General features: G+C 57.8%; 44 protein-coding genes and 4 tRNA genes (2 of these 48 running past the window's edge). 15 read left to right on the top strand and 33 right to left on the bottom strand.

All coding sequences use genetic code 11. The features are described 5' to 3' along the window. From nuoG to Q666_RS55605, 12 genes are all read right to left on the bottom strand, one after another. Positions 1-763, bottom strand: the 5' portion of a protein-coding gene (gene nuoG, locus Q666_RS55660; RefSeq protein WP_022998432.1) for an NADH-quinone oxidoreductase subunit NuoG. The gene continues 1301 nt to the left of window position 1, outside the view; the window shows 763 of its 2064 coding nt (coding positions 1-763); it begins with the start codon at positions 761-763; its stop codon lies beyond the left edge, outside the window. A gap of 26 nt (positions 764-789) precedes the next feature. After that, positions 790-2091: an NADH-quinone oxidoreductase subunit NuoF gene (gene nuoF / locus Q666_RS55655; RefSeq protein WP_022998431.1), complete on the bottom strand. Its 1302-nt coding sequence runs from the start codon at positions 2089-2091 to the stop codon at positions 790-792. Positions 2092-2100: 9 nt separating this feature from the next. Next, a complete protein-coding gene (locus Q666_RS55650; RefSeq protein WP_022998430.1) occupies positions 2101-3375 on the bottom strand; it encodes an NADH-quinone oxidoreductase subunit E in 1275 nt (424 codons plus the stop codon). 81 nt (positions 3376-3456) lie between these two features. After that, positions 3457-4641, bottom strand: a complete 1185-nt coding sequence (locus Q666_RS55645) for an NADH-quinone oxidoreductase subunit D (protein WP_022998429.1) — start codon at positions 4639-4641, stop codon at positions 3457-3459. Beyond that, positions 4634-5077: a GFA family protein gene (locus tag Q666_RS55640; protein WP_035909426.1), complete on the bottom strand. Its 444-nt coding sequence runs from the start codon at positions 5075-5077 to the stop codon at positions 4634-4636. The genes Q666_RS55645 and Q666_RS55640 overlap by 8 nt, the downstream gene beginning before the upstream one ends. Before the next feature lie 199 nt (positions 5078-5276). Next, the gene (locus tag Q666_RS55635; protein WP_022998427.1) at positions 5277-5882 is read right to left on the bottom strand and encodes an NADH-quinone oxidoreductase subunit C; all 606 of its coding nucleotides are present in this window, start codon (positions 5880-5882) and stop codon (positions 5277-5279) included. A gap of 181 nt (positions 5883-6063) precedes the next feature. Next, positions 6064-6642: an NADH-quinone oxidoreductase subunit B gene (locus Q666_RS55630; protein WP_006934718.1), complete on the bottom strand. Its 579-nt coding sequence runs from the start codon at positions 6640-6642 to the stop codon at positions 6064-6066. Beyond that, positions 6633-6998 (bottom strand): NADH-quinone oxidoreductase subunit A, encoded by a 366-nt coding sequence (locus tag Q666_RS55625; protein ID WP_006934719.1) that lies wholly within the window; start codon positions 6996-6998, stop codon positions 6633-6635. Before Q666_RS55625 ends, Q666_RS55630 begins: the two co-directional genes overlap by 10 nt. 510 nt (positions 6999-7508) lie before the next feature. After that, positions 7509-7585 (bottom strand) — tRNA-Asp (locus Q666_RS55620). A 55-nt stretch (positions 7586-7640) separates the two neighbouring features. Continuing rightward, positions 7641-7717: transfer RNA gene (locus Q666_RS55615), tRNA-Asp, on the bottom strand. A 285-nt stretch (positions 7718-8002) separates the two neighbouring features. Continuing rightward, complete coding sequence (locus Q666_RS55610; protein WP_022998426.1) at positions 8003-9661, bottom strand: Na/Pi cotransporter family protein; 1659 nt, start codon at positions 9659-9661, stop codon at positions 8003-8005. A gap of 268 nt (positions 9662-9929) precedes the next feature. Further along, positions 9930-10005, bottom strand: a tRNA-Val gene (locus Q666_RS55605). A gap of 146 nt (positions 10006-10151) precedes the next feature. Here Q666_RS55605 and Q666_RS55600 point away from each other — a divergent pair. Continuing rightward, on the top strand, positions 10152-11516 hold the full coding sequence (locus tag Q666_RS55600) for an FAD-dependent oxidoreductase (protein ID WP_022998425.1): 1365 nt from the start codon (positions 10152-10154) through the stop codon (positions 11514-11516). Positions 11517-11518: 2 nt separating this feature from the next. Here Q666_RS55600 and Q666_RS55595 read toward each other — a convergent pair whose 3' ends face one another. The 11 genes from Q666_RS55595 to Q666_RS0133835 all read right to left on the bottom strand — a co-directional run bounded on the left by Q666_RS55595 (position 11519) and on the right by Q666_RS0133835 (position 24791). Then, complete coding sequence (locus Q666_RS55595; RefSeq protein WP_022998424.1) at positions 11519-12175, bottom strand: hypothetical protein; 657 nt, start codon at positions 12173-12175, stop codon at positions 11519-11521. A 162-nt stretch (positions 12176-12337) separates the two neighbouring features. Next, the gene (locus Q666_RS0133840; RefSeq protein WP_031268410.1) at positions 12338-12613 is read right to left on the bottom strand and encodes an HU family DNA-binding protein; all 276 of its coding nucleotides are present in this window, start codon (positions 12611-12613) and stop codon (positions 12338-12340) included. A gap of 187 nt (positions 12614-12800) precedes the next feature. Then, entirely contained in the window at positions 12801-15230 is a 2430-nt protein-coding gene (gene lon / locus Q666_RS55590) for an endopeptidase La (RefSeq protein WP_031268409.1), read from the bottom strand. Positions 15231-15562: 332 nt separating this feature from the next. Further along, positions 15563-16828: an ATP-dependent Clp protease ATP-binding subunit ClpX gene (clpX, locus tag Q666_RS55585; protein WP_022998421.1), complete on the bottom strand. Its 1266-nt coding sequence runs from the start codon at positions 16826-16828 to the stop codon at positions 15563-15565. A gap of 236 nt (positions 16829-17064) precedes the next feature. Continuing rightward, positions 17065-17700, bottom strand: coding sequence for an ATP-dependent Clp protease proteolytic subunit (locus tag Q666_RS55580; protein WP_022998420.1), 636 nt, complete (start codon positions 17698-17700; stop codon positions 17065-17067). Positions 17701-17952: 252 nt separating this feature from the next. Next, on the bottom strand, positions 17953-19302 hold the full coding sequence (gene tig, locus Q666_RS55575) for a trigger factor (RefSeq protein ID WP_022998419.1): 1350 nt from the start codon (positions 19300-19302) through the stop codon (positions 17953-17955). Positions 19303-19872: 570 nt separating this feature from the next. After that, positions 19873-19957, bottom strand: a tRNA-Leu gene (locus Q666_RS55570). Positions 19958-20048: 91 nt separating this feature from the next. Beyond that, a complete protein-coding gene (locus Q666_RS55565; RefSeq protein ID WP_022998418.1) occupies positions 20049-21584 on the bottom strand; it encodes a bifunctional ADP-dependent NAD(P)H-hydrate dehydratase/NAD(P)H-hydrate epimerase in 1536 nt (511 codons plus the stop codon). 75 nt (positions 21585-21659) lie between these two features. Then, positions 21660-23279, bottom strand: coding sequence for a CHASE domain-containing protein (locus Q666_RS55560; RefSeq protein WP_022998417.1), 1620 nt, complete (start codon positions 23277-23279; stop codon positions 21660-21662). A gap of 234 nt (positions 23280-23513) precedes the next feature. Continuing rightward, a complete protein-coding gene (locus Q666_RS55555; protein ID WP_152533419.1) occupies positions 23514-24560 on the bottom strand; it encodes a sensor histidine kinase in 1047 nt (348 codons plus the stop codon). 69 nt (positions 24561-24629) lie between these two features. Next, positions 24630-24791 (bottom strand): DUF1328 family protein, encoded by a 162-nt coding sequence (locus Q666_RS0133835; RefSeq protein ID WP_031268407.1) that lies wholly within the window; start codon positions 24789-24791, stop codon positions 24630-24632. 467 nt (positions 24792-25258) lie between these two features. On the opposite strand from Q666_RS0133835, the gene Q666_RS55550 reads away from it, so the two are divergent. Continuing rightward, on the top strand, positions 25259-25597 hold the full coding sequence (locus tag Q666_RS55550) for a P-II family nitrogen regulator (protein WP_006934743.1): 339 nt from the start codon (positions 25259-25261) through the stop codon (positions 25595-25597). Between the two features lie 127 nt (positions 25598-25724). Then, the gene (glnA, locus tag Q666_RS55545) at positions 25725-27134 is read left to right on the top strand and encodes a type I glutamate--ammonia ligase (RefSeq protein WP_031268406.1); all 1410 of its coding nucleotides are present in this window, start codon (positions 25725-25727) and stop codon (positions 27132-27134) included. A 167-nt stretch (positions 27135-27301) separates the two neighbouring features. On the opposite strand, the gene Q666_RS55540 is transcribed toward glnA, so the two are convergent. Together Q666_RS55540 and Q666_RS0133830 are read right to left on the bottom strand one after the other, a co-directional pair. After that, complete coding sequence (locus tag Q666_RS55540; protein WP_022998413.1) at positions 27302-28348, bottom strand: P1 family peptidase; 1047 nt, start codon at positions 28346-28348, stop codon at positions 27302-27304. Between the two features lie 110 nt (positions 28349-28458). Then, a complete protein-coding gene (locus tag Q666_RS0133830; protein WP_031268405.1) occupies positions 28459-28731 on the bottom strand; it encodes a hypothetical protein in 273 nt (90 codons plus the stop codon). A 183-nt stretch (positions 28732-28914) separates the two neighbouring features. Between Q666_RS0133830 and Q666_RS55535 the strand changes: the two genes are divergently transcribed. Together Q666_RS55535 and tyrS are read left to right on the top strand one after the other, a co-directional pair. After that, positions 28915-29133 (top strand): hypothetical protein, encoded by a 219-nt coding sequence (locus tag Q666_RS55535; RefSeq protein WP_022998411.1) that lies wholly within the window; start codon positions 28915-28917, stop codon positions 29131-29133. A 123-nt stretch (positions 29134-29256) separates the two neighbouring features. After that, positions 29257-30510: a tyrosine--tRNA ligase gene (gene tyrS, locus Q666_RS55530; protein WP_022998410.1), complete on the top strand. Its 1254-nt coding sequence runs from the start codon at positions 29257-29259 to the stop codon at positions 30508-30510. A gap of 126 nt (positions 30511-30636) precedes the next feature. On the opposite strand, the gene Q666_RS55525 is transcribed toward tyrS, so the two are convergent. Beyond that, on the bottom strand, positions 30637-33882 hold the full coding sequence (locus tag Q666_RS55525; protein WP_022998409.1) for an AsmA-like C-terminal domain-containing protein: 3246 nt from the start codon (positions 33880-33882) through the stop codon (positions 30637-30639). Between the two features lie 245 nt (positions 33883-34127). On the opposite strand from Q666_RS55525, the gene bcp reads away from it, so the two are divergent. From bcp to Q666_RS55510, 3 genes are all read left to right on the top strand, one after another. Beyond that, complete coding sequence (gene bcp / locus Q666_RS55520) at positions 34128-34595, top strand: thioredoxin-dependent thiol peroxidase (RefSeq protein WP_031268401.1); 468 nt, start codon at positions 34128-34130, stop codon at positions 34593-34595. Between the two features lie 35 nt (positions 34596-34630). After that, complete coding sequence (locus Q666_RS55515) at positions 34631-35440, top strand: ferritin-like domain-containing protein (protein WP_022998407.1); 810 nt, start codon at positions 34631-34633, stop codon at positions 35438-35440. A gap of 114 nt (positions 35441-35554) precedes the next feature. Beyond that, entirely contained in the window at positions 35555-36907 is a 1353-nt protein-coding gene (locus tag Q666_RS55510; RefSeq protein ID WP_022998406.1) for a M23 family metallopeptidase, read from the top strand. 72 nt (positions 36908-36979) lie between these two features. Here the strand turns inward: Q666_RS55510 and prfB are convergent. From prfB to Q666_RS55495, 3 genes are all read right to left on the bottom strand, one after another. Next, positions 36980-38111, bottom strand: a protein-coding gene (gene prfB / locus Q666_RS55505; RefSeq protein WP_139314079.1) for a peptide chain release factor 2 whose coding sequence is annotated in 2 segments (ribosomal slippage) — positions 36980-38044 and positions 38046-38111 — 1131 coding nt in all. Because the reading frame shifts where the segments join, the coding sequence is not laid out codon by codon here. 160 nt (positions 38112-38271) lie between these two features. Further along, positions 38272-40743, bottom strand: coding sequence for a penicillin-binding protein 1A (locus Q666_RS55500; protein WP_035909305.1), 2472 nt, complete (start codon positions 40741-40743; stop codon positions 38272-38274). Between the two features lie 188 nt (positions 40744-40931). Then, the gene (locus Q666_RS55495; protein WP_022998403.1) at positions 40932-42239 is read right to left on the bottom strand and encodes an N-acetylmuramoyl-L-alanine amidase; all 1308 of its coding nucleotides are present in this window, start codon (positions 42237-42239) and stop codon (positions 40932-40934) included. A gap of 658 nt (positions 42240-42897) precedes the next feature. On the opposite strand from Q666_RS55495, the gene Q666_RS55490 reads away from it, so the two are divergent. Beyond that, positions 42898-45720 carry a ribonuclease E/G gene (locus tag Q666_RS55490; RefSeq protein WP_022998402.1) on the top strand — a complete coding sequence of 941 codons (2823 nt, stop codon included), beginning with the start codon at positions 42898-42900 and terminating at the stop codon, positions 45718-45720. Between the two features lie 78 nt (positions 45721-45798). Here Q666_RS55490 and Q666_RS55485 read toward each other — a convergent pair whose 3' ends face one another. Then, positions 45799-46968, bottom strand: a complete 1170-nt coding sequence (locus tag Q666_RS55485) for a pyridoxal phosphate-dependent aminotransferase (RefSeq protein ID WP_022998401.1) — start codon at positions 46966-46968, stop codon at positions 45799-45801. 257 nt (positions 46969-47225) lie between these two features. Between Q666_RS55485 and Q666_RS55480 the strand changes: the two genes are divergently transcribed. The 5 genes from Q666_RS55480 (at position 47226) to aat (ending at position 52482) form a co-directional block, all read left to right on the top strand. Then, the gene (locus tag Q666_RS55480) at positions 47226-48644 is read left to right on the top strand and encodes a M48 family metalloprotease (protein WP_200863737.1); all 1419 of its coding nucleotides are present in this window, start codon (positions 47226-47228) and stop codon (positions 48642-48644) included. A 58-nt stretch (positions 48645-48702) separates the two neighbouring features. Next, positions 48703-49506, top strand: coding sequence for a DsbA family protein (locus tag Q666_RS55475; protein WP_022998399.1), 804 nt, complete (start codon positions 48703-48705; stop codon positions 49504-49506). Between the two features lie 321 nt (positions 49507-49827). After that, positions 49828-50298, top strand: coding sequence for an acetyl-CoA carboxylase biotin carboxyl carrier protein (gene accB / locus Q666_RS55470; RefSeq protein ID WP_031268390.1), 471 nt, complete (start codon positions 49828-49830; stop codon positions 50296-50298). Between the two features lie 15 nt (positions 50299-50313). After that, positions 50314-51660, top strand: a complete 1347-nt coding sequence (gene accC / locus Q666_RS55465; RefSeq protein ID WP_022998397.1) for an acetyl-CoA carboxylase biotin carboxylase subunit — start codon at positions 50314-50316, stop codon at positions 51658-51660. Positions 51661-51801: 141 nt separating this feature from the next. Continuing rightward, positions 51802-52482: a leucyl/phenylalanyl-tRNA--protein transferase gene (gene aat, locus Q666_RS55460; protein WP_022998396.1), complete on the top strand. Its 681-nt coding sequence runs from the start codon at positions 51802-51804 to the stop codon at positions 52480-52482. A gap of 174 nt (positions 52483-52656) precedes the next feature. Here aat and Q666_RS55455 read toward each other — a convergent pair whose 3' ends face one another. The 3 genes from Q666_RS55455 to Q666_RS55445 all read right to left on the bottom strand — a co-directional run bounded on the left by Q666_RS55455 (position 52657) and on the right by Q666_RS55445 (position 55261). Continuing rightward, positions 52657-53664: a hypothetical protein gene (locus Q666_RS55455; protein ID WP_022998395.1), complete on the bottom strand. Its 1008-nt coding sequence runs from the start codon at positions 53662-53664 to the stop codon at positions 52657-52659. A gap of 294 nt (positions 53665-53958) precedes the next feature. Then, on the bottom strand, positions 53959-54345 hold the full coding sequence (locus Q666_RS55450; RefSeq protein WP_022998394.1) for an NADH:ubiquinone oxidoreductase subunit NDUFA12: 387 nt from the start codon (positions 54343-54345) through the stop codon (positions 53959-53961). Between the two features lie 205 nt (positions 54346-54550). After that, positions 54551-55261 (bottom strand): response regulator, encoded by a 711-nt coding sequence (locus Q666_RS55445; RefSeq protein ID WP_208993526.1) that lies wholly within the window; start codon positions 55259-55261, stop codon positions 54551-54553. 641 nt (positions 55262-55902) lie between these two features. Here Q666_RS55445 and Q666_RS55440 point away from each other — a divergent pair. Further along, positions 55903-57671: the start of a vitamin B12-dependent ribonucleotide reductase gene (locus Q666_RS55440; protein ID WP_022998392.1), read on the top strand. 1915 nt of this gene lie beyond the right edge of the window; the window shows 1769 of its 3684 coding nt (coding positions 1-1769); it begins with the start codon at positions 55903-55905; its stop codon lies off the right edge, out of view.

The raw sequence follows: 57671 nt of genomic DNA, 5'->3' as shown, positions 1-57671 counted from the left end.
GCGGCATCACCCGCATGACTTCCTTGCCGCGCGTGTCGACACGGATCGCGGAACCGACCGCGTCCATCACGTCGATGCTTTCGGTCTTGGTCAGTTCCCACGGACGGGCGTGGAATTCGTAAGGTTTGTGGGTCAAGGCACCAACCGGGCAAAGATCTGCCACGTTGCCCTGCATTTCCGACGACAGGGCCGCTTCGAGATAGGTGGTGATTTCCGCATCTTCGCCACGGCCGACCAGCCCCATGTCGGTGACACCACACACTTCCGTGGTGAACCGCACACAACGCGTGCAGTGAATGCAGCGGGTCATGATCGTCTTGATCAGCGGACCGATTTCCTTGTTCTCAACGGCGCGCTTGTTCTCGTGGAACCTAGAACCGTCGACGCCATAGGCCATCGCCTGGTCCTGCAGATCACACTCGCCGCCCTGGTCGCAGATCGGGCAATCCAGCGGGTGGTTGATGAGCAGGAACTCCATCACGCCTTCGCGGGCCTTCTTGACCATCTCGGACTTGGTCTCGACCACCGGCGGCTCGCCGTTCGGGCCGGGACGAAGGTCTTTCACGCCCATGGCACACGAGGCCGTCGGCTTGGGCGGTCCACCCTTCACTTCGACCAGGCACATGCGGCAGTTGCCGGCGATAGACAGCCGGTCGTGGTAACAAAACCGCGGAACCTCGGCGCCCGCCTCTTCACAGGCCTGAAGCAGCGTGTAGTCCGCCGGGACATCCACTTCCTTGCCGTCGATGATGAGCTTCGTCATCCGTTGCTCTCCAAATCCCGTTCCGCTTACTCAGCCGCCACCATGGTCGAAGAAGACTTCGACTTGGCGACATAGTCATCGATGCGTTGCTCGATAACAGGCCGGAAATTCTTGATCAAACCCTGGATCGGCCAGGCGGCCGCGTCCCCGAGTGCACAAATCGTGTGGCCTTCGACCTGCTTGGTCACCTTGAACAGCATGTCGATTTCCTCATAGGAGGACTCGCCCTTGACCATTCGTTCCATCACACGCCACATCCAGCCCGTGCCTTCGCGACACGGTGTGCACTGGCCGCAGCTTTCGTGCTTGTAGAAGTAGGACAGGCGGGCAATGGCCTTGATGATATCCGTCGACTTGTCCATCACAATCACGGCTGCAGTCCCCAGGCCGGAGCCAAGACCGCGCAGCGTGTCGAAGTCCATCGGCGCGTCCTTGATCTGCTCTGCCGTGAGGCATGGAACAGACGAACCACCTGGAATAACCGCGAGAAGGTTGTCCCAGCCACCGCGGATACCGCCGCAATGCTTGTCGATCATCTCGGCAAACGGGATGCCCAGCTCTTCCTCGAAGGTCGACGGCTTGTTGACGTGGCCGGAAACACAGAAAAGCTTGGTGCCGGTGTTGTTCGGACGACCGAGCGCCGAGAACCACGCAGCACCGCGGCGCAGAATGGTCGGAGCAACCGCGATCGATTCAACGTTGTTCACCGTGGTCGGGCACCCGTAAAGGCCGACGTTTGCCGGGAACGGCGGCTTCAGCCGCGGCTGGCCCTTCTTGCCTTCCAGGCTTTCCAGCAGCGCGGTTTCCTCGCCACAGATGTAAGCGCCGGCGCCATGGTGGACATAAATGTCGAAGTCGTAGCCGTTCTTGTTGTTCTTGCCGATCAGACCAGCGTCATAAGCCTGGTCAATCGCAGCTTGCAAACGCTCGCGCTCGCGGATGAATTCACCACGAACATAGATGTAGGCAGCAATGGCACCCATCGCATAACCGGCAACAAGGCACCCCTCGACCAGCGTGTGCGGGTCATGGCGCAGGATCTCGCGGTCCTTGCAGGTGCCCGGCTCGGATTCGTCGGCGTTGACGACGAGATATGCCGGGCGGCCATCGGATTCCTTGGGCATGAACGACCATTTCAGGCCGGTCGGGAAACCGGCACCGCCACGGCCACGCAGACCTGAATCCTTCATTTCCTGAATGATCCAGTCGCGCCCCTTGTCGATGAGGCCCTTGGTATTGTCCCACTGTCCGCGCTTCTTGGCGCCTTCCAGGCCCCAGTCGTGGAGACCGTAGATATTGGTGAAGATCCGATCCTGATCCTTCAGCATCTCTTCCCCCTAGTCTTCGCTCTTGGAGGAGGCCACTTCACCGGCTTCCACGCGCTTGGAAAAATCTGTTTCACCACCGGATGCCAGAACCTTGGCCTGCTCAATCCAGCCATCACGTTCGATACGGCCCTTGAACTTCAGGCGGCTGTCGACCCAGGCAACTTCCTGCGGTCCCCATGAGGCCACCTGATCGAAGTGGAAAAACCCGAGTTCGTTGAGTGTCGCTTCCAGTTTCGGACCGACGCCCTTCAGCTTCTTCAGGTCGTCCGGCTTGCCGCCGCGCGCTTCCTTCAGAAGTTCAGGTTCTTTTTCCTGACCGTCGGTGCTTCCACTGGTGTCGGCTGTGCGGGCAACTTCAACTTCGGCACGGTCGTCGGAATCAGGCTTGCCCTTGTTCTGGCTGCGCGCTGCAGGCGTAGCTGCTTTTTCGGCCTTGGCTTTCTTGGCCGGTTCAGCCTTTGCCTCAGCCTTCTTGGGCGCAGCTGCCGCTGGTGCTTCACTTGCCTTGGCCGATTTGGCTGCATGCGCCGCCTTTACCTTGGCAACAGCATCTTCTGCAGGGGTCGGCACGCCATCATAGTCGTTGCCACCAGCATTGATCGGTGCGCCGGCAAAAGCATGAGACGCCTTTTCCGAACCGTCGACCAGGTGGGGAACCGGCAGCTCACCCTTCGTGTTGTCATCGATTTCAGTGAGCGACGTCTGACCGCCTTCGGCCATTGCAAAACGGCGACCGTTCTGCGGGCCCGGCGTTACCTCCTTGCCGGCGGCTATATCGTCGATCAGCTGGTTGAAGCTGTCTTCAGTCAGGTCTTCATAGGTATCCTTGAAGATCTGTACCATCGGCGCATTCACGCAGGCGCCAAGACACTCGACTTCTTCCCAGGAGAACATGCCATCCTCGGAAATCTCGTGCATGTGCTTGGCAATGCGGCTCTTGCAGATCTTGATCAGGTCTTCCGACCCGCGCAGCTGACACGGCGTCGTGCCACAAACCTGAATATGGGCCTTCTTGCCGACCGGCTGCAGCTGGAACATGGTGTAGAACGTCGCCACTTCCAGAACGCGGATCTTCGGCATGTCGAGCAGGTCCGCGATATAGCGGATTGCCGGCTCACTCACCCAACCTTCGTTCTGTTCCTGCGCACGCCACAAAAGCGGAATGACCGCGGAGGCCTGACGGCCTGCCGGATAACGGTCGATCAGCTTCTTTGCCCAGTCGAGGTTCTTCTCGGTGAACGCGAAGCTTTCTGGTTGTTCCGCGGCAAGTCGGCGAACTGCCATGGTGTTATCCCCGTTCTGTCAAAATGACCGGAGCCGGACGGGCGGCTGCCAGGGTCAAAAATTGGTTGCGTGCCGTCCGCATCAGCGGTCGACCTCACCGAACACGATGTCCAGAGACCCCAGCACTGCCGAAACGTCGGCAAGCATGTGCCCGCGGCACAGGAAGTCCATGGCCTGAAGGTGGCTGTAGCCAGGCGCCTTGATCTTGCAACGGTACGGCTTGTTGGTACCGTCCGCGACCAGATAGACGCCGAACTCACCCTTGGGTGCTTCAACGGCTGCGTAAACTTCACCAGCCGGGACGTGATAGCCTTCGGTGTAGAGCTTGAAGTGGTGGATGAGCGCTTCCATCGAACGCTTCATTTCACCGCGCTTCGGCGGCACGATCTTGCCGTCGATGGACGAGACCGGACCAGTTTCGACCGTCAGCTTTTCCAGGCACTGCTTCATGATCCGGACTGACTGGCGCATTTCTTCCATGCGGATCAGGTAGCGGTCGTAACAGTCGCCGTTCTTGCCGATCGGAATATCGAAATCAAGTTCGGAATAGCATTCGTAAGGCTGCGACTTGCGCAGATCCCAAGGTGCACCGGATCCACGAACCATCACGCCGGAGAAGCCCCAGGCCCAGGCATCGTCAAGGTCGACAACGCCGATATCCACGTTGCGCTGCTTGAAGATACGGTTGTCGGTCAGGAGACCTTCGATATCGTCAAGCGTCTGCAGGAACGGATCACAGAAGTCCCAGATGTCGTCGAGCAGGTCACGAGACAAATCCTGGTGAACACCGCCCGGACGAACGTAAGCTGCGTGCATGCGGGCACCGCAAGCACGCTCGTAGAACACCATCAGCTCTTCACGAGGCTCGAAGCCCCAGAGCGGCGGTGTCAGCGCGCCCACGTCCATGGCCTGCGTCGTCACGTTCAGAAGATGCGACAGCAGACGACCGATTTCCGAATAAAGGACACGGATCAACTGGCCGCGCTTGGGCACTTCCACACCAAGCATACGCTCGACTGCAAGCGCAAAAGCGTGTTCCTGGTTCATCGGCGCCACGTAGTCGAGGCGGTCGAAGTAAGGCACAGCCTGCAGATAAGTCTTCTGCTCGATCAGCTTTTCGGTTCCACGATGCAGCAGACCGATGTGCGGATCCACACGCGTTACCACTTCGCCGTCGAGCTCAAGCACGAGGCGCAGCACGCCGTGCGCCGCCGGGTGCTGCGGACCGAAGTTGATGTTGAAGTTACGAACCTGAGCCTCAGCCATTTTGAGGTTCCTGCATTTTTTGCGTGAAATAGGCGATGACTTCGGGACCGGTCATTCTGCGGGTTTCATTAGCGAAAGCGTAGTTTGCCGGCTGTTCGTCAACGAAAATTTCGGACGTGAATTTGAAAACGGACGGATCGTCAAAGGCTTGCGCGGAAACGCTCACGTGCGAGCCGTCGGCCATGCGCCACATCAGCGAGGAACCGCACTTGCTGCAGAAAACCCGCTCGCCGTAGTCGGATGACTTGTAGACGCCGAGGGCATCCTTGCCTTGAACGTCCAGACTGTCCATCGATCCGCAGCTGACAGCCATATAGGTACCACCGGTCCAGCGGCGGCACATGGCGCAGTGGCAGACTCCCATTTCGCCGTCTACCGGCGTTGCGGCAAACCGCACTTCGCCGCAAAGACATCCACCTGAAAGCCGTTCAACCATTTTCATACGTCTCCCGGCCAACGTTTAAAGGCCAAGACCCAAAGCAACACTAGATTCAACAGCGGCACTAACATCAGCAAGCTAAGAGCTGCTGGCCATCCCGCACGAGGAAAGATGCGCCAAAAGGGAACGACAAACACTATCACCCAGATCAGCATCATAAGTATTTGCCAGACGCTAATACCCATTGCCTCGCCCCTCAGTTGGTCGTTGCCTTCTCGTCACCGGGCAGCACGTAGTCCGTGCCTTCCCAGGGCGAGAGGAAGTCGAAGGAGCGCATTTCCTGGTTCAGACGTACCGGTTCGTAGACAACGCGTTTCTTCTCGTCGTCATAACGAACTTCGACAAAGCCCGTAACCGGGAAGTCCTTGCGCAGCGGATATCCGTCAAAACCATAGTCGGTCAGGATGCGGCGCAGGTCCGGATGGCCGGAGAACAGAATGCCGTACATGTCGTAGGCTTCACGCTCGAACCATTCAGCACCTGGAAACAGCGGGGTCAGCGAAGCAACCGGCGTATTTTCATCGGTTGCAACCTTCACGCGAACGCGCTGGTTCTGAACGGGAGACAGGAAGTGGTAGACAACGTCAAAGCGCTTCTCGCGCGAAGGGTAATCCACACCGCAGATATCCGTCAGATTGACGAACTTGCACGAGCTGTTGTCGCGCAGAAAGCGGATCGCATCGAGAATGTCGGTCGCGTTTACGGTCAGCGTCAGCTCACCGTATTCGACCTTCCAGGACACAAGGGACTCACCCAGACCGAGCTCGATATGCTCAGCGAGTTCCTTCAACGTCTCGTCCATCGTGTTCGACCTCACTCGTAGATCTGCAGCGTTCAACCGGTTCCGATTGAGTGCCGACTGCTGATCGATCCAGTTTGCCGGGTCTTAGTTGCGCCCCGCTGGACGCGACCCGGAGAGTCAGTTGAACGGGCGCCAGGCGCCCACTCCCTCAAAAATCCGCCGCCTCTTCGGCGGCAGATCCTTATCTTTCGATAGTGCCCGTGCGGCGGATCTTCTTTTGAAGCATCAACACGCCGTAGAGCAGCGCCTCAGCTGTCGGAGGACAGCCTGGAACGTAGATATCGACCGGCACCACGCGGTCGCAACCGCGCACCACAGAATAGGAATAGTGGTAGTAGCCGCCACCATTGGCACACGACCCCATGGAAATGACGTACCGCGGCTCAGGCATCTGGTCGTAGACCTTGCGCAGCGCAGGTGCCATCTTGTTCGTCAGCGTGCCGGCAACGATCATAACGTCCGACTGGCGCGGTGAAGCGCGCGGCGCGAAACCGAAACGCTCGGCGTCATAGCGCGGCATCGACATCTGCATCATTTCAACGGCACAGCAGGCCAGGCCGAAGGTCATCCACATCAGCGAGCCGGTACGGGCCCACTGGATGAGGTTGTCGGTGGAGGTTACGAGAAAGCCCTTGTCGGCCAGCTCGTTATTGACTTCCAGGAAGAATGCGTCATCCGCGCCGACAGGCTTGCCCGTATTCGGGTCGATAATACCCTGCGGCTGCGGTGCGACGAGCGGCTCGGTCGTGGTCAATCCCATTCCAGCGCTCCCTTTTTCCATTCGTAGATGAAGCCGACGGTCAGGACACCGAGGAAGACCATCATGGACCAGAATCCGTACCAGCCCAGGTCACCGAACACGGTTGCCCAGGGGAACAGGAACGCGACTTCCAGGTCGAAGATGATGAAGAGGATCGAGACCAGATAAAAGCGCACGTCAAATTTCATGCGTGCATCGTCGAAAGCGTTGAAGCCGCACTCATAGGCCGACAGTTTTTCCGGATCCGGATTCTTGTAGGCCAGGATGAAAGGCGAAATCAGCAGCGCAAGGCCGATCACCAGCGCAATGCCGATGAACACGACGATCGGGACATATTCCCGCAAGAGTTCTTCCATGTCTTTCGCGTCCTTGCATATGGAGGCGGATCGGGAGGCGATCCGGTGCCAGGGCTGCGCGCCCCGTTGCCTTCATTATACCGGCAGGTCACGCTGTGCCCGTCGGCGTTATGAAACCAACATGCGAGCGCACGCTTAGCTTACGACTTGGTGCAACGCAAGACCCACATGCGGTCAAACTCTTGCCATGTTTGCACCTGTTTCGCACCTACCCCCGACAAATCCTTAATTTCAGCCAGTTTGCAGGAAGGCAAAAACTTTGCACAACCCATCAGGAAATATGCCGCACCTGCGTTCGTTTTCCACCCCCCTCGCAGAATCGAAGCAAACGCCAGACAAACACCAAAAGAGCTGAAATTTGAATGGACTGCGTCGCCCCTGCCTTGAACGCATGATAGCCATCTTGGCGACAATGCCAAGGGGTTGCCTGTCTGCGCGGCAAAGCGCTCGCTTTGCGCGAGGCTTGATGTTTTCGATTGAAGAGTCTGGGAAAACAAGAGGTACCGTGAGTGGCGCGAGTGACGGGGCTCGAACCCGCGACCTCCGGCGTGACAGGCCGGCACTCTAACCAACTGAGCTACACCCGCACATTCACGGTATATGCGCCAATTCCCGAAAGTACCAAAGCACTTCTATGGGAAGTGGCGCGAGTGACGGGGCTCGAACCCGCGACCTCCGGCGTGACAGGCCGGCACTCTAACCAACTGAGCTACACCCGCTTCGTCAGGCGACGCGTTGTCGCCCTGAAGTGGCGCTGATGTACGGCGGCTGGTTTTGGAAGTCAAGCACCCTATTCCGTCCGAATTGCCGTTTTTTGACAAAGAAGCGCCCAATCGCAGGTTTTCCCCAGAGCCGCCTTGCCGATCAATGTGGATAACTTCCTGTTTCGTAACGGAATTATCCGCGTTGCACCTAGCTGTTTTCCGATGGGTTTAGTCTCAAACACATTCGCCAGCTCATAAATACGACCTGAGCCATGCAGATTCTCGTTCTTCAGCCGTGTTTTATTCAGCCGGCACCAGCCGCGTATCGCGCAACAGGCCCTCTCTGGCAAGAATAGGCACCGCAGCAGCTGCGAACAGCGAATTGATTTCCTTGAGGCTGCGCATGACTTCCAGATGGGCATTGCTCGATTCCATGCTCTGAAGCGTTTTCGATTTCAGCCGCTCCAGGTGCCGGTTATGACTTTCGCGTTCCAGGGTGCGCATCTTGTCCTTTTCTGCAATCAACTCACGCGCGGACGCGACATCCGCCGAAACGAGCACATTGAGGGCAAGCTCCATGTTCGCCAGAACACGGTCGTGCATCCAGGTGAGCTCCTTCAGCCCCTCCTGCGAAAAGCTGATCTTGTTCTTCTGCAACTCCAGGGCAAGTTCGAGAAGGTTCTTTGCCACAAGATCTCCAGCGCGCTCCAGATTGACCGCGAACCCCACCAGTTCCATGCTGCGCTCAGCCTGTTCGCCGGTCAGCTCCCCACGATTCACCTCTGCGATGTAGAGTTTCACCGAAGAATGGATCGCATTGACCTGCTTATCCAACTGCTGCAAGCGCCTGATTTCCGGCTCACTGCCCTTCTCCAGCATCATGAGAACCGGTCTTGCCATCACCTCGACCAGTTCCCCCATACGCAAGAGTTCGCGCGTTGCACTGGCCAGGGCAAGCCTGGGGTTGCCGACCAGTTGCTTGTCCAGCGCGCTTTGCGGTGTCAGCCGATCCGCCTCTTCTTGTTCCTCTCTGTCGGGCACCAGGCGTTCAACCAGCCAGGCAACCGGTCTTGTCAGTGGCAGGCAGACGAGAACAAGCAGGAGATTGAAAAGCACATGAACGGCAACGATCTGCTGGGCCGGGTCATTGCTGATAGAAGCCAGAGGCAGATCTTGGAATTTTAGCGCCAGCATGACCAGCACTGCGCCGGTAGACCTGAAGAGAAAATTGCCAAGCGGCAGAAGCTTGGCCTTGCGATCCATTCCGCGTGTCAGCCAGAGCGCGACAAAACCCGCACCAATGTTCGCTCCCAGAACGAGTGGAATCGCAGCCTCGTGCGGCAGACCGGTCTTTTGCACCAGGGCAGCGATCATCAGCACGGCTGCCACGCTGGAATGCACCAGAAACGCCAGAAGCGCCCCAACCGCCATCGCCGTCGGTGTGTCCTGCGCAAGGAAGCCGGCAAACTGCGGCATGAACCGCGCTTCCTTCAACGGCGTCGTCGCTTCGCCGATCATTTGCAGCGCAATCAGGATGAAAGCGATTCCCAGAAGAATGCGTCCGATCTGTTTCGCGGATCGAGCGTCGAGCTTCAGGAACAGCCACGCTCCTCCACCCAGGAGCAACGGCACCAGCCAGCTGAGATCGAACACAAGAAACTGCACGACAAGCGCCGACCCGAGATCGGCGCCCAGCAGAACCGCCAGTCCGGCAGCTGTGGAAATGAAGCCGGATGTCGCAAATCCCGCCGCCAGGATCGCAACCGCCGTCGCACTTTGCAGCAAAATGGCAACCGCAGTTCCAGACAAGGCGCCGGCAACCGGTCCGGAGGATGCCCTGCCGATGGCGCGTCTCAACGTTGGCCCGGCCGCCCTTTCAAAACCTGTTCGAACCATGCGAACCGCGTAAAGGAGCAGCATGACTGCCCCGAACATCTTGATGAAAACTAGGATTCCCATCTTGCCAAGTAGCTACCTTTAAACGAGTTTTTTATTTAGCCGCAGAAGTTTATCGGACAAAAAGGAAAAAGAAAACTCACCATTCGAAGGCCAAACGAAATCAACCCGCCACCGGTATGCCCAGCAACGGCGGCAAAGCGAAATGACTGTAAATGTGCGAATTTCCGAAACAGCGAACTGCCTGGCAATGTGAGAGCGGCAGCAAACAGCAGAAAACACCCTGATGCGCAGGCACCCTGGTTACAAGTGACGGATTTCATAAGGGGAATGGTGGGCGATGAGAGACTCGAACTCCCGACATCTTCGGTGTAAACGAAGCGCTCTACCAACTGAGCTAATCGCCCTCAACGAGGTGAGACGCCTTTTAGGGGCTCGTTTGCTGCTTGGCAAGAGCAAAATCTCAGATTTCCGTTTCAATGATAATGCCTGTGGATGACGGCTCCGAAAACCTGCAAACTGACCGCTTCAAAAGCTTGAGAAAGCCGCACCCATGGTGACATCCCGCCGGTTGTTTCTGACTGGAATTCTGGCTGCCCTCACCGGCCTGCCGCTGTTGACCAGAAAAAGCTCATCACAACCCGTGGCCGGACAAAGAGTGGTTGTTGTTGGTGCCGGCATCGCCGGTCTGGCGGCCGCAAGAACACTTGCAGACGCAGGCTTCTCCGTAACCGTGCTTGAGGCTGGTAACCGGATCGGCGGCCGTCTGCACACGGACAGATCGTTGGGGGTGCCTCTCGACCTTGGAGCAAGCTGGATCCATGGAACACGGTCCAACCCCATCACTGCGCTCGCGCAGCGCTTCGCACAGCCGATGTTCGAGTGGGACTACGACAACGAGGAGGTCTTCGACCTGACCGGCAACGGTGGCAGAGCAGTCGAACGTTTCGAGACTTTCGCGAACGCCCTGGAAGATTTTCTGGACGACACTGAAACCTCCCTCACCCGGATATCGGCAGCCAATGCCATTGAAAAGATACGCCGGCAACGGGCCCTGTCGAGCCTCACTGACGCTGAACTCGGCTTCATGGCGCATATTCTGCTGGAGCAGGAATTTGCAGCCCCAGTGAGCGACCTTTCGCTTGCAGCCGTTGAAGAAGGCGGTGCCTTTAAGGGACCCGACGCCGTGCTTCCGCAGGGCTATGACAAGATTGCATTGGGGGTGGCGGAGGGATTGACCATCCAGACCGAAACCGTCGTGACCCAAATCGACCATTCCCAAAGGGGCGTTTCGGTAAGAACTGAGAACGGTGTACTGGAGGCCGATTTTGCAATCTGCGCAGTGTCTCTGGGTGTCCTGAAGGCTGGCGACATCGTCTTTTCACCTGGTCTTCCTGACAACAAGCGCAACGCCGTCAGTTCCCTGCGCATGGGCGTGCTTGATAAAATCTATCTCTCGTTCCCGGAAGCGTTCTGGGATGAAACTGTCCACAACTTCGGTCGCATATCCGGCAAGCCTGACACTTTTGCCTACTGGCCGAATCTTTCGCCCGTGACCGGAAAACCGATTCTATGTGCGCTGAATGTCGGCGAATTTGCTCAGAACCTTGAGGAACTTGGTGAAGAGAACCGCAGACAGGTCGCCTTCGAAGCGCTTCAAACGATGTTCGGCCTCGACATACCGCCGCCTGACGCCAGCATAAGTTCCGCCTGGCAGCAAAACGAACGAACGCGAGGATCCTACTCGTTCCTGCCTGTCGGGGTGGAGTCGCGAGCAAGAAAAGCACTGGCTGCCGACCTCAATGGAAGGATCTTCTTTGCGGGAGAAGCCACCGCCCAGGACTATCCGGCAACAGTGCACGGCGCCTGGCTTTCCGGCCAGCGCGCCGCACGCGACGTGATCGCAAGTGCCCGCTAAGTCTATTGGAACTTGTAGGCGAACTGGAGCATGTCGGTGAGCCCGCGCTGCGGGTTGTCCGCGGCAAGTCCGTTCTGATTGAAGAACTGCACCAGACGGGCAATCCCCTGCTGGTCGTTCGGTCCTCTTGGCGGCGGCTGATCCATTAGCTTGGCGGCGATTATCCAGGACATCGTCCGGCGAAGGCGATTCTGATTGGCACTGAATTCTGGATTGCTGGCTGCTCGCTCGAACAAACCGCCCCACGCCTGATTAACGGCATCGTTGATGGCTTCGATGCGAATGAACCCGGCTTTATTGGGACTACGCGCCTTGTTGAGCAGGTGGTCGATATTGTACCCGGCAAGATCCGACGGCGCCGCCTTCATGCCGTAGACTTGCTCGACAAAGCGCAGCCAGGCTTTCTGATAGGACGAATACCCCGCCCTCACCCATACGCTGGCATTTTCGTCCGCGTTTCCGGGTTTCTGCACGATTGCTACGTTCTTCAGGCTGCTTCTACCGGCTTTTCCGGTCTGGACGTCCTCGTCGAAATCGTCGAGGAACACGAGGCGTCCAAGTGCCTCGGGGTGTTCCACCTGAACCTGCACCAGGGGGTCACGGACCCAGGCATCAAATAGCGCGCGTTGGCGCCGGCGGATCAAGGCTTGCAGTGACATTCCAAATCCTGTCGAGCAATTGGCATCACCTCACGACAAACGCAATATAATGTAGCAATGGCAATTCGCCAGAGCTCAATCAAAAATAGAAAACAGGCAAGGAAAAACCCCGCATCCGTTTCCGGATACGGGGTTGAGCGAAGAAATCGCTCGTGAGCGCTATTAGGCGTTCACGGCGTCCTTCAGGCCTTTACCGGCCTTGAACTTCGGCGTCTTAGAAGCCGGGATCTGGATCGTTTCGCCAGTCCGCGGGTTACGGCCTTCGGTTGCTGCACGTTCGGAAACGGTGAAGTTACCAAAGCCGATGATGCGGACTTCGTCGCCGCTCTTCAGCGTAGAGGTGACAGCTTCGAAAGTTGCGTCAACTGCTTCGCCTGCCTGCGCCTTGGTGAGGCCGGTCTTTTCTGCAACAGCTGCGATCAGATCGTTCTTATTCATAGCAGATACCTTTCTAAGAAACGGCAGAGTGCCGACGATTCCTGTCAGCGCCGTTGCGCGAAATTCGGTTGAATTGAACTGAAACGCAAGTGGTTTTTTCGCAGAAAACAGCCATTTTGACCGATTATTCAAAAGAAAAGCCCCGGTTTTCCCGGGGCTTTCCAATTTGTGCGCTGCAATGTCGCGATTAGTGGGCAAGAACACCGGAGGTGTCGTCGTCCTTTTCTCGCGCCTTGGTTGCAGCTTCGTGAGCTGACTCATCCCATTCGATGGCCTCCGGCAAGCGAACAAGAGCGTTTTTCAGCACTTCTTCCATGCCCGAAACCGGGATGATCTCAAGCGAGTTCTTGACCGAGTCCGGGATATCCGCCAGATCCTTGGCGTTGTCTTCCGGGATCATAACCAGCTTGATTCCGCCACGAAGGGCAGCAAGCAACTTCTCCTTCAGACCACCGATCGGCAGGATGCGACCACGCAGGGTGATTTCACCGGTCATGGCAACATCCCGGCGAACCGGAATGCCGGTCATGGTCGAGATCACGGCCGTAGCCATCGCGATACCTGCGGACGGACCATCCTTCGGGGTAGCCCCTTCCGGAACGTGAACGTGAATGTCCTTCTTTTCGAAGGTCGGCGGTTCAATGCCGTAATCAATCGCACGCGAGCGGACATAAGATGCCGCCGCAGAAATCGATTCCTTCATCACGTCCTTCAGGTTGCCGGTGACGGTCATCTTGCCCTTGCCGGGCATCATCACGCCTTCGATGGTGAGAAGCTCACCGCCGACTTCGGTCCAGGCAAGGCCGGTAACCACACCGACCTGGTCTTCCAGTTCAGCTTCGCCGTAGCGATACCGCGGCACACCAAGGTATTTCTCGACGACCTCGCTGGTCACCGTGATGCTTTCCTTGTCGCTCATCAGGATGTCCTTGACCGCTTTACGGGCCAGGGTTGCCATTTCACGTTCAAGGTTACGCACACCGGCTTCGCGGGTGTAGCGGCGCACGATGAAGTGAAGCGCTTCATCCTCGATGGTGAACTCACCTTCGCGCAGGCCATGATCCTTCTCGGCCTTAGGGATGAGGTGACGGCGGCAGATTTCCACCTTTTCCTCTTCCGTGTAACCGGCGATGCGGATCACTTCCATACGATCCATCAGCGGGCCCGGAATGTTCAGCGTGTTCGCCGTGGTCACGAACATCACATCCGAAAGGTCATATTCGACCTCCAGATAGTGGTCCATGAAGGACGAGTTCTGTTCCGGATCCAGCACTTCCAGCAGAGCCGATGACGGGTCGCCGCGGAAGTCCATGCCCATCTTGTCGATTTCATCGAGCAGGAACAGCGGATTGGACTTCTTGGCCTTCTTCATTGACTGGATGACCTTGCCGGGCATCGAGCCGATGTAGGTACGGCGGTGACCACGGATTTCCGCTTCGTCCCGCACACCGCCGAGCGACATGCGTACGAATTCACGGCCGGTCGCCTTCGCAATCGACTTGCCGAGCGAAGTCTTGCCGACGCCTGGAGGACCAACGAGACACAGGATCGGACCACGCAACTTGTTGGCCCGGCTCTGGACCGCCAGATACTCCACGATCCGTTCCTTGACCTTTTCAAGGCCATAATGGTCGGTGTCGAGAACCTTTTCGGAGAAGGCCAGGTCGTGCTTGACCTTGGACTTCTTGTTCCACGGAATGCCGATCAGCCAATCCAGATAGTTCCGCACGACGGTCGCTTCCGCGGACATCGGGCTCATCTGTTTCAGCTTCTTGATTTCGGCTGCAGCGCGCTCGCGTGCTTCCTTGGTCAGCTTCGTCTTCTTGATCTTGTCTTCGAGTTCGGCGACCTCGTCGCGGCCGTCCTCGCTGTCGCCAAGCTCCTTCTGAATGGCCTTCATCTGCTCATTCAGATAGTACTCGCGCTGGGTCTTCTCCATCTGCCGCTTGACGCGGGAACGGATGCGCTTTTCCACCTGCAGGACGGAGATTTCGCTCTCCATCATGCCCAGGACGCGCTCAAGCCGCTCGGCGACGGAAACGACGCCAAGGATTTCCTGCTTTTCCGGAATCTTGATCGCAAGATGGGAAGCTACCGTGTCGGCGAGCTTGGAATAATCGTCGATCTGGTTGATCGCGCCCAGAACTTCCGGCGAAACCTTCTTGTTCAGTTTCACGTAGTTCTCGAACTCGGACACGACCGAGCGCGCAAGTGCTTCCACTTCGATATTCTCGCCATCACGCTCCGGCAGAACCGTTGCGGAGGCCTCGAAATAGTCGGCACGGTCGGTGTATTCGCCGATCTGTGCACGGGCACCGCCTTCCACCAGAACCTTGACCGTATTGTCGGGCAGCTTGAGAAGCTGCAGCACGGTCGCGAGCGTGCCGACATTGTAGATCTGGTCAGGCTTGGGATCGTCGTCAGCTGCATTCATCTGTGTTGCCAGAAGAATGTGCTTGTCGGTGGTCATCACCTCTTCGAGCGCCTTGATTGACTTCTCGCGGCCGACAAACAGCGGCACGATCATATGCGGGAAGACAACGATGTCGCGCAGGGGCAAGACGGGGTAGACAGACGTGCTGTCCTGATCTGTGGCGCGAATTTCTGCGTCGCTCATTTTTTTTCCTTTCTCAGCGTGTCCCGGCCCCACTCGGTAAAAGGCAGCCAAAACACTGGAAAACGGCTCCGAACCGGAAGGTCCTGAAGGCCAGATCACGGCACCCCAGATGGGCGCGCCGACAATCCGCATAAGCCGTCCTTAGGTCTATTAGGTGGACACCAGACCTGCCGGTGTCAAGGCAATCGGTTGCTGCCCACAAGTCTTGTCTGTTGACGACTCATTGCACCAGTGGAAAACGGCCCCGAACAAGCGCATGACCGCCCAAAAACAAAATGCCGCTCAAGTTGAGCGGCATTTATTCACGGTTTCTTGAAACAGCCTTCAGTGCCTCAGGCGCTGGTAGCCGACGTTTCTTCCCGGTCTTCGTAAATATAGAGCGGGCGTGCCTCGCCCTTCACGACTTCCGGTGAGATCACGACTTCCTTGACACCCTTCAGGCCCGGCAGCTCGTACATCGTATCGAGCAGGATGGCTTCGAGGATCGAACGCAGGCCGCGTGCACCGGTCTTGCGTTCGATGGCCCGGCGAGCGATCGCCTTGAGGGCTTCTTCGTGGAAGGACAGTTCCACCTGTTCCATTTCGAAAAGACGCTGGTACTGCTTGACCAGAGCGTTCTTCGGCTCCGTCAGGATCGTAACCAGGGCTTCCTCGTCGAGGTCTTCCAGGGTTGCGATAACCGGCAGACGGCCGACGAATTCGGGGATAAGACCGAATTTGAGCAGATCTTCCGGCTCGAGTACCGAGAAGAGTTCGCCGATCCGGCGATCTTCCGGTGCATGGACCTGCGCTTTGAACCCGATGGAGGTCTGCGTGCCACGATCGGAAATGATCTTGTCGAGGCCCGCAAAGGCGCCGCCACAGATGAACAGGATGTTGGTCGTGTCCACCTGCAGGAATTCCTGCTGCGGATGCTTGCGGCCACCCTGGGGCGGCACGGAAGCAACGGTGCCTTCCATGATCTTCAGAAGTGCCTGCTGAACACCTTCGCCCGAAACGTCGCGGGTGATCGACGGATTGTCGGCCTTGCGGCTGATCTTGTCGACCTCATCGATGTATACGATGCCGCGCTGCGCGCGTTCGACGTTGTAGTCGGCGGACTGCAGCAGCTTCAGGATGATGTTTTCAACGTCCTCACCCACGTAACCGGCTTCGGTCAGCGTGGTGGCATCAGCCATGGTGAAAGGCACGTCCAGAATGCGGGCAAGGGTCTGCGCAAGCAGGGTCTTGCCGCAACCGGTCGGGCCGACCAGAAGGATGTTGGATTTCGCCAGCTCGACATCGTTGTTTTTCGATGCGTGATTGAGGCGCTTGTAATGGTTGTGAACGGCGACCGATAGAACCTTCTTCGCGCTGCCCTGCCCGATGACATAGTCATCCAGAACGTCGCGAATTTCCTGAGGGGTCGGGATCCCGTCCCGTGACTTCACCAGCGAGGACTTGTTCTCCTCGCGAATGATATCCATGCACAGCTCGACACATTCATCGCAAATGAAAACAGTCGGGCCGGCGATCAGCTTGCGAACCTCATGCTGGCTCTTGCCGCAGAAGGAGCAGTAAAGCGTATTCTTGGAATCGCTGCCGCTGGCCTTGGTCATGTAGTCAACCTCGCGTTTACGGGGAGTGTTTCCCCTTATCTCTCCGGTTGCGGCCAAATTATGACTGAACCGGTTCTGAAGCGGCGCACAGTCGCCACCTCACCATGTAATGTCATCATGCTTCGCCATTAAAAATCAATATAGGTTTAAGGCGAAGATGAAAACCCGGCATCACCTGGGGATTTTCCGGCTTTAAGCGTGGAAATTCAATCCATGATTAAAGCCGGGTAAGTCCCTCACTTCTCTTCGTCGCCGCCAAGCGTGTTGCGGTCGGTGATCACCTTGTCGACGATCCCGAATTCCTTAGCTTTGTCAGCGGTCATGAAGTTGTCACGTTCCAGCGCCTCCTCGACCTGGTCGAGGGTGCGTCCGGTGTGCTTCACGTAGATTTCATTCAGCCGGCGCTTCATGGCCAGGATTTCCTGTGCATGAAGCATGATGTCGGCAGCCTGACCGCGGAACCCGCCGGACGGCTGATGCACCATGACCCGCGCGTTCGGCAGGATATAGCGCATGTCTTTCTCGCCTGCGGCAAGCAGAAGCGAGCCCATGGAGGCTGCCTGGCCGATGCAGAGCGTCGACACAGCCGGACGGATGAACTGCATGGTGTCATAGATCGCAAGACCGGAGGTCACGAGACCTCCCGGCGAATTGATGTAGATCGCGATCTCTTTGGTCGGGTTTTCAGCTTCCAGATACAGAAGCTGTGCGCTTACCAGGGTTGCCACGTGATCCTCGACCGGGCCGGTCAGGAAGATGATGCGCTCCTTCAGCAGGCGCGAATAGATATCGAAGGCCCGCTCTCCCCGGTTGGTCTGCTCGACAACCATCGGCACGAGAGTGTTCATGTAGATATCGACAGGATCCTTCATACCTCATCCATATGCTTGAGATGTTGCCCGGAGGGTCTCCGGGCAGGAAACAGGCCATGAAGCGCATCGATTCAGGGCCTGACTCGAAAAAAGCGACACCCCGTATATATGGGATGTCGCCCTCAACGCAAAGTCATGACAGATGCGGCGTGAATGCAAGGTTAAATCTGCGGCCACATCTGGGGATAGACGGGAAAACCAACCGGCCAATCTGGCCGCTTTCGAGAGCATTCCCCCGAAAGCGGATTGACCTTAAGCCTCGTCTTCTTCCTCGGCGACCAGCTTCTCCAGCTCTTCCTTGGTCACCGTCTTGTCGGTCACCTTGGCGAGTTCCAGCATGAAGTCGACGACCTTTTCTTCGTAGATCGGCGCACGCAGGGAAGCCAGAGCCTGCTGGTTGTTCTTGTAGAATTCGAACACCTGCTGTTCCTGGCCCGGGAACTGGCGGACGCGGTCGTAAAGAGCGCGCTGCAGTTCTTCGTCGGTCACCTGGATGTTGTTCTGCTCACCGATTTCGGACAGAACCAGGCCGAGACGAACACGGCGCTCAGCGATCTTGCGGTATTCCGCCTTCGCTTCTTCTTCCGTGGTCTCTTCGTCTTCGAAGGTCTTCTCGTTGCGCTTCATGTCTTCTTCGACCTGGCGCCAGACAACATCGAACTCGGAGTTCAGCAGTTTTTCCGGCAGATCGAACGAATAATGCTCATCCAGCTTGTCGAGCAGCTGACGCTTCACGCGCTGGCGGGTCATCTGACCGAACTGGCCTTCGATCTGGCCGCGGACGATTTCCTTCAGCTTGTCGAGAGACTCAAGTCCGAGGTTCTTAGCGAACTCGTCGTCGACCTTGGCTTCACCCGGTGCGGCAACTTCCTTGACGACGATGTCGAAGGTGGCAGCCTTGCCGGCCAGATGTGCAGCCGGATATTCTGCCGGGAAGGACACTTCGATGACCTTCTCGTCGCCGGCCTTGACGCCAACAAGCTGCTCTTCGAAGCCCGGGATGAACTGACCGGAACCCAGAACCAGCATGCCGTTCTCGTCGGCACCGCCCTCAAAAGGCTCGCCGTCGATCTTGCCCAGGTAGGACATGGTCACGCGGTCGCCGTCTGCAGCCGCGCCGTCTTTCGCATCGAACGGTGCGTTGTTCTTGGCGATCTGGGAAACTTGCTCGTCGACTTCTTCTTCAGCGATTTCAACGACCGGACGCTCGATTTCGATACCGGCGAAATCAACGATCTCGAAGCTCGGCAGAATGTCGTAGGTCATCTTGAAGGAAAGATCGGCGTCACCAGCCATGATCTTTTCAGCATCTTCTTCCGGCAGATCGATTTCCGGGGTCAGAGCCGGGCGCTCGGAGCGCTCCTCAACGGCCTTCTGGGTGGTTTCCTGGATGGTGTTCGACAGGATCTCGGCCATGGCCTGACGGCCATACATCTTTTTCAGATGGGCGAGCGGAACCTTGCCAGGGCGGAAGCCCTTGATGTTGGCCTTGGATTTCAGGTCGGCCATGTAATCGTCGAGCTTGGCGGCGAGATCACCAGCCGGAATGTCGATTTTCAGCTCACGCTTGAGGCCCTCGGAGAGGGTTTCGGTTACCTGCATGGGTTTTGTCGTCCTCGGTCCCGAGCGGCAATCCGCCCCGGAGGTTTCGTTTTTAAAATCCCGTGTGCCACATCGCCTGCACTCCCCTTTTGCCGGGAGCGTTCAAACGGCCATGCATCGCCTTGAAGAGACTCCAAGACGCACGATGGGAGCGCGATACTGCGTAGGCCCGAAAGTGTCAAGGGGAGAGCGGGGTTTTGCTGGCGTAAATCGCCTAAAATCAGCTCTTTCGACCAAGGGATTTGGTCTCTTCCAGGAGCCGGAAGCCAATTCCGCCAACCTCGCCGGCCTGCGGTTAAGAAGCGCTCCCCGTCGCCGATGCTGACAACCAAATGCCAGACCACGCCAAACCAGAGCTTGGCCAGAGCTTGACCAGACCGGCCCGCACTGCTGAAGCCACACGGAGCGCAAATTTGCGCTGTGCAACAACTCCGCACGGTCAACGGTGCCGCACCTGGCCTGACGCTTGGTGATCAAAAACCGGCGACCAAATACGATGGTTCTCGACAAAAAGCGTAAGTTCGAACGACAAGCGCCGAATGCGCACAGGATGGAAATCACTTTGAAGAATGGTGCGGATGGAGGGACTTGAACCCCCACGCCTTGCGGCACCAGAACCTAAATCTGGCGTGTCTACCAATTTCACCACATCCGCGTCGCAACAAGTGGCAAACCACCCTGCGATTGAAGCGGGGCCTCTATAGCATCGCTGATTTTCCCGTCAAAGGAAAAAGCAGTGCCCTGCCTCACCGTAAATCGGATTTCTCCACAAGTGCGCGAAGCGCGGGTTTCAGGGCACTCTCAAGATCTTCTGCGATCAACCCCGGCCCGGCCTCCCGGCCAGCTTCGCCATGTAGCCAGACGGCCATTGCGGCCGCCTCGAAGCCGGACACATCCTGCGCAAGCAGACCGACTACAATTCCGGCAAGCACATCACCAGACCCGGCCGTTGCAAGCCATGGAGGTGCGTTGCAATTGATTGCCGCACGCCCATCCGGCGCAGCGACAACGCTGTCAGGCCCCTTCAGAATCACGACAGCGCCGGACATTCGTGCTGCTTCCCTGGCACGGGTCAGCTTGCTACCTGCAAGTTCCGGGAAAAGGCGAGCAAACTCTCCCTCATGCGGCGTCAGAACGACCGGCGCATTATGCGACCTGATGCTTTCGAAAAACGGAGCGCGATCGACGGCGCAACTCGTCAGACCATCGGCATCGAACACGCTTGCCCGGTTACAGTCCAGGATCTCCGCTACCGCAGATCGGGTCTTTTCACCAACACCATAGCCCGGACCGATCAGTACCGCGTTGAGGCGCTTGTCCGACAAGAGATCGCGAATACCGTTTTCAGAGGCAACCTTCTTCAGCATTACCACCGTCAGATGGCTTGCGTTGACCAGAAGCGCATCCGGCGGTGACGCCAATGTTACGAGCCCCGCCCCCGCCCGCAGCGCAGCGCCGGCCGACAACCGCGCAGCACCGGTTGCCGTGACCGGACCGCCAAAGACAACCGCATGCCCTTTGGAATACTTGTGACCGGTCGGCGCGACTTGTGGCCAATGGTCAAGCCAGAGGTCCGGCCCATTGATGAAAGTATCGGGAGCGATTTGATCGAGAACGGTTGCATCGATGCCAATCTGCGCAACTGTAACCCTGCCGCAGGCTTGACGACCGGGATAAAGCAAATGCCCCGGCTTTTGCCGAAAGAACGTGACCGTCTCTTGCGCACTGACAGCCTCACCACAGACAACACCTTCTGCGCCCTGAACTCCGGATGGAAGATCTACCGCAAGAACAGATGCGCCGCACTTGTTGACAGCTTTCACCAAAGCTTCGGCGGCTCCGCCTAAAGCGCGGTCCAGCCCTGCCCCGAAGAGAGCATCCACGATCAGATCGGCGCCATCTAATAAAGCGCCTAGATCGCTCGCGATATGATCGTCTTCAACGGAAAGTGCATAAGAAAGCCCCATGCGCCGAAAGGCTTCAAGCGCATCCCCCTTCAGAGCATCGGGCGCTTTGAGCAACCTGACATCAACGCCGTATCCGGCTGAAGCCAGACAACGCGCCGCAATGAAACCGTCACCGCCATTGTTGCCGGGACCGCAGAGAATGACTATCCGACCTGAAGCCGGAACCATCCGCGCCGCAGCACGTGCCACAGCCTGGCCGGCCCGCTCCATGAGTTCGATACCTGGAACGCCCCCCTCAATGGTCAGTCGATCGGCTTTCGCCATCTCCTGCGGGGTCAGCAACACATAATCCAGGGCCGTGCCATGCTGGCTCATTTTTAGGCAGTCCCTTCCATGTTCAAACGGCGCTTGAGAATGCACTCGGGCAAATCATGGCCCAGCAGCCGGTTCTCAAACCAGAGGAACGGAAATACGGATGGCGACACCCTTCTCGGTGAACTGCCGATCGATTTTGCCATTCATCTCACCAGCCACCAGCGCTTCCATGAGCCTGCTGCCGAAGCCAAAATTCTTCGGAGCTTCAATCACTTTTCCGGTCTCCTCAAGCCAGTCGAGCTCAAGTTGCTTGCCTTTTTTGGCCGGCAAGACCTTCCAGATAACCTCGAAGCGTCCGTCATCAGCAAAAACATCGGAATATTTCATCGCGTTCGTCGCAAGCTCGTGAAACACCAGACCAAGTGCATGGGTGCCGGTCTCGTTCAGTTGAACGGCCGGTCCTGCAAGCTTGATGCCCTTTGCCCCCTCACCAAAGACCTGCTCCAGTTCCTGCAGAAGCAATGCTTTCAAGTCCGCCTTCGACCACCTGGACCGGGTCAACAGATCCTGCGCATTCGCCATGGCCTGCAGGCGAGAGCTGAACGAATCATTGAATTCCTCCAGGCTTTCGGAGGCCCCGGCGGTCTGGCGAGCAATCGCGAGAATGCGTGCAATTGAATTCTTGATCCGGTGCTTCATTTCCTGAAGCATCAGATCCTTTTCCTGGATCGTCTTTTCAGACATTTCCTTCAGGCGCTGATTGGCCTCTCTCGCCCGCAGGCGGGAGCGAATCGAAACCGCGAGCGCAGCGGAGAAAAGCAGAGATATCGACCCGAGCATGAAGGTACGCCAATAAAGAAAGGCGTTGTCCTTTGAAGCGGCTTCGATAACGGAGATTTCCCAAATTCGTCCACCGACTTCTATCTGCCGTGTCACGAGATTTTCAGCTTCCGCGGCACGCGCCTCATAGTCTTCAGAGGTGTACAGGTGCTCCGGCTGCTCGTCCGTCACGTCGGTCGTGTTGACAAGAACCGGTACCGGGGTCGGAGAAGTCAGGGCAGCCTTGTGCAGATCCCCGGCACGGAAAGGCGCATAGACAAAGCCCTGGATGCTTTCTGCGCCGTTCAGTTTTTCTCCGGCAGCTTCCTCTTCACTTGCCAGCGGGAGATACGCCAGGAATCCCGTCTGCTTCTCCTCCGTGATTTCCTGAACCAGCATGACAGGGGCTGATACCTTGACTGTGAAGGTGTCTGCGGACGCCAGCATGGCCTTGCGGCGGGTTTCGTCACTGAACATGTCGAAGCCGAGTGCAGCCTTGTTTCGCAGGTCCAGCGGCTCAAGAAGTATGATGGGGGTACGATGCGCCTGGTCCGTCTCGGGCCAGACCTGACGGTCCAGTTCGTAATTCTGCTGCAATGCCAGGCTTGCTTCATCTTCCCTGCCGGTCTGCATCAGCTTGGCAAAGCCGATACCCTGCATGCCGGACAAATGCCCCTTCAGGAACAGGCCAAGGGCAAAGCTCTGGAATTTGGCCCTCGACATGGCTCCGCCATCCGCTTCGAAAAACGAATGCGTGGCTGCAATGAGAGAAAAGTTCTGCTCGGTGCGCCCGCGGATCCGGTCGACAGCCTCTTCTGCGAGTATTTCGAATTCCCGCCGCTCAACCGCTCGCTCCCTGTCCAGAATGACGTAGGTCAGCGACAGGCCAATAGCGGCACTTATCACGAACACAAGAAGGGGAATGTGTCTTTTCATCGCCGCGGGCCTGATCCGGGAAGAAGGTATGGGGACAACAGAATTAGGAAGTTTTCACGATGCAAGCAACAAAAATCACTTGTAGAACCAACAACAAATTTCAAAATATCATCATAACATTTGTTAATTTCAATATTCATTGAAGTATTTAAAAACAACCATTCCGAGAACGCTCTACAACCGCCGACCAGCCGAATGAGTTACTGCAAGCAGTGAAGAATTTGAACGCAGAAGTTAAGCCCGAAGCAGGTCTTCACCCACTTCCCGCCGAACGTTGTACTCAGTTTTCGGAAACACCATGCTGTAATCTATTCCGTCAGGGGAGATCCTCAATTCGGCAGACCCGCTCAGGGATTGCGGCAGCACGGTTTCGAGCAGCAAGGCGGAAAATGCGGTTCTGTCACCATCTGCTTCACCTGCGGCAAGCGCCTTTTTGGTGTCTAACCTGCCCCTCTCTCCTGCATTCCAGTTGAGAACGAGGCACAACCGGCCCTGCCTCATCACTGTTTTGCAGGTGAGCAATATTCCCTCGTCGGCAGAAGCCCAGCCGACGTCCAGTGTGGCGGCGATCAATTCATGCAAGCCCAGGCCGATGTAAAGCGCAGCATTGGGGGTCAGCAAAGGGTTTTCGCCCGTCATGGAGATGGGAATGACCCGCTTTGAATCAAAAAGCGCGCGTTGAGCCCGGGCAAGATCGAACAGGCGAACACCGAACCAGTCAGCTTCCGTCACAAGATCCTGCGAATTTGAAAGGGAAAAGATCCGCCCCTGAAACTCGGCAAGAAACTGCTCGAGCGACCCGGCGTAGCGAGCGGACTGACCTGCCAGGCTCTGGATGACAGCCAAAAGGTTCTTCGATCTGTGACTGACTTCCAGCAGCAAATCCTTGAGCGCCTGCTCTCGTCGGCGGCTTTCCGTAACATCGACAACGGTTGTCAGCACCTGGGTGATGCCTTCAACACCGGCAATCGTTTCGATGTGAATCTCGAAAACGTGGCCACCTTCAGCCATCACCTCGAGCTTTTCCGAACGCCCCGTCTCCAGCACTGTCTTCTTGGCGTCGTCGAGCTGCCTGCCCACGGAATGACCGAAGACCGTTTCATCCTTCGGGGTCTCTCCCTCGGGCACCGACCATATGTGAGGCAGGTTCGCGATATAAAGGTATTGAAGCGCGTCGTCCTGCAAGGTGACGCAGGCACGCGAACGAAGCAATGCGAGAATGAGATATTCTCGAAGCTGCTCATCAGACTGGCTGGCGTTATGCCATGTGAGCCTGCGCACGGATAACCTCACATTAAACTCAAAAGAAGCGAACCCCGATGGCGTTTCGTGGGTCCAGGATATTCGTGACTACCTTCGTAGCATGCCCGCAATCAGGGAAAGCACAAAAACTGCAAGGAACAGCCCGATCAAGATTTGTGCAATCGAAGCCGACATGCCCGCCATTCCAAAAAACCCGAACAAACCCGCGACGAGAGCAATGGCCACCACAGCCAAAGCGTAGAAAAGCATAGCCGTCTCCATATTCCAGTTCTTCTGCAACGCGTAAGGGCGGGGATGGTTCCTCATTCCGGAAATCAGCCAGGAACTACCCGTACATCGGAGCAACGCCCCCCGGCAGCTCCGGCAGGAGCTGTCGATTGACTTGAGATTGTGCAAATTCATGCAACCACTGAGCAGGGCAATCTCATCCGATTGCTAAAATTCAGCCTATTTTTTAGGCTCTTTGCTTATTTTGTGATCATATGACAAATGGGATAGGCGACTGACCACCACCCCGCTGTTGGAATTTGCCGCTTTTAGTGGCGGATTTCCCAGCGCGGGTAAAATTTACGGGTTGTCATGGCCGTTTGGCACACATCGTGCTTTATAGCTTGCAACGGTCCCTTCCGGGCCCGACCGGGTCGTTTTGTCCCGCAGGATCGGAAAAGGGCACGCCGAAATTATCCGGCCTTAAAAGTGGAGAGAGACACAAGGTGATGAAAAAGATCGAAGCGATCATCAAACCCTTCAAATTGGACGAGGTCAAAGAAGCTCTGCAAGAGGTCGGTCTCCAGGGCATCACCGTTACGGAAGCCAAGGGCTTCGGCCGTCAGAAAGGCCACACGGAACTCTATCGCGGCGCTGAATATGTCGTGGATTTCTTGCCGAAGGTGAAAGTGGAAATTGTACTTGGCGACGACATGGTCGAGAAAGCCGTTGACGCAATCAGATCCGCTGCGCAAACAGGCCGCATTGGCGACGGCAAGATTTTCGTTTCAAATATCGAAGAAGCAGTCCGTATCCGTACCGGTGAATCCGGCATAGACGCTATCTGACCCACCCATTCCGGCATTCGCCGGCAATCCGAATTCCGGTCCCACGCAACGGAGCCAAATTTAAGACACTCTGCCGGGCCGGAACAGTACCCAACCGTTCACATGAAAAACTAAAGGGATGGACATTATGACCACTGCCGCTGAAATCCTTAAGGAGATTCAGGAAAAAGACGTGAAATTCGTCGACCTGCGCTTTACCGATCCTAAGGGTAAAATGCAGCACGTCACCATGGACGTAGTACTCGTTGACGAAGACATGTTCGCTGAAGGCGTCGCTTTCGACGGTTCGTCAATCGCAGGCTGGAAGGCCATCAACGAGTCCGACATGATGCTGATCCTGGATCCGGATTCCGCACACATCGACCCGTTCTTCGCACAGTCCACCATGGCGATCTTCTGCGACATCGTCGACCCGGTCACCGGTGAAGGCTACAACCGCGATCCGCGCATGACCGCGAAGAAGGCAGAAGCCTACGTGAAGTCCGGCGGCTTCGGCGACACCATTTTCGTCGGCCCGGAAGCTGAATTCTTCATGTTCGACGACGTCCGCTTCACTGCAGACCCGTACAACACCGGCTTCATGCTCGACAGCTCTGAACTGCCGTCCAACATGGGTTCCGAGTACGAAACGGGCAACCTGGGCCACCGTCCGCGCACGAAGGGCGGCTACTTCCCGGTTCCGCCGATCGACAGCGCGCAGGACATCCGTTCCGAAATGCTGTCCGTCATGGCCGAAATGGGCGTTCCGACAGAAAAGCATCACCACGAAGTGGCTGCTGCACAGCACGAACTCGGCATGAAGTTCGATCACCTGACCCGTTGCGCCGACAACATGCAGAAGTACAAGTATGTCGTCCACCAGGTCGCACATGCCTACGGCAAGACGTCCACCTTCATGCCGAAGCCGGTATTCGGTGACAACGGCACCGGCATGCACTGCCACCTGTCCATCTGGAACAACGGCGAGCCGACCTTTGCCGGCAACCAGTATGCCGACCTTTCGGAAAGCTGCCTGTACTTCATCGGCGGTATTCTGAAGCACGCCAAGGCCCTGAACGCCTTCACCAACCCGTCGACCAACTCCTACAAGCGTCTGGTCCCGGGCTACGAAGCACCGGTTCTGCTGGCCTATTCCTCGCGTAACCGTTCGGCTTCCTGCCGTATTCCGTTCACAGCTTCTCCGAAGGCAAAGCGCGTTGAAGTTCGCTTCCCGGATCCGTCCGCGAACCCGTACCTCTGCTTCTCCGCCCTGCTGATGGCCGGCCTCGACGGGATCAAGAACAAGATCCACCCGGGCGACGCGATGGACAAGAACCTCTACGACCTTCCGGCCGAAGAGCTTGCAGAAATCCCGACCGTTTGCGGCTCCCTGCGCGAAGCACTGGAAGCAGTCGATGCAGACCGTGAGTTCCTGAAAGCCGGCGGCGTGTTCGACGACGACCAGATCGACGCTTACATCGAACTGAAGATGGAAGAAGTCGAGCGTTTCGAAATGACCCCGCACCCGGTCGAATTCGACATGTACTACTCTGTCTGATCCCTTCGGGTTCAAACATGCGGAAAGGCCGGGCATTTGCCCGGCCTTTTTGTTTTCCGAGCAGCCCGCTTTCCATGTCTCAGCGCAAGAGTGAGTTGGTTACCACCGACAATTCCACAAGCAGCCTTGGCCAGCCTGACAAGCCCCACGAGAAAATCGCGAGCGACCTAGGCGCGCCCGTCAAGCCAATCGGCAAGAGACGGCCGTTTGCTACGCCCCCGCCCACGCATGGCGGGAGACGCAATCATCGCATTGAGTACAGCCTCCTGCGTCGTTTCAGCTGCTGCCTGAAACAGGACATCGATCTTGTCTTCCTTGAGAATATCGCGAACGATGAAATCGCCCTCCTCGAAATGGGCAATCTTGCAGGCAGTTGAAAAGGCAAGCGCGATATCGCCGCTTCCATTGCCGTAGTAGGCACCCAGACGCGCCAAACCCGCCCCGGCTCTGCGGGCAATGCGTTTCAGTTGCCGGCTTTCAAGAGGCACATCAGTCGCCAGAACAACGATGACCGAACCGCGTTCTTCGCTATGCTGCGCCTCCTTGGGATGCGGTCTGCGTCCATCCGGCAGGACAAGGTCTCCGGGGCGACCGAAATTGGCAAGCACCAGGGCGGCAAGTCTGTGCTGACGGCCTCCAAGTTCAAAGACGCGCGAGGCCGAACCGATACCGCCTTTGAAGCCGAACGCGCTCATGCCCGTCCCTGCCCCGACACTGCCCTGCTCCACCGTCGAACCTGCAGCCTTCAGAGCCGCTTCCGCATCGGCTTCGCTCAAGGCCATTGCCTGAATATCGCTCAGGTAGGCGTCATTGCACTCCATCACCACAGGATTGATGGTGCCTGTGGAACGGCCTATTTCAGGATTTTCGGCAATTGCCCTGCGGATGAGCGCGTTCACACCGGTTCCAACGCCAAAGGTGTTGGTCAGAAGGATCGGCGTTTCCAGCGTCCCGAGTTCATCGACCTGTATCAAACCAGCACTCTTTCCAAAGCCGTTGATCACCTCGACGGCGGCAGGAAGTTTCTCGCGAAAGAGATTGCCCGGGTGCGGCACGATTGCCGTGAAACCGGTTCTGAGGTCGCCCTCGCACACGGTTCTGTGCCCAACCGCAATACCATCGATGTCCGCAAAGGTATTCAGGGGGCCGGGTTCCAGAGTGCCGCATATGAGGCCATGAACGCGAGTGGGAGAGAGCGAGGGAAAGGAAGACATGGAACACCGGACGAATAATTTCACTGTCCCGTGTTGAAAAGGAGGTTCAACCAAATCTCAAGACGAAAAAGCCTCCCGAAGGAGGCCATTCGCTTGTGCTGTGGATGAGATCAGTAACAGACGCGCTGGTATCCGACGACGATATACCGACCATGGTAAGGGCTCCAGCGGGTCACTGGCCGGTTCTGGCAGCGGACCGGCTGGTAGTAGCGCGGCTGAGCCTGGGAGGCGATGATAGCGCCGGCAGCAAGGCCGATGATGGCACCTGCAGCAATCGCGCCACCATGACGGTTCTTGGCATGAGCTTCGTTCGGGGTAATGGTGACGGCAGCGGTTGCCATGGTGGCGACTGCGACGGCGGCTATTGCAAACTTGCGAAACATGACGGCTCCTTTCAATTGTTGAACAGCGGCTTTCGTTGCGCTGCTGATGAATTGAATGTAGGCGCCGCCTGCTATGTTGGCTGTGACTGTGATCACGCTGCGTCACTTTCGCCAGAGTGTGTGCCGGAGTGTGTTGGGAAAACGTTGGGGACCTGGGGTCTCACAAATAAGTAGGAGTTATCCATGTGGGTGATTATGGCCGTATCCATTCAGCTTTTGAGCGGTCCCAATGTCTGGCCGGTCGCCGATGAAGGCACTTTTCAGGATGAAGCGGAATGTCAGGCTGCATTGAGCGAAGCCGTTCCACGGACACTCTCGGAAGGCATGCGCCTTGCCTGGGAGGGGGGCGAATTGAAATTCGTCTGTGTGAAGGTGCGCGCCAACGGCCAGGTCGGCAACTAACCAGCGGCAGAGCGCTGCAGCGTCCTGATTTTCCGGCAGGCGCAATTTACAAGTCCTGCGGCACGCGCTAGAGCACGACCGCAGGAATGCCGGCAGGCACACAAGACGGACGGACAGGCGACTATGAGCGAGTTCAAATCGGACTTTCTAAACGTTCTTTCAGAACGCGGTTTCATTCATCAGATCTCGGACCCAAAGGGCCTGGACGAGCTTTGCGCGAAAGAAACCGTAACGGCCTACATTGGTTTCGATTGCACCGCACCGAGCCTTCATGCCGGGTCTCTCGTGCCGATCATGATGCTGCACTGGTTTCAGAAGACCGGCCACCGGCCGATTGCCCTCATGGGCGGCGGCACCACGCGCGTCGGTGATCCGTCCGGCAAGGACGAATCCCGCAAGATGCTCACCGAAGAGCTGATCGAGGACAACAAGGCCGGCATCCGCAAGGTCTTCGAAAAACTTCTCACCTTCGGTGACGGCCCGACAGACGCCATCATGCTGGACAATGCGGACTGGCTTCTGAAGCTCAATTACGTTGACTTCCTTCGCGATATCGGCCGGCACTTCTCGGTCAACCAGATGATCCAGCGCGACAGCGTGCGCCTGCGTCTGGAACGCGAACAGCATCTGTCCTTCCTCGAATTCAACTACATGCTCCTGCAGGGCTACGACTATCTGGAGATTTACCGTCGCACCGGTTGCCGGCTACAGATGGGCGGCTCCGACCAGTGGGGCAACATCCTGTCCGGCACCGATCTCGTTCGCCGTCTGGCAGAAGTCGAAGCCTTTGCCCTCACCTCTCCGCTTCTGACCACGTCGTCGGGTGCAAAGATGGGCAAGACTGCCGCAGGCGCTGTGTGGCTCAACGAAGAGCAGCTTTCTGCCTATGACTACTGGCAGTACTGGCGCAACACGGAAGACGCCGACGTGGAGCGTTTCATGAAGCTCTTCACAGTTCTTCCAATGGACGAAATCGCCCGTCTTGCGGCACTGCAAGGCTCGGAGATCAACGAGGCCAAGAAGATACTGGCAACGGAAGCGACTGCCCTGATCCATGGACGGGAAAACGCTGAAGCTGCTGCCGAGACCGCCCGCAAGGCATTTGAAGAAGGCCAATCCGCCGAAGGCCTGCCAACGGTAGAAATTGCCAAGGCCGAACTGGAAGCCGGCATAGGTGTGCTATCCGCATTCGTGAGTGCTGGCCTGTGCGCCTCGAATGGAGACGTCCGCCGCAACATCAAGGGTGGCGCGGTCAAGATCAACGACAAGGGCGAGCAGGACGACAAGCGCCAGATCACGCTTGCTGACCTGACCGGTGACGGCATCGTCAAACTGTCGCTCGGCAAGAAAAAGCACGTGCTCCTGAAGCCGGTCTGAGTTGAAGCACTCCAGAACTGATAAAAAGCCGGGCACCGCCCGGCTTTTTTGTTCGGCAATTAGAGTGACAGGAACAAAGGCCTTCGGCAGCAACCTGGTCCGCCAGACATTGGCTAGTGCGATTGCTCAGTTCGCCTGAAACTCGAACATCTTGCGGAAAATGCCCGGCGCTATCGCCGAAATCGGGTTGACCGAGAGCACCGGGTCGGACACCGAACCAGACAAGCGATAGGTCACACCGATCAGGCCTTCTCCGGAATTGCCGCCGAGCGCAAAGCCCAACAGCGGGATCTTGGCGAAGAAATTGTTGAGAGCGTAGATCGGCACGAAGGTACCGGTAAGGTTGAGCGTCTGCTGCGACAGATCCACCGAGCCACTGACAGTTCCTCCCAGTGCGTTGCCTTGGAGAGCCCCGCGACTGATGGTCAGCAATTCGCCTTCCCGTGAGAAATTGATATCCAGCGTTTCGAAACTGGCGGTGTCCGCAGCTTCGTTGGTATTGATCGCACGCCCGTCAGGGATGCGATTTGAGCGGTTCTGCTCGCGAATACGCTGAATGGCCGGATCTTCCGTGATCCGCAGTGAGCGCACGTTGAAATCGCCGACCCAGCTGTTCTCGTCGGCCATCGCCACATTCAGGACCCCGGTTCCACCGCGCATACGCTTGTAGAGGTCAAGGAAACGCAGTGTTGCGCCTGTGTTTGCAAAACGGCCAATTGCCGCCTGCGTGCCGCCCTGGTCCGTCACCGTGAATTCGAAATTCGCACGACCGTTCACAAGTCCCTTCAAGTCCGCAGAGACCAGTCCCTTGGCACCGGTATCGATCTTGCCCGAGAATTTCTCGATCGCCTGATTATTGAACCCGGTGACACGGTCAATATTGGCGGCAATTCTTGCACCGCCCGAAAAATCACCGGCTCCCTTGCTGCCACCGGGGCTCCGCATGCTCTTGATCAGGCCGCGTCCGTCAAAGGAAGATCCGGCGAAGATGATGTCATAGCGTCCGTCTGTCGCCTTCTGGATATCGACTTCGACATTGTCGCCAGGGCGCAGCTTGAATGTCTTGAACGATGCGCTGACAAGATCGCCGGCCATCGACAGTTGCATCGAACCGGCAACATCGACGCCCTCTGATACCAGCTTGAAGTCCTTCACACGGCGCTGTGTGTCCGTCTCAACCAGCTTGAAAGACGCCGTTGCGGGAACACCCTTGGCTTTTTGCCAGCCGAGCGCCTGCAGCCGGACATCCGTCTGTTTCAGGTCGATGACGAATTCCTGTCCGTCGCTGACCTTTGCAACGCTCAACGTCATGTTGCCTTGGAGAAAGGCGGTCAGATCCACCCCCTTCTCTTTCAGCTGCTTCGCGTTGAGCGCAACAACAACATCCTGTCGTGCCGCAACACCGGATTCGCCCAAGGGCACCACAAGATCGATATCGGCCTGCAATCCGTCGAGTATCCCCTTGCCGGTAATCGCGACCTGATCCTTGTTGGCCTCCAGCGCAACATCCGACTTGCGCACCGTGTGCCCCATGATCGGATTGCTGTCCGAGAAATTCGTCAGACGGCCTGTCGCCTGCCAGTCGATATCGGCAAGATCGATTTCATTGCCCAAGGGAAACGAAGCCGTGATTTCAAGATCTCCCGCCCCTTCGACGCCATCATTCTTGAGATCAGCCCGGTCAAGCACGCGGAAAGGCGCACTGTTGACCATCGCACCAAGGTCGCTCGCCGATCCCTCCATGCGGGTCTTCACGCTTGCCATCTTGCCGTCCCGCAAAGGCAGGTTCTGGATCGCGAAGACACCATCCGGCAGGGTAACCTCGCCACCACTTGAGGCCGTCGCCGTTCCGCCTGTCGCAGTCACGGTCAGTGTCTCGTTTTCAATTGTGAGCGTACCGTCGAGGCCATCAATCTGCGGAACGTCCCCAACAGGCGTGACTGCACCATCGGAAAACGTCATGTCCAGGCGCATGTCGTCCCCAGCCCAGCCCGGGTCCGGATCCCGCGGATCAAATGCCGGCGGGCGGAGCGCGCCCGTATAGGAAACGGTCTCGATCAAGCCGCCTTTCAGGCGCTCGATGATCCAGCGGCGCGCCGGCGGCACAAGCGTGATCGGCCAGAGCTGCTTTGCCACTGCAACCGGTATCAACTCCCCATCAGCGGCCAGCGCCAGATAAGGTCCTTCCGGTGTAATCTGCAGCGAGGCGACACCATGCACGACGGCCTTGCCCGAGCGAGCCGTGAAGCGGTCGACGGAGAGCAATTTTTCAAGCGGATCGAAACGCGCACGAATCTGGACGCCGTCCAGCATATGCGGCTCTTCGGGAACATCGGCTGAACCGAACTGCGGATATTCCGAATCCAGATTGATCTGCCACTCCGGACTATCACCAGCAACCGGCGAAACAGACCCCGTGAAGAAGATGCGTGAATTGCCGCGAATGACGTGCGAACTGGTAATTTCAATTGCGTCTTGTCCCGCCTCGAACAACAGGGACAGTGCTGCATCGTCAAATGCGACCAGTGTCTTGCCAAGTTGGAACCAGCCGTTGCGCACACGCGCAACCGCATTGGCGGAGACGAACTTGCCATCGCCTGTCAGTCGGCTTTCGATTTTGGCGGAGGCCGGAAGTCCCAGCCCCTTGCCCTGCACCGATTTTGCGTTTGGTCCCAGCAGTTCGGCAAGGGTGATTCCGTTGACCACGACCCCGATGCTCTTGGCATTCGCACCCGGCGGGGCGTTGCGCGCCAGCTCCAGTCTCCAGGTGGAGATATTGCCGGCAACTCGCGCGAAGGCCCGTATCGAGCGGTTGTCGTCACGCAGGATGTCCGCGTCAATGCCTCGGTATCGTCTGGGGATGGAACCGGCCAACTCGAAAGAAGCGTCACGGATCTTGACGAAGCTGAGGCCTCGGCGGGCAAACTGGTCGTCCACTACATCGCTGACCCTGTCGACGGCTTCCATGAGCGGCCCCATTTCCGGAAACTTCGCCGGCCCGCCAGCTAGGACAATCCGCACATGGGGCCTTGTCAGGATTAGAGACGAAAAATGAAGCTTCCCGGAGAGCAGTGCATCCCTGTTCAGCGGCGCAGTCAGTTCAGGAAGACTGATGCTTACAGGTGACCCACCGGCGATCTCCGCCCTGGCATCCGAAATCAGGATATTGATGCCGTCCGGCGCAGTAAAATCGACACTTGCGCTGCCAATGGAAAGTTCAACCTGCCCTCGGGTGCCTTGATAGGCCAGCAGGCTGCCTAGAAGCGGAATGTGCACCGGCCCGGTTGCAAACAGAATGGCGATGCCGGCAACAAGACCAACCAGAACGGCGGCGACGACGTAGCGCAAGCGCTTGCGTTTTTTCGGCGTCACTTTGGCCGTGTCCTGAGATCCGCCGGTTTTAGGCAAATACGTCAATCCAATCTTTCGCCTGCATGCGTAAGACAGGCGCTTGGGTTCGGGTTCGGAGCAAAGCGCCGGGTTACCTCACTACAGCTCCGGACGAGTCGCTGAGCGATTGATGATACTGCGAAAGCTTTGCTAAAAGCGACCGCAGCCATTGTAGACGCAGCCGGAAACCGGCATTAACGCACAAACTTTGACAGAAGGAAGGCATGATGAGCGAATTGGCCGTCGGGGATGTCGCACCGGATTTCGAACTGGAAGGTGATGGCGGCAACAGGGTGTCGCTGAGCGCCCTCAAAGGAAAACCCGTCGTAGTGTATTTTTATCCCAAGGATGACACGCCGGGCTGCACAAAGGAGGCTATTGCCTTCACTGAACAGTCCGATGCATTCGCCAAACTTGGCGTGACCATTATCGGGCTCTCGCCTGACACAGCCGCCAAACACGACAAGTTCATCGCCAAGCACAATCTGGCGATCAGACTGGGGGCGGACACGGAAAAGGAAGTCGCGGAGGCCTACGGGGTCTGGGTGGAAAAATCCATGTACGGCAAGAAATACATGGGTGTGGAACGCACCACCTTTCTCGTCGGTGCAGACGGCAAGATCGCCGAAGTCTGGCGCAAGGTGAAAGTTCCAGGGCACGCGGATGCCGTTCTTGAGGCTGCGCGGGCCCTGTGAGTTCCCCACTGGAAACGGCAACCGGCAGCACCAGGATGGTGACCGGAAGGAACAACTTGCCGCACACTCTGGTTGCCGGAGCGCGAGCGATCGTGTGCGCTTCCGATACAGCCGAAAAAGTGCGGCTTGCCTATGCTGTCTCCAGGGCCTGGTTTCAGCGTGAACTCGCTCTCGGATCTCCCTCGAGAGATGGTGCGATGCCGGATCGGCCGGGCCGGCCGGAAAAACCTGTTCTGCTTGCACCGCGAGACATGCCAAAACGCAGCTTGAAGGGCAAGGCGGGCCGCCTTGCCCTGATTCACTCCCTGGCACACATCGAGCTCAACGCAGTGGACCTGACATGGGATCTGATCGGACGCTTCGCGCACGTCAGGCTGCCCAGGTCCTACTATGACGACTGGGTGCGAGTCGGGCTTGAGGAAGCCAAGCATTTTGCCATGCTGCAGGAGCGCCTGGCGAAACTGGACGCCACCTACGGAGACCTGCCTGCCCACGACGGTCTCTGGCAAGCAGCGCAGGACACCGGACACGACCTTGCTGCCCGCCTTGCCATCATCCCGCTGGTACTCGAGGCAAGAGGCCTCGACATCACGCCACCGATGATCGAAAAAGCCCGCGAAATCGATGACGAAGACACCGCCAAATGTCTCGACATCATCTATCGGGACGAGAAAAACCATGTCGCCTTTGGCGCAAAGTGGTTCCGGTTTCTGTGTGACCGGCAGGGAATCAGGCCTGAGTCGGCATTCCACACCTACGTGCGCCGTCACTTCAGGGGTCCGTTAAAACCTCCCTTCAACGATCGCGCGCGGTCCGAAGCCGGACTAACTCCCGGTTTTTACTAGCCTCTTGCGCCTCTCATCGGATAAATTTCACAACCGTGAAGACGAATTATTAACCTTACCAAATTCTAATCAGGCTCAGATCTTTTGCAGAATGCAGGCAGTGACTGAGTGACAATGCAACAGCGCCAAGAATCGACGCGGACCTATCAAGCCCCCCGGACAGAGCCACATCATCCGGTTCTGGAAAAGGGCGAGAAGACGACCACGTACAGTGTAAGGCCGGTTCATCTTATTTGCGGTGCAATCGGCTGCGTGACGGCAACCTTGGCGGTTGCAGGCACAATTGGCTACTACGCCCTGCGCAGTGACATGATGGCCGAGGCCAGCGCTGAAAGAACCGAGCTGGTGCTGGAGTATCAGGACCACATCGACCGCCTGCGTACCGAGATTGCAAATCTGACGAGCCGCCAGATGGTCGACAGGGAAACCGTCGAGATCCAGGTAATGGACGTTCTGCGCCGGCAGCAAGACCTCAATCAGCGCCATGCCATCGTGGCCGACCTGGTTGCCAGGGCGGAAAGCGTCGGTATCTACCTTAGCAACGACAAGCCCCTGCCCCCGGAGAAACCTTCGCTCGACGAGCGTAACCTCGCTTCCCTGGATGGTAGCGACAAGTCTGCAATCGGCGGCGAAAGCGAGTTGATCGAAGAACCGGTAAAAGCCTTGGGATTGCGCGACGGTTCCACAAGATCCTTCGATCCTCTGGCTATTCTGCAGCAGCCGGCAACCGATACCGCAACGCCGGATACCGACGTAAAAAAAAACTCTGAGAAACAGGCTGCCCTCGACGCGGTAAAGGCCGACATCTCCATGATGGACGAAGAAAGTACGGCGGCCGTCGATGCGATCACCATCGCGACGGAAGGCCGTATTGAGGACATCCTCCGCATCACGCGTTCTATCACGCCCGGACTCAACGCCACACTGCGTGAAAAGACCTCCCTCGGCGGCCCGTTCCAGCCGATCAACGACGAGAACTTTCCAGACCGCCTAGACCGCGCAAACACAGCCCTGGACACACTGCGACGCGTGAAATTTACCGCACTGCGTCTGCCGATCAAACGGCCGGTCCGGAACGGCTCCGTGTCAAGCACCTACGGTCCTCGGGTTGATCCGTTCCTGGGCCGGCTGGCCATGCACACTGGCATCGACTTCAAGGCCCCTTACGGCGCACGCGTATTCGCAACGGCACCCGGCACAGTGATCAGCGCGGGACGTAACGGTGGCTACGGCAAGATGGTGGAGATCCGTCATGCGAACGGGTTTGTCACCCGCTATGCTCATATGAGCCGCATCCAGGTATCGGAAGGCGACCATGTTCTGGCGGGCGATCTCGTCGGCAATGTCGGCTCCACCGGTCGCTCCACAGGTCCACATCTCCACTACGAGATCCGCCGGCATGACAAGCCCGGCAATCCGGCAGCTTTCCTGGCGGCAGGCGATCGCTTCTCGGCACTCGACCTTTGAAGGGTGAAAAAGGCCGAAACAAAAAAACGGGGCCGAATGGCCCCGCTTTCATTTGTATTTTCCACTGTGCCTTTAGTCGATATCGGCGACTTCGACCGGATCTCCACCAAAGACGCGCTGTGCCAGCGCAGCTTCCATGAATTCATCCAGATCGCCATCGAGAACATCGCCCGGAGACGTGCTCTCAACGCCCGTGCGCAGGTCCTTGACCAACTGATAGGGCTGAAGCACGTAGGAGCGGATCTGGTGCCCCCAGCCGATGTCGGTTTTCGAGGCAGCTTCTGCGTTGGCCGCTTCTTCGCGCTTCTTCAGCTCCGCTTCATAAAGGCGGGCCTTCAGCATCGACCAGGCCGTTGCCCGGTTCTTGTGCTGTGAGCGCTCGGACTGACACTGCACCACGATACCGGTTGGCTGGTGCGTGATACGCACGGCGGAATCGGTCGTGTTGACGTGCTGACCACCTGCACCGGAGGCGCGGTAGGTATCAATGCGGCAATCACTCTCGTTGATGTCGATCTCGATGGAATCGTCAATCACCGGATAGACCCAGGCACTGGAGAAGCTGGTGTGGCGGCGGGCGTTGCTGTCATAGGGCGAAATCCGCACGAGGCGATGCACGCCCGATTCGGTCTTCAGCCAGCCATAGGCATTCTCGCCCTTGATCAGCAAGGTCGCAGACTTGATGCCCGCTTCTTCACCGTCATGATATTCCAGCACTTCGACCTTGAAGCCCCGCTTTTCCGCCCACCGGCGGTACATGCGAAGCAACATGGACGCCCAATCCTGGCTCTCGGTACCACCGGCACCGGAGTTGATTTCCAGGTACGTGTCGTTCGCATCGGCCTCACCGGACAGCAGCGAATTGAGCTGCAGCTGGTTGACCTTGCCCTTGAGACCACGAAGCGCTTCCTCGGCATCGGTAATGACGGACTTGTCGTCTTCCATTTCGCCGAGTTCGATCAGTTCGATATTGTCGGAAAGGTCCTGCTCCAGCGACTTGATGCCACCAATGCTGTCATCAAGCTGCTGACGCTCGCGCATCAGCTTCTGGGCCTTGGACGGCTCATTCCAGAGGTTCGGATCTTCGGAAAGGGCGTTCAGCTCTTCCAGTCGGACGACGGCCTGATCCCAGTCAAAGATGCCTCCTCAGCAGGCTTATGGCCTGCTTGATTTCATCGACGATCGCTTCCATTTCGGCGCGCATCGGATACCTCGCTTTTGATGTGAAGCGGCCCGGTCTCCTGCAAGAGGCACCGGGCCGAGAATTGGAGCGGGACATTACCCAAGCAGGACTTCGCTGTAAACCGTCGAAAAGGATCTCGCGATGACCCGACAGTCGGCCAGCCCCTGCTAGGCAAGGCGGGTTAGTAAAGACCGCCTGTGCCGACCGTAACGGCCTGCTGCGCTTCCGGAGAAACTGCAGTCGGAACTCCCATTGTGTCCTGGAACCCGATGACGGAGTAACTGTCCGGCGGGGCCATACCCGGCTTGAAGGCTTCCAGGATCGAACCCGGATCACCGGCAGCGGTTCTAAGACCGGTGCGGCGGTTGATCGGGATCAGCTGAAGACCCTTGGGTACACGGAATTCCACCGGCGGCTTGTCGGCCAGAGCAGTCTTGACGAACTCGGTGAAGATCGGCGCCGCCACCTGACCGCCGGTTGCCCCGCGGCCCATCGGTTTCGGATTGTCGAAGCCCACAAACACGCCGACCGCAAGATCCGGCGTAAAGCCCATGAACCAGGCGTCTTTTTCGTCGTTGGTGGTACCTGTCTTGCCGGCGACCGGACGACCAACCGCACGAACGGACGTTGCCGTACCGCGCTGAACCACGCCTTCCATCATCGATGTGATTTGATAGGCAGTCATCGGGTCAAGCACCTGCTCGCGGTCGTCGATCAGGGTCGGTTCGTCCTGGCCTTCCCACACATCCTGCGTACAGCCGTCACAGATACGGCTGTCATGCTTGTAGATGGTACGGCCGTAACGGTCCTGAATACGGTCGATCAGCGTCGGTCGAACTTTCCTGCCGCCATTTGCGATGGTCGCATAAGCGGTGGTCAGCCGCAGCACGGTGGTTTCCCCCGCACCAAGTGACATGGACAGAACCGGAAGCATGTTGTCGTAGATGCCGAAACGCTTCGCATATTCTGCGACCAGCGGCATGCCCATGTCCTGAGCGAGCCGAACAGTCATGACGTTCCGTGACAGCTCGATACCTGTGCGCAGGGTCGACGGACCGTAGAATTTGCCGCCGTAGTTCTGCGGGCGCCACGTGCCGAGACCCGGGCCCTGGCTGATTTCCAGAGGCGCGTCCATGATCACGGAAGACGGCGTGTAACCGTTGTCGAGAGCGGCAGCGTAAAGGAATGGCTTGAAGGACGATCCAGGCTGCCGGTAGGCCTGCGTTGCACGGTTGAATTCGCTCTGTGCAAAGCTGAAACCACCGACAAGTGCAAGGACACGGCCGGTATAGGGATCCATCGCCACCAGAGCGCCCGACACCTTCGGGATCTGACGAAGTTCATAGGTTCCCGGCGCAACCGGGCTTTCCTGAACATAAACAACATCGCCAGGCGTCAGCACATCGGAAACGGCGCTCGGTGCCCTGCCCTTGACCCGGGCCCATTTCATGGTGCTCAGGAACAACGGGCCGGTCTTGCGTTCTTCGGAAAGCTGGCCACTGACCTGCCGTTCCGGCTGAACGCCAATCTTGGCCTCTTCGCCGCCGGCTTCCAGAACCACTGCGAGCTTCCACTCCGGCAGATCGCTCAGGGCTTCCACCTTGGCCAGATCGATGCCCCAGTCGGCACCAAGGGTGATCTTGTCGACAGGGCCATTCCAGCTGCCACGCTGATGATCGAAGGCAATCAAACCGTCCATCAACGACTTGCGGGCCAGTTTCTGCATTTCGGGGTCAAGCGTCGATCGCACCGAAAGCCCGCCCTCGTACAGGCGCTTGTCGCCGAAGATGTCGGCCACTTCGCGGCGGACTTCCTCAGTGAAGTACTCGGCGGCAAACAGGCGAGATCCGGTTTCACGCGGCTTGACGACAATCGGTTTCTGTTTGGCTTCCTCGCCATCCTGGGCGCTTACGTAACCATCTGCGATCATACGGTCGATCACGTAGTTGCGGCGCGCAATGGCGGCCTCTGTCTTCCTGTAAGGATGATAGTTGCTCGGACCTTTCGGCAGCGCTGCCATATAGGCGATTTCTTCAAGCGACAGTTCGTGAACCGACTTGTCGAAATAGATCAGCGAAGCGGCTGCGACGCCGTAGGCCCCGAAGCCGAAATAGATCTCGTTGAGATAAAGCTCGAGAATTTCGTCCTTGGTGTAGGCCTGCTCGATGCGCAGGGAAAGGACCGCTTCCTTCACCTTGCGCTCATACGCGGCGGAACGGCGTTCACGCTCTTCGCTCACGAGATCGGACAAGAGGAAGTTCTTTGCGACCTGCTGCGTGATGGTCGAAGCACCTTCCGGACGACGACCGGACCCATAGTTCTGGATGAAACGCACCGCCGCACGGGCAATGCCTTCCGGGTCAACACCGATGTGGGTGTAGAAATTCTTGTCTTCGGCTGCGACAAACGCCTGCTTGACGCGATCCGGGATTGCCTGGATCGGCAGGAACATGCGCCTTTGAGTCGCGTATTCGGCCATAAGACTACCGTCAGCGGCATGCACACGCGTCATGACCGGTGGCTCATAGTTCTTCAGGGCCGTATAATCCGGCAGATCCTTCGTCAGGTCCTGCAGGTACATCCAGACCCCGGCGGCAATCAGCAGCGCAAAGATCGCACCGATTCCGAACAGGTAGCCAAAAAACTTCACCAAAAATTTCATACCGCGGGCTCGTCTTTCCCCGTTCTTAGCGCTTCCAGCTTTTTAACACGGAAACATTTGCTCAGCATCACCGATGCCGACAGTCGCACAAACTTGTCTGCCTTCCTCGTGCACCAATATGGCGATGCTGAGGCAATCGCCAGTGCTAACCTGCCATTTTGAAAGCAATGCAAGGATTTTTACTGTGACGGTGCTGCTTGTTGCCGCGCAAGCCGCGGCCGGAAAAATCCGTGAACAGCCTCGGTCATGGCATTCGCCATGCGTTCACGCCATTCGTCGGAAATCAGAAGCTTCTCGTCATGTTCGTTGGAGAGGTAGCCGAGCTCGACCAGCACCGAGGGCACATCATGGGCCTTCAACACCCGGAAACCCGCAGAACGATGCGGATTGTTGATCAGCCGGACAGCGCTTTTGAGTTCGTCCACCAGCGACCTGGCGAAATAGACCGAAAACGACCTCGTTTCGCGTCGCGCAAGATCGATCAGGATATCTGTCACCTCTGTTGGCTCTTCCGTCAGATCCACACCGGCGATGACGTCCGACATGTTTTCCGATTGGGCCAGATCTTCGGCCAGTTGGTCCGACGCCCTGTCTGAAATTGTGTAGACGGTCGCGCCACGCGCCAATTTCTGCCCGCGCCGGACAGAATCGGCGTGAATGGAGACGAAGAGATCGGCTTCAAGTTCATGACCGATTTCAACTCGGCGCCCCAGCGGGATGAATGTGTCATCATCCCGGGTAAGTTGAACGTTGTAGAGCCCGCTTTCGTCCAGCTTTTCCTTGAGCAGCTGAGCGAAGTCGAGAACGATCGCCTTTTCGAGAGTTCCGTGGACGCCTGTCGCCCCGGTGTCAATACCGCCATGCCCCGGATCGAGGACGATTAGCGGCTTGTCTCTGTTCTTTGGAGCGGTCAAACGGTCACTTTTCGGTGCGGAATCACTCCCGGCGACGACGCGCTTGGGCCTTGAGGTCTCGACAAAGGTGTCGAATTCGTCGGCTGTCGCGCTGACAAGGTCCACAACAAGCCGCGCAGGCTGGTCATCGACAGCCGGCAGGAAAAATGTCTTGTCGACCTTCACCGGTCCCGTCAGGTCCATCACCACACGGGATCTTCCAACCGCAAAGAGGCCGAAGCGCCAGTCGGTGACAAGCCCTCGCCCGCTCTCGCCAGAATCGGCCGGCAGCGAAAATGTCACTTCGGGAAGGTCAATGATCAACCGGGCCGGATTGGCAAGGCCGGAGATGGTCGGTGTCACCTGACGGTTCATATCAAGAACGAATCGCGTGCGCGCCTCGTCTCCCGCCACGCGCGCTCCGGTTACCCGGGCCTTTTCCGGTTCGGCAGATGCGGCGCAAGTGAGGCCGGCAAACGCAGCAACGCAGATGCTCAAAACCACTGCGAAAGACGTCGCCAGTCTCAAAACACTGCCCGGTCCCTGGTCTACTTGCGGTTTCATTCCGTCCTTGAACTCAATTATTTCGGCCATGTCGCTCGAAAACTTCGCGTGTTGAGCCCCCGTCAGCCCTGTCATACGCCATCCGCCACGCAAGGAAAATGCCATATCCAATTCACATTGCTTGCAATGCGCTGCGACGGAACGTAAAAGTACCTTACGGATTTCGGTTTGAAACCGATACCTTTCCAGATAGCTGACATGGGTGTCTATCCACAACGCTATCGCATTCCCAGGCCTTCTAACGACAGAACAGAGGCCGTTCTGCCGCTTAAAGACAAGCCCTGGAAGACAGTGGATCTGGTATCGGCACCTCTTTGAGACCGCCCCGCCTCGCGACGTGTTGCCCTTACAAAACGGCAGTTTCCCCGGCGAGGTTTTCGGCGGCCGTTAGGAGCGGACCCATTCCGGAACCGGATGCAGGCCCATTGGCGAAGCCAGGCTGCATACCGGCAGAAGGTACAACGACTTAACTAAAGGGCCTGCGTTGCCTGAAGGACCCGCGCGATGCACATGGTGATCAACATACAGCAAGGTACCGCTTCAGCGGCTGCCTGCGTTGATCATACGACCGCGCCGGGCGCAGACGCTCTTTCTCATCTTAGCAAAACAAATACGGCAGACATCCTCCTGCTGCGCGATGCGCGTTTCGCACATGCGCCCATGAGTGCTGCCGTGGAGAAGTTCAATAATGGCAAACAAAATGCTGATCGACGCGGGCCACCCGGAAGAGACCCGGGTCGTCGTCGTGCGTGGCAATCGGGTTGAAGAATTCGACTTTGAAGCAGCTAATCGGAAGCAACTGCGCGGAAACATATATCTTGCCAAGGTAACCCGGGTCGAACCGTCCCTGCAGGCCGCATTCGTCGAATATGGCGGAAATCGCCACGGGTTCCTCGCTTTCAGCGAAATTCACCCTGACTACTATCAGATCCCTGTTGCCGACCGGGAAGCACTTCTGGCTGCGGAAGCAGCCGACAGACAGCGTGATGATTCGGACGGTGAAGAAAAACCAAAGCGCCGCCGCCGCTCCCGTGCAGCACGAAACGAGGCTGCTGAAACCGTTGCCAGCGACAAGGTTGAGGCGGATGCCTCCGAAGACACCGCAGAAGGCGACGAAGAGGCCGTAAAGGCCACAGAAGATACTGACGCAGTTTCCGAAGAGACCTCTGCCGACGAAACGGATGGCGAAGGCGTATCGGCGCGCAGCACAGACGGAGACGCCTCCGACGAAGAAGAAGACGAAGCATCCTCTTCCGAGGAAGAAGCAGACGAAGAAGAAGAGGCTCCGGTGCGCTCGCGTGGCCGCGGGCGCGGCCGTCGCCGCCAGCGTCAGAACGACGATGACGATGATGCCGACAATGATGTCGATGCCGTCGAATCCGTCGGCGCGGAAGATGCGATGGAAGAAGTTCCTGAACGCATTATCCCGCTGCGCAAGCAATACAAGATTCAGGAAGTCATCAAGCGACGCCAGATCATTCTGGTGCAGGTGGTCAAGGAAGAGCGCGGCAACAAGGGCGCCGCACTGACGACCTACCTGTCGCTCGCAGGCCGCTATTCCGTGCTGATGCCGAACACCGCCCGTGGCGGCGGCATTTCGCGCAAAATTACCCAGCCGACTGACCGCAAGCGCCTGAAGAAGATCGCCTCCGAACTGGATGTGCCGGAAGGCATGGGCGTGATCCTGCGCACCGCCGGTGCAAGCCGGACGAAGGCCGAGATCAAGCGCGACTTCGAATACCTGATGCGGCTTTGGGAAAACGTTCGCGAGCTGACCTTGAAATCCAGTGCTCCAAGCCTCGTCTACGAGGAAGGCAGTCTGGTCAAGCGATCGATCCGCGATCTCTACAACAAGGACATCAACGAGGTCCTTGTTGCGGGCGAAGAAGGCTACCGTGAGGCCAAGGACTTCATGCGCATGCTCATGCCGAGCCATGCGAAGAACGTCCAGCCCTACCGCGACCCCTCGCCGCTATTTATCCGCTACGGTGTCGAACCGCAGCTCGATGCAATGTTCTCGCCGCAGGTAACGCTGAAGTCCGGTGGTTATATCGTCATCAACCAGACCGAAGCTCTGGTCTCGATCGACGTGAACTCCGGCAAGTCAACCCGCGAACACAATATCGAGGACACCGCGCTCCAGACGAACCTGGAAGCGGCGGAAGAAGTGACCCGACAGCTGCGCCTGCGCGATCTTGCCGGCCTGATCGTCATCGACTTCATCGACATGGAAGAGTCGAAGAACAATCGGTCGGTCGAACGCAAGCTGAAGGATTGTCTGAAGAACGACCGCGCCCGCATTCAGGTTGGCCGGATCTCGCACTTCGGCCTGCTGGAAATGTCGCGTCAGCGCATCCGCACCGGCGTTCTGGAAAGCTCGACCACGCCTTGCCCGCATTGCCAGGGCACCGGCATGATCCGGTCTGTGGAATCCGTTGCCCTGCACGTGCTGCGTTCGGTTGAGGACAACCTTCTGAAAGGCGCCTCCCACAACCTGATCATTCGCACCACAACGCAGGTAGCGCTCTATATCCTCAACCAGAAACGATCGAACCTGGTCGATCTGGAAACCCGCTTCGCCATCGATGTCGAAGTGCATGCGGACGACATGGTCAATGGCCAGCTCTACGTTCTGGAGCGCGGTGCACCGGTCGATCGCGACCGTGTGCCGATGCCGGTTCCTGCGATTGTCCAGCCGGATACGATCGAGATCATCGACGAAGACACCGAACAGCCGGACATCGAGGAATTCGCTCAGGAAGACGACAATGACGGCCGCCGCCGGCGCCGCCGTCGCAAGCGCCGGAGGGGTGGTTCCGATAACCAGCAGGACGATGGCGAATCGCGTCAGGTCAACGCCGAGGCAGACGATGCCGACGGTGATGACGAGCAGCCGCAGGAAGCCCGTTCCGGTGGTGATGAGGACGGTGACGATGAACCGCGTCGCAAGCGCCGCCGTGGACGCCGTGGTGGTCGCCGCGGCCGTCGCAACGGTGACGATATGCAGGCAGAAGGTGGCGCTGAAAACGACGGCGAGACCAATGACGAAACTCGGGAAGCCGCTTCCTCTGAAGAACAGCAGGACGATCAGACCGGTTCTGAAGCCGTAGCCGTCGCCGAAAGCGGTCAGGAAACAGAAGCTGCGGGTGCCGCATCACAGGATGCTTCCCAGGCCGATGAGGCAAAGGCCGTCGATGGCGACACGATTTCGGACGCTAGCGGCGAAAGCCCTGCGGAAGAAACTGCGCAGCAGGACGGTGCCGCCGTTCCTGTAGAGGCCGATGCGGCAGATGAGACACCGGTGATGGCTGAAGCTGACACCATCGTGGTCGAAACGCCAACTTCCGAACAGCCGATTGCCAGCGAAGCCGATGCCGATGCCGAAGAAGAAGCACCTGCGCGCAAGGCGCCGGCCGAGCCTGTCGTAACCAGCGAAACATCCGGAGACGACGACAAGGAAGACAAGCCGAAACGCGGCGGCTGGTGGCAGCGTGGCCGGTCGTTCTTCTGAACCGGTAACATCAACCAGCTTTGAAATGGAAAAGGCGGCCAGTGTGCCGCCTTTTTTGTTGTCCGATGCGATCGATGCTCAGACTGCTTTGAGAAAACCCCTGAGCTTCTCAAGCGCCAACTTCATATCGTCATGCGCACCTGCAAAGGAAAAACGCAAGAACTCATGACCGTGCACGGGATCGAAATCGACACCGGGCGTTGCCGCGACACCTGCCTCGTGCAGCATACGCCTGGCGAAATCGAGACTGTCCGAGCTGAACCGGCTAATATCTGCATAGATGTAAAAGGCCCCATCTACCGGCAACAGCTTGTCGAGACCGATTTTCGGCAACCCGTCGAGAAGCAAGGCGCGGTTGGCAGCATACCCTGCCTTGACCGCTTCCAGTTCCTGCACCGAGTTGAGTGCTGCTCCCGCAGCGATCTGGGACAGCTCCGGCGGAGAAATATAGAGGCTCTGGGCAATCCGCTCTGTTGGGCGCACCAGTTGCTCCGGCAACACCAGCCAGCCAATGCGCCAGCCGGTCATGCAATAGTATTTCGAGAAACTGTTGACGATAATGACATTCTGCGATGTTTCCAGCGCTGTCTTCTCTTCACCGTCGTAGCAAAGCCCATGGTAGATCTCATCCGAGATGAACCATATGCCCGCCTCGTCGCAATAGCGGATCAGGTCTTCCAGCGCATCGGCCGTCATCATCGTTCCGGTCGGATTGGCCGGACTGGCAACCAGGACGCCCTTCACAGGACCTTCTTTTTGAGCCTCTTCCAGATGCGCTGGCGTCAGGCTCCACCGGGTTTCCTCCCCGACTTCGATCTCGACCGCAACGAGACCAAGGGCTTTCAGGATGTTGCGATAGGCCGGATAACCGGGAGCCGTCAGGACAATTCGGTCCCCGGGATCAAACGCGGCAAGGAAGGCGAGATTGAAACCGGCGGATGAGCCCGTGGTTGCCATGATCCGCTCGACAGGCACGTCGACGCCATAGGTCGTTCGATAATGCGCAGCCAATGCCTCGCGCAATGGGCGGATGCCAAGCGCTTCGGTGTAGCCGAGACGACCATGATCCAGAGCTTTTCTCGCCATATCCAACGCAGCCTTGGGCGCCGGGGCCGATGGCTGCCCGACTTCCATATGAATGATCTTGCGCCCCTGCGCTTCCAGACTTGCCGCTTCGGCAAGAACATCCATTGCGATGAAGGGGGCAACGTCACTGCGGCGAGACGGCTGAAAAAGAGGCTGGTTCATGTGTCCTGAAAATCCGGCTGAGAAACTGGCTTCACCCTATCGCGGATTTTTCCATCCGATGCAACGCGTGCGGCCAGTTGCAACTTTCGGGCTGCTCCGGCACGACAACGGCCCGGCACCTTACCTTTTTGTCATGCCGGCTTCCTTGACCCGCATCGCACACCTCCATACCTTCGCCACACATCCATGTCCCAGGATAACATCTAAGCAAAGATGAGCCTGGAAAGCGTTCCGGTCCGGATTGGAGTTTTGCACCTGTGCCTGGTTCCGCCATTTTGAAAATCGATTTTCCTCGCAGCCTTGCGCGTAAAGCGGTCGCACTTGCCTGTGCAAGCGCCCTCGCCCTGCCTCTTGTTTCGGTACCAGCGATGGCACAGGGGCGCAGTCTGCCGCTCGTGCGCGATGCAGAAACGGAACATCTTCTGAAGGACTATGCGACGCCGATCTTCAAGGCTGCCGGCATTTCCAATTCAGAACCGGAAATCATTCTGGTCAACGACAAGAGCTTCAACGCTTTCGTTCCCGACAGCCGCAGGATGTTCATCAACATCGGTGTCATCATGGAATCGGAAACACCCGGTGAAGTGATTGGCGTGATTGCCCATGAATCTGGCCACATCGCCGGTCGTCATCTCGTGCGCCTGCGTGCCGCTGCCGCCAATGCCCAGATCATCTCTGTCATCGGCATGATTCTCGGTGCGGGTGCCGCGGCAGCCGGTGCGGCCTCCGGGTCCGGTGAGGTTGCTTCGGGCGGTGGCGCTGTGATCATGGGCTCGGGATCCGTCGGCCAGCGGTCGTTCCTGTCCTATCAGCGCGGCGAAGAAGCCGCAGCCGACCGGGCCGCGCTCAAATACCTGAGTGCTACCGGACAAAGTCCGCGCGGCCTGCTGAAGACCTTCGAGCGCATGTCGGAACAGCAGATGTTCACCCGCAAGTACGCCGACCCTTATGCCCAGAGCCACCCGATGGCGCAGGACCGCTACAACAGTCTGGCGACCGACGCGCAGAAATCGAAATACTTCAACCAGCCGGAAGACTATGTACTGCAATACAGGCACGACATGGTGCGGGCCAAACTGTTCGCCTTCACCAGCCATCCGTCCGCCACGTTGCGAGCCTATCCGCGCAGCGACAAAAGCCCTCAGGCACAATACGCACGCGCTATTGCCGCAATGAAGAGCCGGGGAAAAGGCGCGGTCAAGGAGATAGACGCCCTGATCCGCACGCAGCCGAACAACCCCTATTATTACGAGCTCAAGGGGCAGGCCCTGATCGAAGGTGGCGATCCCAAAGGCGCGATCGCTCCCTTCCGCAAGGCTCTGTCGTTCAAACCGACCGAACCGCAGTTCCTCACCTGGCTCGGGTATGCGCTGGTTGCTTCGAATGACAAGTCCAATCTGCCGGAGGCAGAACGCATCTTGAAAGAGGCGATCCAGCGGGACCAGAACTCGGGCGTTGCCTACAGTCAGCTGGCCATTGCCCACGGCCGCCAGGGCGAGCGTGCGGAAGCTGATTTGGCAACTGCGAAAGGCCTGATGGTGAGTGGCGATTTCCAGGCTGCGAAACGCTACGCGGCGCGTGCTCAAAAAAGTTTGAAGAGAGGAACGCCGGCATGGCTTCAAGCGGACGACATTGTAGCGTACAACCCACCTAATCTGCCTAACAACGGCCGCTGATATCTCAGACACATATGGGTGCCGTTCGAACGAAAGACGGTTACCTGAGGAGCCTTGAATGACCGACACTTCCCCGAAGATCCAGATCCTGAAGACCGGGTCGCTCTGCCCGCCGATGCTGCTGCGCGTCCTGTCGGCTTGCGCGCTTGCACTTACCCTGCTGGCTGGCCCGGTTGCCGCTCAGGATCTGAACCGCGGTGAGATTGAAAAAATCGTGCGGGAATATCTGCTTGAGCATCCTGAAGTGATTGCCGAAGCGCTGACCGAACTCGATCGCCGTGAAAAGGAAGCTGCAGAAGTTGCGCGCGTGGAAGCCCTCAACGAAAGCGCCGACGTTCTTTTCAATTCGTCGCGGCAGGTGGTTCTGGGCAATCCGGAAGGGTCTGTCACCCTGGTCGAGTTCTTCGATTATAACTGCGGCTACTGCAAGCGCGCGCACGGCGACATGGTCAAGCTGATCGATGAAAACCCCGACCTTAAAGTCGTCCTGAAGGAATTCCCGGTTCTCGGCCAGGGCTCTGTCGAAGCAGCCCAGGTGGCTGTCGCGGTCAACTCTGTGGCGCCAGAGAAATACGGCGAATTCCATGAAAAACTGCTTCTGAGCCGCGGCCAGGCGAACCGGGCCAGCGCCCTCGCCGCAGCGACGTCCGTCGGCATTTCGGAAGACGATCTCCTGGCGTCCATGAAAACGGACGAAGCCGGCCAGACGATTGAAGAAGTCTACTCCCTGGCCAACCGTCTCGGCTTGACCGGCACTCCGTCCTATGTGGTCGGCAACGACGTGGTCATGGGCGCAGTCGGTTATGAGGAACTGAGCCAGAAGCTCGACGCGCTGCAGAATTGCGGCCAGACCACTTGCTGATCCTGTGAGCCGAAACAGTGTTTCGGCGTTCACTTGCCTGTTGGAAACCCCCATTCCTCATGTCAGTGAGAAATCGGGGGTTTTCCTGTTCCAATTGAATCCCTATAAGAAGCGTGGCTCGCCTCCAGGAAGAGACGGGCCGAAGATCTTTGTCCGCCCAACAACGGCGGAGCAAGAGCGTGGTTGCGGCCCCGGCCTTACGGACCCTGATCGAGTTGCAGGGCTGGATATTTCGGGTCTGACCCCATCCCGGTATGGAGCGGTCACCCGGCGAGCCGGCCAGCTGCGTGTCTTGCGGACCGAGTATGAGAGCCAAACATGATGCGTAATGATAACAAGAAATTCGACACGGCCCTGATCCGGGACCTCGCCGTTCTCCTGGATGAGACAAATCTCTCGGAAATCGAACTGGAACAGGGTGACACGCGCATTCGCGTGGCCCGTCAGATGACGATCAGCGCACCGGTGAACGTTGCAGCACCTATGGCCGCACCGACAGCACCGGCCGCAGCCGCTTCCCCGGCAGCAGCAGCGCCTGCCGCCGAACCGGCCCACGCCGGCACGACCGTAACCTCGCCAATGGTCGGCACGGCCTATCTCGCCGCCGAACCGGGCGCACCGGCCTTCATTCAGGTTGGCGACAAGGTGGTGGAAGGTCAGACGATCCTGATCATCGAAGCCATGAAAACCATGAACCACATTCCCGCCACCAAGGCGGGCACCGTCAAGCAGATCCTTGTGGACGACGCTCAGCCGGTGGAATTCGGCGAACCGCTTATTATCGTCGAATAAGGAGCCGTTGTGGCCATGTTCTCCAAGATTCTCATTGCCAACCGCGGCGAGATCGCCCTGCGCATCCTGCGCGCCTGTAAAGAGCTCGGCATCTCCACCGTTGCGGTTCACTCCACCGCTGATGCGGATGCGATGCATGTGCGCCTGGCAGACGAAAGCGTCTGCATTGGCCCGCCTGCCGCGCGCGACAGCTACCTGAACATCCCGCAGCTTCTTGCGGCTTGTGAAATCACCGGAGCGGATGCTGTCCACCCGGGCTACGGCTTCCTGTCGGAAAACGCCCGTTTCGCGGAAATCCTTGAAGCACACGGTATCGAATTCATCGGCCCGACCGCTGAACACATTCGCATCATGGGTGACAAGATCCAGGCCAAGCAGACGGCCAAGGACCTCGGCATCCCGGTTGTTCCTGGCTCCGACGGTGCCGTGACGGCTGGTGACGACGCCCACGCGATCGCCCGCGAGATCGGCTACCCGGTTCTGGTAAAGGCAGCTGCAGGTGGCGGTGGCCGCGGCATGAAGGTTGCCCGCACCGAAGCCGAGCTTGATACAGCCCTGTCCACGGCACGTTCCGAAGCAAAGGCTGCCTTCGGCGACGACGCGCTCTACATGGAAAAATACCTCGGCAAGCCTCGGCATATCGAGATCCAGGTTCTGGGTGATGGCAAGGGCAATGCGGTTCACCTCGGTGAACGCGACTGTTCGCTGCAGCGCCGCCACCAGAAGGTGCTCGAAGAAGCTCCCTCCCCGAGCCTCAATGCCAGCCAGCGCAAGGAAATCGGCGAGATCGTCGCTGCTGCCATGCGCAAGCTGAAGTATCGCGGCGTTGGCACGGTGGAATTCCTCTATGAGAACGGCGAGTTCTATTTCATTGAAATGAACACCCGTCTGCAGGTTGAACACCCTGTTACGGAGATGATCACCGGCATCGACCTCGTCAACGAGCAGATCCGCATCGCCGCAGGTGGATCGCTGGATATGACCCAGGACGACATCACGTTCGAAGGCCACGCCATCGAATGCCGCATCAACGCGGAAGATCCGGTCAACTTCACGCCGTCACCGGGCACGATCACCTATTACCACCCGCCGGGCGGTCTGGGTGTTCGCGTCGACAGCGGTGTCTATCAGGGCTACAAGATCCCGCCTTATTATGACAGTCTGATCGGCAAGCTGATCGTTCATGGCCGTAACCGCGTGGAATGCATGATGCGTCTGCGTCGTTGCCTGGACGAATTTGTGGTTGACGAAATCAAGTCGACTATTCCGCTTTTCCGCGATCTGGTGGAAAATCAGGATATAGCGAACGGTCAGTACGACATCCACTGGCTGGAACAATATCTGGCGAAGAAGTCCAGCTGACCGGATCCTGGGACGAGTGCCGGGAGCATCGCGTGTTCCAAGGAATGCGCATGAGGTGCTCCGGCACTCAGGTCGATCAGATTTTGGGTGCTCAAGTCGACACCTGCTGATCTGCCCATCCCGTCTGGTAAGTGAGGCCTCATGGCTGGTTACAAAGACGACATCATCATGGAAATCACACCGCAGGTGCTGTTGAAAGCCTATGCCTGCGGCCTGTTTCCGATGGCAGAATCTGCCGACGATCCTGGCCTCTTCTGGCTGGAGCCAGAGCGTCGCGGCATCCTTCCCCTCAACAACTTTCACCTGCCTCGCCGCCTGCGCCGGACGATTCGCAACGACGTGTTCGAGGTGCGGGTCAGCACGGATTTTCAGGGCGTTATCGATGGCTGTGCCGAACCCATGCCCGGACGCCAGAAAACCTGGATCAACCGGGAGATCAGGCGCCTCTACGGCGAGCTTTTCGACATGGGCTATTGCCACACCATTGAAGCATGGCAGGATGGCGAACTTGTCGGGGGGCTTTACGGTGTCAGCCTGAACGGCGCCTTTTTCGGCGAGAGCATGTTCACCTTCCGCACCGACGCTTCCAAGGTGTGCCTTGCGCATCTGGTTGCCCGGCTGATCGTCGGCGGCTATTCCCTGCTCGATACTCAGTTCGTAACCGAGCACCTCAGCAAGTTCGGCACCGAGGAAGTTCCTCAAGCTGCCTATAACGAGCTGCTCAGCGAAGCCCTGAAGCTGGAAACCGATTTCTACGCCCTGTCACCTCAAGCCAGTGGTGAGGAGGTTTTGGCGGTGCTCGATAGTTGGTACGAGCGCTAGGTCTTCTTGCTTGCGAGCCTAGTTCGTCACCACCAAAGCAGGAACAGCCAGGCCAACAACAGACCGGAACGGCTCCGGCAATGCCGTGGCTTTCAGACGTGTCGTCGCCAGCCAGTCTCTCTCTGTCAATGGGCGAAAGAACCTTCTCCGGCTTCATAAATCAGCGCAACGTGCTCAGTTCTTTCCGCCTTTGCCGGTGCCGACTATATCGCGAATTTTCGACCAGGACGGCGAAAGGAAAGCGCTCATTCTGTGCGTAAAATCTTGCGATTCAAACGTCCTCATGGCGTTCCGGAAAGCCAGTTCGGCTGCCGGTTCCTCCAGGGCGATATAAAACAATTCCGTCGGTGACTGATTTTTTGCCCAGAAATCCCGAGCTATCTTGAGCCAGAATTCATATTCGTAAGATGGCGTGCCGCTCCCCATGAAACCATCGGTAGATTTGGCATTGTCACGCTTCTTCACGCCGCCCGAATAGGCCCGGTCGAACGCTCCAAGGTCCTTCAGTCTCTGCCACAGGTGGTGACGGTATTTCCCGTCGGACTTTCGAGCCGCGCCGCTGGCATTATGTCGGTCATCCTCCCCCATCGCGCGGGAAACCTGTTCCAGTTTGTGATCGCTGCTCAGGTTGGTCAGCCATATCGCCCACAAACCGGCTTCGATGTTTTCCTCCAGTTTGTCGTGCTTGAACGATTTGTAGCCTCGCGGCACATGCGCGAATGGAGACCGCTCCAGCGAGCGGCGAAGCTGTTCGATGTTCACCGAACCGCCCGTGCGCGCAGCTTCCTGCATTTTCAGTATCTTCTGAGTGGAGCTGATGTAGACCAGATTGTAGTGAAACTTGATGTACTGAAGATATTTCTGCGGATCGGTATCAAACTGCGGTGGTGACGGAAGCGGTTCCTTTTCACCCTTGACGGCATCTATGATGTAGAAAGTCGCTATTCCTGCTGCCACCGGATTGGTGATCACGGCAGCCAGGGGACCTTTCATGGTGGCCTTCAACGCCGTCCAGGCCCAGCCTGGCTCTGTATCGTAGCCTTTCGGCAAAAGCTTTCGAACAGCCTCATCGGCGTTTACATAACTGCTGCCTGTCTTGATCAGAATATTTTCCCAGGCCGGTTTGCAGACATTGTTAAGACGGTTGCTCAACTCCTGGAGCTTCATCCATTCCTGGTCCATTTGTCTGCTCCTCAGCTAATACTAACATCCTTCCCCTTGTAACTTATTTTACCTTGCGTAATGTGCCTCAAATCACAAATAAATATTTTCGATACAAAAACAATTGAAATTATATACTATGAATTGTAAAATGTATTTACATATACCCCTTTGAATTTCTCACCTGGAGCGCGGATAATCTGAGGTCACTTCTTCAGACAACATTCAGGTTGCTGAACGTCCGATTGGCCCGAAACAAAAAAAGCCCCGCAATTGCGGGGCTATTTCATTCCTGATTTTCGCAATGCGCGGTTATCAGCTGCCCGGGGTCCAGGCTTCATAATCGCCGGTCACATCCGGGCGTTTTTCCGGGGTCAGGATGGAACCGTGCGGCCGGTAAGCGGCCGGAGTGCCCGTCGGATTGGCCTTGTGACCCTGCTGCCAATGTTTGGCGTGATAGGTTTCTTCGGACGGCGGCGTGTCAACGCGGTGATGCATCCAGCCGTGCCAGCCCGCGGGAATGGCTGAGGCTTCGGCAAGACCGTTATAGATCACCCAGCGCTTCTTGCCTGCGCGTTCCTTGTAGTACTTGTTACCGAACTCATCCTCACCGACAAACTCACCCTTGCGCCACGTGAAGAAGCGGGTGCCCATTGTCTGGCTGTTCCACCAGGTGAACAATTCTAGCAGCAGAGTTTTCATGGCCCTTTGAAGGTCCCTTGATTGCAAGTCGGAAACATCCGTTGCCCCGCCAACATGACAGGACGGAATTTCGCGGACTATGGCGACAACGGCCGCATCTGTCCAGACTTGGCAGCCAGAAAAGAACGGGATTTTGCGCCTGCGGGCCGATTGCCGCAGTCACGCCCGGTGCACACCGCACCAAGGTGGTCAAAAACAGACTGCTTCAGTGAAGTTTCAACCCCTTGAAGGGCGCAAAGCCGGCATTGCGGATATGTTTGGCAGCGGCGGAATGCTGTTTGGGAGGCGCTTCCTTCTTCACACCGGCGAAGACCTTTTCCGGCTCTTCTTCCTTGGTGTCGAATGCCGCCTCAACGGCTCCTTCCACTTCCGCACGCTTTTGCGTGGCAACGCGGTGGTGCAGCCGGGCTCCGGCTAGCGACTGCATCTTTTCCGCCTGTTCATCCATGGCCTTTTGAATGCCATAGATATTATAGAAGCCGGAGTTCTCCAGGATCATCGGCCGGTCGTCTGCAAGAAGCCACTTGAGGCGCTTGAACAGCGTCGACGGCGAAACCGGCTTGACCAGCACGTGGTGCGCACCTGCCCGCAAGGCCTTGTCGACCAGCGGCCGCGTGCCATGTGCCGTAATGAAGAGAATCGGCACATAACAAAGCGGCTCCATGTGGCGATGCCGCACCAGACGCAGGAACTGGTAGCCGGATGTCGGCGCCATGCGCCAGTCGGTGAGAATCACGTTGGGTGGTTCGGCGAGACTTGCCTCGAGCGCTTCGTCGACCGAATCGAACACCCGCACGCGCGCAACCTTGAAGCTGAGCAATATCGACCGGAGAATCGTCTGCATCGGCTTGCTGTCCTCGACGACGACAGCATCGATGTCCTCCATCGCTAGTCCGAATGCGGCGTGATGTTTCATGAATTGCGGACCTTTTTCCCTATCCCACCATCATGAAACCAGACCCGGCTTAAACCCGGTTGAAATCGATCACCGCCATTTTCTTCAAATTTTCATAAAATGCGGTCTATCGTCATCCACAGGGTCTTGTGCCTTCCTGGCGGGCACTCCTTCGCCGGGAAAGCAAGCGCTAAATCCCTTGCTAAAACGCTGTCCCCGCTCCGGTCCCCATTATCCACACGACCACACAAGATTTTGCGTTTGCCCACAATCCAGGCACTAGCTGTTGTCACTCGGTCCTTGACCTTAAGAATTCGTTTACATTAGTTTCTCATCATTGCGATGTGCGTAGTCGGGTGCCTATCCGGGCGCTCCGGTCATCCAAAACCATCAGTATCCAAGAGTACCGCTCCAGGTCTTTGACCCCAAAGCCGGGAGACGGGTTTTGTTGTGCCGACTTCAAGGCGCATGTCGTGACAAACCTGTTGATGACCACTATATATAGTGGATAGAAACACAAGATACGCTACATACAGGCTCGAAGCCTGTAACTTGCAGGGCGGCATTCGAGAACAGAGGCAGGCGGCCACGCCAGTTCGGATGCAATGCGGTCAAGCCCGGTTCGGGGGAACCGGCTGTAATCTAAAAGGGGACTTGAGAAGATGCGGATCGAGCGGCGCTACACCAAGGAAGGTCAATCGCCTTACGCCAGCGTAGAATTCCGGAACGCTACCAGCGAAATCCGGAATCCTGATGGATCCATCGTGTTCCGTCTTGAGAACATTCAGGTCCCGACCCAGTTTTCACAGGTCGCGTCCGACATTCTGGCGCAGAAGTATTTCCGCAAGGCCGGCGTGCCCGCCAAGCTGAAGGCCGTAGAAGAAAACACCGTTCCGTCCTGGCTGTGGCGCCATGAGGCCGATGAGGCCGCACTGGCAGACCTGCCAGAGGACGAGCGCTACGGCTCTGAAATTGACGGTCGTCAGGTCTTTGATCGTCTAGCTGGAACCTGGACCTACTGGGGCTGGAAGGGCGGCTATTTCGACAAGGAATCCGACGCTCAGGCTTTCTACGACGAACTGCGTTACATGCTGGCGACCCAGAAGGTGGCGCCGAACTCTCCGCAGTGGTTCAACACCGGCCTGCATTGGGCCTACGGCATCGACGGCCCGGGCCAGGGTCACTTCTATGTCGACTTCCAGACCGGCAAGCTCGTCAAGTCCAAGAGCGCCTATGAGCATCCGCAGCCGCATGCCTGCTTCATCCAGTCCGTCGGCGACGACCTGGTGAACGAAGGCGGCATCATGGACCTTTGGGTCCGTGAAGCGCGCCTGTTCAAATACGGCTCCGGCACCGGCTCCAACTTCTCCCACGTGCGTGCAGAAGGCGAGCGCCTGTCCGGTGGTGGAAAGTCCTCCGGCCTGATGAGCTTCCTGAAGATCGGCGACCGGGCAGCCGGCGCGATCAAGTCCGGCGGCACCACCCGCCGCGCGGCCAAGATGGTCGTTGTCGATGTCGACCATCCGGATATCGAGGAATACATCAACTGGAAGGTCAAGGAAGAGCAGAAGGTGGCCGCGCTCGTCACCGGCTCCAAGATCTGCCAGAAGCACCTCGGCGCAATCATGCGCGCCTGCGTCAACTGCGAAGCGGACAACGGCGACTGCTTCGATCCGGCCAAGAACCCGGCCCTGAAGCGTGAAATCCGTGCTGCCAAGAAAATGATGGTGCCGGAAAACTACATTCAGCGCGTCATCCAGTTTGCAAAGCAGGGCTTCACCAAGATCGAATTCCCGACGTTCAACACGGACTGGGATTCCGAAGCCTATCTGACGGTTGCCGGACAGAACTCCAACAACTCGGTGCGTGTGACCGACGGCTTCCTGAACGCCGTTGTTGACGACAGCACCTGGGACCTGACCGCCCGCCGCTCCGGCGACGTTCTGAAGACCGTCAAGGCCAAAGAACTTTGGGAACAGATCGGCTATGCCGCCTGGGCTTCCGCTGATCCGGGCCTGCAGTACCACACCACGATCAACGACTGGCACACCTGCCTTGCCGATGGCGAAATCCGCGCATCCAACCCTTGCTCGGAATACATGTTCCTGGACGACACGGCCTGTAACCTGGCGTCCCTGAACCTGATGCAGTTCCGCCGGGAAGACCGGTCCTTCGACATCGACAACTACGAACATGCCGTCCGCCTGTGGACCATTGTTCTGGAAGTCTCGGTGCTGATGGCTCAGTTCCCGTCCAAGGAAATTGCAGAACTGTCCTACAAGTTCCGCACCCTCGGTCTCGGCTATGCCAACATCGGCGGCCTGCTGATGACCTCCGGCATCCCGTACGACAGCGACGAAGGCCGTGCACTTTGCGGCGCCCTCACCGCGGTCATGACCGGTGTTGCCTATGCCACTTCCGCTGAAATGGC

It is taken from the genome of Labrenzia sp. C1B70 (assembly GCF_000475395.1).
Lineage (GTDB): Bacteria > Pseudomonadota > Alphaproteobacteria > Rhizobiales > Stappiaceae > Roseibium > Roseibium algicola.
Note: the sequence above shows the minus strand (reverse complement) of the source record. Positions and strands in the feature narration are given on the sequence as shown.

Coding starts and splice junctions, on each gene's coding strand:
- nuoF (WP_022998431.1), bottom strand. CDS start 2,091: ATGCTGAAGGATCAGGATCGGATCTTCACCAATATCTACGGTCTCCAC.
- Q666_RS55650 (WP_022998430.1), bottom strand. CDS start 3,375: ATGGCAGTTCGCCGACTTGCCGCGGAACAACCAGAAAGCTTCGCGTTC.
- Q666_RS55645 (WP_022998429.1), bottom strand. CDS start 4,641: ATGGCTGAGGCTCAGGTTCGTAACTTCAACATCAACTTCGGTCCGCAG.
- Q666_RS55640 (WP_035909426.1), bottom strand. CDS start 5,077: ATGGTTGAACGGCTTTCAGGTGGATGTCTTTGCGGCGAAGTGCGGTTT.
- Q666_RS55635 (WP_022998427.1), bottom strand. CDS start 5,882: ATGGACGAGACGTTGAAGGAACTCGCTGAGCATATCGAGCTCGGTCTG.
- Q666_RS55630 (WP_006934718.1), bottom strand. CDS start 6,642: ATGGGATTGACCACGACCGAGCCGCTCGTCGCACCGCAGCCGCAGGGT.
- Q666_RS55625 (WP_006934719.1), bottom strand. CDS start 6,998: ATGGAAGAACTCTTGCGGGAATATGTCCCGATCGTCGTGTTCATCGGC.
- Q666_RS55610 (WP_022998426.1), bottom strand. CDS start 9,661: ATGGGAATCCTAGTTTTCATCAAGATGTTCGGGGCAGTCATGCTGCTC.
- Q666_RS55600 (WP_022998425.1), top strand. CDS start 10,152: ATGGTGACATCCCGCCGGTTGTTTCTGACTGGAATTCTGGCTGCCCTC.
- Q666_RS55595 (WP_022998424.1), bottom strand. CDS start 12,175: ATGTCACTGCAAGCCTTGATCCGCCGGCGCCAACGCGCGCTATTTGAT.
- Q666_RS0133840 (WP_031268410.1), bottom strand. CDS start 12,613: ATGAATAAGAACGATCTGATCGCAGCTGTTGCAGAAAAGACCGGCCTC.
- lon (WP_031268409.1), bottom strand. CDS start 15,230: ATGAGCGACGCAGAAATTCGCGCCACAGATCAGGACAGCACGTCTGTC.
- clpX (WP_022998421.1), bottom strand. CDS start 16,828: ATGACCAAGGCCAGCGGCAGCGATTCCAAGAATACGCTTTACTGCTCC.
- Q666_RS55580 (WP_022998420.1), bottom strand. CDS start 17,700: ATGAAGGATCCTGTCGATATCTACATGAACACTCTCGTGCCGATGGTT.
- tig (WP_022998419.1), bottom strand. CDS start 19,302: ATGCAGGTAACCGAAACCCTCTCCGAGGGCCTCAAGCGTGAGCTGAAA.
- Q666_RS55565 (WP_022998418.1), bottom strand. CDS start 21,584: ATGAGCCAGCATGGCACGGCCCTGGATTATGTGTTGCTGACCCCGCAG.
- Q666_RS55560 (WP_022998417.1), bottom strand. CDS start 23,279: ATGAAAAGACACATTCCCCTTCTTGTGTTCGTGATAAGTGCCGCTATT.
- Q666_RS0133835 (WP_031268407.1), bottom strand. CDS start 24,791: ATGCTTTTCTACGCTTTGGCTGTGGTGGCCATTGCTCTCGTCGCGGGT.
- Q666_RS55550 (WP_006934743.1), top strand. CDS start 25,259: ATGAAAAAGATCGAAGCGATCATCAAACCCTTCAAATTGGACGAGGTC.
- glnA (WP_031268406.1), top strand. CDS start 25,725: ATGACCACTGCCGCTGAAATCCTTAAGGAGATTCAGGAAAAAGACGTG.
- Q666_RS55540 (WP_022998413.1), bottom strand. CDS start 28,348: ATGTCTTCCTTTCCCTCGCTCTCTCCCACTCGCGTTCATGGCCTCATA.
- Q666_RS0133830 (WP_031268405.1), bottom strand. CDS start 28,731: ATGTTTCGCAAGTTTGCAATAGCCGCCGTCGCAGTCGCCACCATGGCA.
- Q666_RS55535 (WP_022998411.1), top strand. CDS start 28,915: ATGTGGGTGATTATGGCCGTATCCATTCAGCTTTTGAGCGGTCCCAAT.
- tyrS (WP_022998410.1), top strand. CDS start 29,257: ATGAGCGAGTTCAAATCGGACTTTCTAAACGTTCTTTCAGAACGCGGT.
- bcp (WP_031268401.1), top strand. CDS start 34,128: ATGAGCGAATTGGCCGTCGGGGATGTCGCACCGGATTTCGAACTGGAA.
- Q666_RS55515 (WP_022998407.1), top strand. CDS start 34,631: ATGGTGACCGGAAGGAACAACTTGCCGCACACTCTGGTTGCCGGAGCG.
- Q666_RS55510 (WP_022998406.1), top strand. CDS start 35,555: ATGCAACAGCGCCAAGAATCGACGCGGACCTATCAAGCCCCCCGGACA.
- Q666_RS55495 (WP_022998403.1), bottom strand. CDS start 42,239: ATGGCCGAAATAATTGAGTTCAAGGACGGAATGAAACCGCAAGTAGAC.
- Q666_RS55490 (WP_022998402.1), top strand. CDS start 42,898: ATGGCAAACAAAATGCTGATCGACGCGGGCCACCCGGAAGAGACCCGG.
- Q666_RS55485 (WP_022998401.1), bottom strand. CDS start 46,968: ATGAACCAGCCTCTTTTTCAGCCGTCTCGCCGCAGTGACGTTGCCCCC.
- Q666_RS55475 (WP_022998399.1), top strand. CDS start 48,703: ATGACCGACACTTCCCCGAAGATCCAGATCCTGAAGACCGGGTCGCTC.
- accB (WP_031268390.1), top strand. CDS start 49,828: ATGCGTAATGATAACAAGAAATTCGACACGGCCCTGATCCGGGACCTC.
- accC (WP_022998397.1), top strand. CDS start 50,314: ATGTTCTCCAAGATTCTCATTGCCAACCGCGGCGAGATCGCCCTGCGC.
- aat (WP_022998396.1), top strand. CDS start 51,802: ATGGCTGGTTACAAAGACGACATCATCATGGAAATCACACCGCAGGTG.
- Q666_RS55455 (WP_022998395.1), bottom strand. CDS start 53,664: ATGGACCAGGAATGGATGAAGCTCCAGGAGTTGAGCAACCGTCTTAAC.
- Q666_RS55450 (WP_022998394.1), bottom strand. CDS start 54,345: ATGAAAACTCTGCTGCTAGAATTGTTCACCTGGTGGAACAGCCAGACA.
- Q666_RS55445 (WP_208993526.1), bottom strand. CDS start 55,261: ATGAAACATCACGCCGCATTCGGACTAGCGATGGAGGACATCGATGCT.